The sequence below is a fragment of the Thermodesulfomicrobium thermophilum DSM 16697 genome (assembly GCF_059568695.1).
On sequence record NZ_JCANTW010000014.1, the window covers coordinates 57,672 to 110,871 of the forward strand.

Below are 53,200 nucleotides of genomic sequence, written 5' to 3' on the forward strand. Positions count from 1 at the left end.
GACCTGCGCTACCAGGATGTCCGGAGCCTCTCCGAGTGCTTCGAGCTCGGCGTTTGCCGACACGGCGGCCGAGAAGCCGGCCAGGGGAAAGGGGGCGCCTCCGGTATGGTTGGCCCCGAAGATGGCCATGCCGTTTTCCGCGGCCCGGGCAAGGAGCAGGGCCTGCCAGACGTGGCGGCGCTTGCGCGGCCAGGCTGCGGCCACGAGGGCGCCGTGGCAGCCTGCGTCGCGGTAGATGCGAAAAAGTTCCGGGAAGCGGAGGTCGAAGCAGATGGCCAGTCCCAGGCGGATGCCCTCCGCCTGGATGGCCACAGGAGTCGAGCCTGGAGTGAACACCGCGGGCTCGTCCACCTTGGGGGTGCGGAAGAGATGCATCTTGGCAAAGGAGCCCCGCAGTGCGCCGCCCTTGTCCCATACGGCAAGGGCATTGGTGAGGCCGTGGGCGGTGGGCAGGGCCACGCCGCAGACGACGATGAGGCGGTGGGTGTACGCCAGGCGGCCAAGGGTCTCTGTGGTGCGCGGCCAGAGGTCGTGGGCGTGGCTGGCGGCCGCGGTAAGGTCGTAGCCGAAGTCGGCAAGTTCGGGGAACAGGACGAGCGCTGCCCCCATCTTTGCAGCTTGGGCTCCGGCGCGCGCCATGGCCGTCAGGTTGTCGGTGTGTCCGCCACAGGCCGGTTGGGTTTGGACGATGGCGATACGCATGGTGGTTATGCGGGCCGCAGGATGGTCCCGAGGGTGATTTCCGGGTGTGCGCAGCGCAGCAGGACCGAGGTGCCCCCGTGCACGGTGGTCAGGCGGGCGCCGGCTTCGCTTTCCAGGCCGTAGTCGGTGATGCGCGGGCGCCGGAGCCTTGGCAGGACGAGCTCCAGCGGGGTGCCGGCTTCAAGGCGGAGGAGCACCGCCACACGAAAACAGCCTGGACCAAGGACTTCTTCCACCCGCAAGGCGGCTGCGGCCAGCGGCGCTTGGGGAAGCGGGAGGCGGCTGCGGCGCGGGGCGAAAAAACCCGTGGCCATGGGGCGGCCGGCGATGCGCGCCAACTCCGGCCAGTAGCGTTTGGGATGGAAGGAACCGGCGGCGAGATCGCGCAGGGCGGTGGCATAGATGTCGGTCACCGTGGTCACGTACCCCAGACTCTTGGTGCGGCCTTCGATCTTGAGGGCGTGGATGCCGTGGCGGGCAAACCAGGGCAAGGCGTGGAGGAGGCAGAGGTCCTCGCTGGCGAGAATCTGGGAGAATCCGTCGTGTTCGTGCAGCTCCCACAGCCGTTCTCCGGGGCGGAAGCGTTCTTCGAGGACTACGGCGGCGGGGCCGTGCGCCAGGTAGTCGTAGCGGCAGGGGTGGGCGCAGGCGCCCAGGTTGCCGGAACGCTCGAGCAGGTAGGCGGACAGCAGGCATTGGCCGGAGATGGCCATGCACATAGCCCCGTGCACGAAGACTTCGAGCTCCATGTCCGGGCAGGCGCGGCGTACGGCTCGCAGGCGCGCTGCCGAGAGCTCCCGGGCCAGGTTGACGCGCCGGGCTCCGTGATCCCGCCAGAAATGCACGCTCCAGGAATTGCTGGTATTGGCCTGGGTGGAGACATGCACCGGGATGTGGGGAAGCAGGCGCCGCGCTTGGGTGAGAACCCCGGGGTCAGCGACGATGAGGGCGTCGATGCCGGTATCGGCCAGGTCTTCGAGACGCTGGGTTATGGCAGTGAGGTGGTGTTCCTGGGCCAGGATGTTGAGGGCGTAGTACACCCGCGCCCCATGGCGGTGGGCCTGGGTCACCACAGCACGCAGCTCCGGGAGGGAAAAACCGTGGGCGCTTTGACGTAAGCTCAAGTCCGGGCCTCCCAGGTAGAGGGCGTGGGCGCCGAAGCGTAGCGCGGCTTCGGCCTTGGGAGGATTGCCTGCCGGGACCAAAAGTTCCATCACGCCTCCACGGGGAGCCCCATGCGGGCACGTACGGCCTTCATGCGCTCCACTAAGGCGTAGGGCCCGTGGAGCCCATTTTTCCCTCTGCCAAGAGCGATGGACGGTTTGTTGTCTCCATGAAAGTCGGAGCCGGCGCTCTCGAGGAGGTCCAATCGGCGGCAGAGCTCGGCAAAGAGTCGGGTTTGTGCTGGTGTGTGCAGGGAGTAGTAGACTTCGACACCGTCGAGGCCTGCGGCCTTGAGCTCGCCGAGGAGCGCCTCCAGGGGTTCGGGGTCGAGGTTCAGGGTGGAGGGGTGCGCCAGGATGACCGTGGCCCCTTCGGCCTTGAGGGCGGAGATGGCCTGGTGGGGAAGGAGCTTGGCCTTGGGCGCATATCCCGGTGTCCCAGGGCGCAGCCAGAGGTGAAAAGCCTCGTGGATGCTTGCGGCATGGCCCTTCTCCACCAAGAGCCGCGCCACATGCGGGCGGCCCACCACGCCACCGGCGGCGAAGGCTTGGAGCTCTGCGTCGTCGATATCTACGCCGTGGCGCCGGAGATTTTCCAAGATGAGGGCGTTGCGCTGGGCGCGCTTTTGGGCCAAATCATGGAGCAAAGCCGGCAGCGCCTGCATGCGCCTTGGCAGCCACAACCCCAGGATGTGCATGCTTCCGTGAGGAAAATGGACGCTTAACTCGCAGCCGCGGATGAACTCCACTCGTTTGGCCGCCTGGGCGGCTTCGTCGAGACCGGCCACAGTATCATGGTCAGTCAGGGCGAGGGCGCGGAGACCGACATCCTCGGCGTGGTGCACCAGCGCCGAGGGGGACAAGGTCCCATCAGAGGCCGTGGAGTGGGAGTGGAGATCGATATCCGCCATGGCGCACTCCGTGCCGCAGCTCAGACGGCGCCGCAGACGCACAGGGCGCGTGGCTTACTTGAAACGGTAGGTGATCCGTCCGCGGGTGAGATCATAGGGGGAGAGTTCCACTTTCACCCGGTCCCCAGGCAGGATGCGGATGTAGAATTTGCGCATTTTTCCCGAAATATGCCCGAGCACCTGGTGCCCATTGTCGAGGCGGACCCGAAACATGGCGTTGGGCATGGCTTCTTCCACCACGCCTTCCAATTCGATGCTTTCTTCCTTGGCCATAACCTTCCTTGCTGTGTGGATGTGGAAAAGACGAGGCTCTATAGCCTGGCCCTGGCGGCTTGACAAGCCATCCTTCGGGCCGTTTTCGGCGAAAGATGCCTATGGAGGGCGGCGGGGGCAGGCCCAGAGACCTCGTGCTGTCTTGGGGCGGTGAGGGTGCGGGGGAAAATGCCCCGCACCGATTGTCGATTATGCTTCCAACGCTGCAAGGAGCCGTTCGCCGAAAGCGGCGCAGCCCACCTGTTGGGCGCCCGGCATCTGTGTCGCGAGATCCACCGTGACGGTGCGCTGGGCAATGACCCGCTCCACCGCGCGGTGGATGCGGTCTGCCGCCTCTTTCCACCCGAGGTGTTCCAAGAGCAGGGCTCCGGAGAGCACGAGGCTTCCCGGGTTGGCCAGGTCTTTGCCCGCAATGGAAGGCGCGGTGCCGTGGGTGGGCTCGAAGAAGGCGAGGGTGTCGCTCATGTTGACCCCTGGGGCGAGGCCAAGACCTCCCACCTGTGCGGCCAGGGCGTCGGAGAGATAGTCGCCGTTGAGGTTGGTGGTGGCGATGACGTCGTACGCCTCGGGCCGGATGAGGACCTCTTGGAACATGGCGTCGGCGATGCGGTCCTTGATGGTCACCGCTGCAGGGGGACAGGCTTCCTGGCCCTCAGGAGCCACCTGGCCGGCGAATTCCTGGGCCGCCACTTCGTAGCCCCAGGCCCGAAAGGCCCCTTCGGTGTATTTCATGATATTGCCTTTGTGCACCAGGGTGACGCTGGTGCGCCCCTGATCCAGGGCAAAACGGATGGCGCGGCGCACCAAACGCTTGCTGCCGTGCTCGGTCATGGGCTTGATGCCGATGCCGCTTGCCGGGTCCACATTGCGGCCGAGCTCGTCGCGCAAAAAGGCGATGAGTCGGTTGGCTTCCGGGCTGCCTGCGGGCCATTCGATACCGGCGTAGACGTCCTCGGTGTTTTCCCGAAAGACCACCATGTTGACGCGTTCGGGGTGTTTCACCGGGCTTTCGATGCCGGGGAAATAGCGGATGGGGCGGATGCAGGCGTAGAGATCCAAGGTCTGGCGCAAGGTGACGTTGAGGCTGCGAAACCCGCCGCCCACCGGCGTCTCCAGCGGGCCTTTCATGGCGAGGCTCGCCTGCTTGAGGGTTTCGAGGGTCGCTTCCGGCAGGTAGGAGCCCGTAGCGGCGTAGGCCTTTTTGCCCGCCAAGAGCTCCTGCCAGTCCAGGGCCCGGCCGTCGGTGTAGCTCAGTTCCACGGCGCGGTCGATGACCGGCCGCGCCGCTTTCCAGACTTCCGGGCCGATGCCGTCTCCTTCGATGAAATAGACAGTAGGGTTCATGGACGCTCCTTGAAGTGAAATTGGGGCACGGTGCGTGCGCCGCCGTGGTCCTTCAGGGCGCGCCGGTTCGTCAAGGGGAGGGCGGTGTATGCGGTGAATTTCGGTGTGGCGGAGTGACGATGCCGCCGCTCATGATGAGCTTGAAGGCGTCTTCCACGCTCATGGAAAGGGCGATGACATCGGTCTCGGGGATGAGCAGAAGAAATCCCGAGGTAGGATTGGGGGTGGTGGGCAGGAAGACGTTGAGCACCCGCTCCTGGGTCTTGTCCTGTACTTCGCCGCTGGCCACACCGGTGACGAAGGCCACGGCGTAGATGCCCCGCCTTGGGTACTCGATGAGGACCACCCGTTGGAAGTCTTTGGCCGGGCCATGCATCAAGGTGTCCACGAGCTGCTTGACGGCAAAGTACACCTTATTGGCTAGGGGGACGCGGGTGATGAATTCGTCCCACAGGCGCACTATTTGCCGACCTACGTAGTGGCGCACGAGGAAGCCCGTGAGGATGAGCGCGGGAATGAGAACGAGCAGGCCAAGGCCCGGCACGGGAAACGGCAGCCAATGCTCCGGCCGCCACGCGCGGGGAAGGAGCAGGAAGATCTTGTCGATCCATTGAAGCACCAGGCGGATGAACCAGATGGTGATGACTGCCGGCAGGAGGGTGAAAAAGCCTGCCAGGATATTGGTTTTGAGAAATTGTCGCAGCTGCGCCATGATGACCTCCGCGTCGCACCCTAGCTGCCCGCCGTGCCAAGGACAAGGCTGCGAAGGGCTGCAGGAACGTCCGGAGGTTTTCGATATTCTCCTCCAGAAAAAGTACAGGCGCTCTTCGGTGCAATCTCGCGTCCAAAGCCTTGACGGCCGAGGGCGGGGCTGCATAAACGAAGCTCCCCTTGGCGCCCGTAGCTCAGTTGGACAGAGCAGGAGCCTTCTAAGCTCTTGGTCGGGGGTTCGAATCCTCCCGGGCGCGCCATGTTCTTAATGTGGAAAAACGGTACGGCGGGCGCCTTTGCCCGCCTTTTTTTATGGAAATTGCCGGCCCGCGCAGGCGTTGGGACGTTCGGGCCGTGGCATGGCGCCGCTGCGTGCCCGTCGGTATTGGCGGCCAGGGGTGCTTAGGGGGTGTTCTTGCTGCCTGGAGCCGGGCGCATACGGCGTTGGCGGACTTTGCGCAGCCAGGAAAGCAGCCGTTCTTCGTGACCGATACCCTTGGGGCGGTAGAAGTTGCGGCCTAAGAGCTCCGGGGGAAGGTACTCCTGTTCGGTCCAGCCGTCCGGATAGTCGTGGGGGTATTTGTAGCCGTGGCCGTATCCCCACTCGCGTTGCAGGGCGGTGGCGGCATTGCGCAGGTGCAGGGGCACCGGTCGCGCACCGTTGGCGCGCACTTCCTTTTGGGCGGTGCGGTAGGCGGCGTAGGTGGCGTTGTTTTTGGGTGCCAGGGCCAGATAAACCACGGTTTCCGCCATGGGGATGAAGCCTTCAGGCATTCCCACCCGTTCCACGGCTTGGTCGCAGGCCACGGCCAGGGGCAGGGCCGTGGGGTCGCCCAGTCCCACGTCCTCCGAGGCCGAGAGGATGAGACGGCGGGTGACGAAGCGTGGGTCTTCGCCGGACTCCAAGAGACACGCCAGGTAATAGAGGGCGGCGTCCGGGTCTGAGCCGCGGATGGATTTGATGAGTGCTGAGGCCAGCTCGTAGTGGGAGTCGCCGTCGCGGTCTCCGCGCAGGATGACTTCGGGCAGACGGGTTTTGAGCCGTTCCACCTCGCGGTCTGCTGCGGGCAGAGTGAGGGTGAATTCCAGCAGGTTGAGGAGGGTGCGGGCATCTCCGTGGCTGGCGGATACCAAGAGCTCGATACTGGGCTGGCTCAAGGACTCTCCGAGGCGGGCGAGGGCGCGCTGGGCCACGGCGGTGAGTTCGGCCGAGGACAAGGGCCGCAGCCGCAGCACGTGCAGGCGGGAGAGGAGCTGCTTGGTGACGCTGAAGGACGGATTTTCCGTGGTGGTGGCAATGAGGGTGAGCTCGCCGCTTTCGATGAGGGGCAGAAAGAAGTCCTGCTGCGCCTTGGAATAGCGGTGGAGCTCGTCAAGGATGAGGATCTCCTTGCCCGTGAGGTGCTTGCGCAGGGACGTGAGCCCCACCTCCGGGGCGGAGAGGCGCACGAAGGGGCGGCCTGTGCCCTGGGCAAGGAGCAGGGCCACGGTGGATTTGCCGCACCCCGGGGGGCCGAAAAGGAGCAGGCTGGGGAGCTTGGGGGCGGTGAGCAGCGCCTGGAGCCGGTCCCGGAAGTGGCCTTGGCCGATGAAGTCTTCCAGGGTTTGGGGCCGCATGGCCTCGGCAAGCGGGCGTCGGGTCATCGAGAGCCCTCCGCCAGGGCGGTGTGCACGGCCTCCACAATGCGGCGGCCGCGTTCGCCTGTTCCTTGCAAAGTAACCATGCGTCCCTCATGGGGGGGCTGCTGCCAGGTCACGTGCACCGCGGGCTCCACAGGGCGCGGCAGACGTTTTGCCCATTCCACCACCGCGAGGACCGTAGGGTCATCCAAGATATCTTCCAGCTCCTCACCGAGCATGCCGCCCGACTCCCGGTAGAGGTCGATGTGCACGGTCTCCGGCTGGGTGGGATAGCGGTTCATGAGGTTGAAGCTGGGGCTCGCCACTTCGGCTTCGAGGCCGCCGGGAAGCGCTTCCACCAGGGCCCGGGTGAGGGTGGTCTTTCCGGCGCCCAGCGGGCCGTCGAGAAGCAGCGCCGCCGGGCCGTGGGCGCGGATGGCCTCGGCCAGGGCGCGCCCCAGGCGCCAAGTGGCGTCGAGATCGGGGAGATGGATGGTCATGTTATGCGCGCAGCAAGGTTTGGATGACGTCCTTCTTGCCCACAATGCCTACGAGACGGCCGTTGTCCACCACCGGCAGGGTGTGGAACTTTTTGTCCACCATGAGGCTGGCCACCTTTTCCAGTGGGGTGTCCGGGGTGATGGTGGTCACGTGCGTGGTCATGGCGTCCGCCACCGTAGCTGCGGCGATGCGCCGCACTTCCTGCTCGTACTGCGCAGGGGACCCCAGGGGGAGGAAACCGTCGAGGACGGTAAAGAGCGACGGTACCGGCAGTTTCTTTTGCAAGCGCACGAGATCGCTTTGGGTGAGGATACCGACGATGGTGCCGGCTTCGTCCACCACAGGCGCGCCGTTGATGTCGTGTTCGAGAAGCAGGCGGGCGGCGGCGGTGATGTCGGTCGTTGGGGAAAGGGTGACCACGCGGGTGGTCATGATGTCGCGGGCAGTGGACATGGGTTACTCCTTACATACATGGGGAAGGGTTTCGGCGATGTCGAGGGCGGTATTGCCTCGGAGAGGAAAGGTCTGCCGCAGGGCGTCGCCCGCTTTCCCGTGCCAGTACACCGCGGCGCAGGCGGCGTGGCGGGCAGGAGTGCCGCCGGCGAGCAGGGCGCCCAGCACACCGGCGAGCACGTCTCCCGAACCTGCTACGGCGAGGTTGGGCGTACACCAGGGGGAGACCGCCATGGGGGCTTCGGGACTCGCCACGAGGGTGGCTGCGCCTTTGAGCACCAGGTGGCATGGGTGCGCGGCCACCCACGCGCGGGCATGCTCCTGACGTTTGGCATTGATGTCCTCGGCGCTGGTGGCGAGAAGGCGTGCCATTTCGCCAGGGTGCGGGGTCAGGACGGCGTCTTGGGGGATGCGCTCCAAAAGGCTTCGGTCTTGGGCCAAGTGGAAGAGGGCGTCGGCGTCGAGCACTAGGCGCGGGTGCGGTCTTTCGAGGTACGCCGCCACCAGGGCCGCGGCCTCGGCACTGCGGCCAAGCCCCGGTCCCAGAAGGACACTGTCGAAACGGTGGGCGTTTTCGTGCAGTCGAGCTGCCGCCTCGCGTCCCCATGCGGGGCCGAGGCTCATGGTCATGGTCTCGGGAAACGGAGCGCCTTGGGCGAGGAGTCCTTCCGGAGCCGCCCAGGTGACCAGTCCTGCGCCGGCGCGGTAGGCGGCACGGGCGGCGAGCAGCGGGGCGCCGGTAAGGCCGGGGCTTCCTCCCACCACCAGCACGTGCCCGGCGATGCCTTTGTGCATGGCGGCGGTGGGGGTGGGGACGTATTCCCAGACTTCAGGTCCCAGGGCGACGTGCGCCGTGGGATGCGCTTCCTTGATGTGCCGGGGGATACCGATCTTGCCCACCACCATGGAGCCGACGAAGGGCCGCGCCGGCGGCAGGACGAGGCCCAGTTTGGGCTCCTCAAAGGTGACGGTGAGAGTGGCGTGGACCGCCACGGGCTGGGGCTCACCGGTATGGCCGCACAGGCCCGATGGAATGTCCAGGGCCAGGACCAGTGCCCGCTTTCCCAGGCGGTTGATGGTCGTGATCCAGCGGGCGTATTCGGGGCGCAGGGGGCCTACGAATCCGGTGCCAAGCAGGGCGTCCACCACGATGTGGGCGCAGTGGAGAAAATCTGCTTCGTATTCCGGGAGATATTCCAGGGCGGCGTCCATGCGGCGCAGCAGCTGGAGATGGTAGCCTGCGTCGCCGGAGTAGCTCTCCATGGGCTTGGCGTGAAGCACCAAGACCTGGGCGCCGAGATTGATGAGATGGCGCGCCAGGGCGAACCCGTCACCTGCATTGTTGCCGGCCCCGGCAAAGACCACCACCCTTTTCCCGCGTACGGATCCGGCGTGGGCCTCCAGGGCGGCCAGGGCCGCACGACTGGCGTTCTCCATGAGGACGGTCCCGGAGAGTCCGAATTCCTCGATGGTGCGTTGGTCCCAACGGCGCATTTCCTCGGGCGTGGGCAAGGGGTGGGGCATGCAACCTCCTTGAACTTCGAAGGGGATGCTAGTGAAAGACGTGACCTCTGGCAAGGCGCGCTCCCAAAAGCCCAAAAAGAAGCGGGGCGGAAGGTGCCGCCCCGGGAAGTTCAGGAAGGAGACAAGGGTTTGAAGACGGTCTGGGCCTCAAAACACCAGAGAGATGGTTTGCTTTGTGGTGATCAACGTGCCTCCTTGGTTTGATGTCCTCGTTGCACGTTTCCCTCTCAACACGCCTCTCGTCGCCTGTTGGCTTCGGGTTTTGAGTGGTGGTCGACACACCGAGGAAGGCGTCCCTTCCAACACTGTGCGCACGGCTTTTGAGTGGCCATGGCGCAGATATTTGTCAAGGGAAAATGTCTTTTGGGTGTCTTTATGGAGACATTAATATTTAATTATTTGAAATAAAATATATTTTTTGGATGAACGAAAAAAGACCGTCGTCCGTTTGGAGCTGATGGGGATGCGGGAGTGCGCAGATGTTGGTGTATCTCGATGCGCTTCACCCGCCTTCTGATTCGCGAATATTTCGACCGCTGCCTGCTCGATCACAAAAACTCGCCGCGCTTCCTTGGTCTTTATGAATGCGCCATCCCGAGTCTTCATGGGATGTCATTGGTATTGCCCGGCAACAGAAAAATATCGCCCCTTTCGGGTCAATCTCTTGATCGATCCGAAAATGGCTTTGATCCGGCACGAGAGTCATTCTTGAGAGAAGAGTCTAAGCCCGAAGACGGCATCTGCCAGGGCTGGGGAAAATTTGATCTTATGAAATCGTTGTCAGGGGATTGACAGTTGTTTTTTCGTTTGATTAGCAAAAAATTGTTAGACGAAACTAATCTTGATTTTTTTCAAAGAATGAGGTTTTTATGAAAAAAAACAATAAAATTAATAAGAAAAAGTGTAAGTCCGTCGGCGCCTCTAGAATTATGGTGTTAGGTGGCGTTGAAGGAATGGCAGGGACGCTGCGCCAATGTCTGGAGGAGCGCGGTTTTTCGTGTTTCTACCATCCGGGGCATATGACATCAGGCTGCCGGCGTTTGGAAGAGGCGGTGCGGCGTTCGCGCTGCGTCTTGTGCTGCCTGCGTTGCAATTCCCATGGGGCTTGTCTGGCAGCCAAGAAGTTTTGCCGGAAACACGGCGTTCCTATCCGTTTTGTGCCTAATGTCAGCATTTCCAGTATCAAGAAAATTCTCACAGAGGTAGATTTATGCTGAGTTGGGAAGCACGTTTGGATCAGTGGATGCGCAAGGCATCGCAGCGGGGGGCAGGGGTGCTTGGAAGTCCCCGCTGGGTAGAAGGTCGGAAGAGGCGTGAGGGAAGCGTTCACCAGTCTCTGCGTCAGAAAAAGATTGAGACAAAGGAGGTCTGCACAGAAGCATGAAGAGACATATTGGGGTTATTGGCCGATCAACTGTCTTTGTGGTGTTCTTTTTTGTGCTTCCTTGGGCGGGGATTCTGTTGGCAGCGGAGATGGGCTTTGTGTCCAATGTTTCTGGGATGGGGGCAGGCTTGGTAGCCGTATATTTGGCCCTTTTGGTGCCTGTGTCACGAGCCTATGCCCATTGGGTCTTTCTGGCTGATGTCCGGCGAATCAACCAGGCTTTGGCTCGCATGCGGCTCGGGGATTATGACGTCGTCTTCTCCGTAGGCGAGGAGCGCCCCGACGAAGACGAGATGATTCGGCTTTTGCGGAATATGAATTGGGTGGCGCGCCGCATCCGTGCCGATATCTGCACCCTTTCTCGGCACGCCCAAGAGATGCGTTCCATGAGTTTTCGCGATGCGCTCACGGGATTGGGGAATCGTCGCGGCCTGGAGGCTGTCTTTCACGAGGCCATGTGTCGGGGAGAGTCCATTGCTCTTGCCCTCATGGATTTTGATCGTTTCAAGGCGGTCAACGACACCTATGGGCATCTGGAAGGAGACGCCGTGTTGAAGATATTTGGGCGCATTCTTTATGAAGGGGTGCGCTCAGAGGTGGACTATCCATTTCGTTTGGGAGGCGATGAGTTCGGTGTGATTTTTCGTAACACGAGTCTTGTGGATGCTTGCGATGCATGCCGCCGTATTGCAGATCGTTTTGCTTCAGAAAACGTGTATAAGTGCACTGTTTCTGTAGGGGTAATATCTACACGTCTTGGGTTAGCGAGTTGTTTGCCCGATATTCTGTCGAAGTGTGATCGTGCATTGTATCAAGCAAAAACACAAGGAGGAAATGTTGTTCATGGATTTGATATCGGAGGGGAGTAAACCAGACCTCGTAGCTTGCTCCTCCATCACTATACATCAAATTGCCGAGGCATTGGGGCGGGCTGTGGACGCTAGGGACCCGGGCACCTATACCCATTCCGAAGAAGTCGCTGCCATAGGACACATCTTGGCGTTGCGCATGGGCCTTTCTCCCCGTTGGGCCGAGATGGTGCACATCGCTGGGCATCTTCATGATATCGGCAAGATTCGCATTCCAGACTATATCCTCCGGAAGCCTGGTCCCCTGACTCCGACTGAAATGGCTGTCATGCGTACCCATGCGGAGGCTGGGGCCAGCATTTTGGAGCCTGTGGAGATTTTCCGTTTGCCAGGAGGAGTAGCGGACATGGTCCGTTTCCATCACGAGCGCTATGACGGCTCAGGCTATCCTCGGGGGCTCCGTGGCCGCACCATTCCTTTAGGGGCACGCATACTGGCAGTAGCGGACAGCCTCTCGGCAATGCTTCAAGAACGGCCCTACAAAGAACCCATGGATTTTGATGCGGCTTTGCGGGAAATCCGAAGCCTTTCCGGAACCTGGTATGATCCGCGCGTGGTGGCAGCCTTGCTCGATTCCGTGGAGTCCGTACATCAGGCGTGGAGCGCTGTCCGAGGGGAGCCTGTGCCCATGTGCCTTGAGGATGTCTTAGAAAAAGAGTGTTTCAAAGCCAATGGCTCGGCTTGAGTCGGGAGGTGCGTGTTTCTTGCACGAGGAACGGACACGGTCAGACACGAGATAGCGGCCTGGAGGGAGTTCCAGGCCGCCTGAGGAAGGAGAGGGAAGGAGGAAGGGTTAGTTGGCGGGGCCGCCGTCCATCATGCCGCAATTGCCCATCATGCCGCAGCCGCGCCCCATCTTGCGTCCCATGCCGCAGCCGCCCATGCCATAGGGCAGGGTGATGCCGAGTTCGCTCTTGACCTTGGCGCGGAAGGCGTCCTGCTTGGTGCGCATCTGGGCGCGCAGATCCGTGAGCTCCTTGATGAGGGACTGGATGGTTTCGGGCTTGGTGTTGGGGTTGGCGGCCAGGGCGCGCAGCTCTTGGTGCTTGGCCCACATGGCGTCCTGCAAGGGGGCCATCTCCGCCTGGTGGGCTTCCTGCAGGGCGTCAAAAGCAGCCTGTTTTTCCGGCGGGATGGGGGAGGCGTGCTGCATCATGCCCATCATGCCGCCGCCGTGCCCCATGCCGTGTCCCATGCCGTGTCCCATGTCGTAGCCCGATCCATGTCCCGGAGCAGTGGTGTTGGCGGCAAGCACCGGGGCAGCGAAGAGGGCGCACAGGGCGATGGTGGCGATGGCTTTGGTTGTCCGTTTCATGTTGCAATCTCCTTGTGTTGAATGGTTGGGAGGAAGAGGATGCCTTCTTGGTATCCAAGGAGCGTGCCAACGTTCAAACGGCGGAAAATCGGGGCGGATGCGGTGGTTTTGCAGGGTATGGTGGATATAAACTTTCCAGTTGCCTGGTCACGGTGGTTGGAAAGTATCCATCTTAGGGTGGCGTGGTGAGTTTGGGATTGGAGCGGTGACGGTCCCGGTCACGGCGGGTCTTTTTTTCGAGGTTCTGGGCAAGGGCGGCGTTCAGGTCCACGCCGGTTTGGTTGGCCAGGCACAGGAGCACGAAGAGTACGTCCGCCATCTCGTCGGCCAGATCATCCTTTTCGTGGGGCTTGAAGCTTTGGTCGCCGAAGCGGCGCACCATGATGCGCGCCAGCTCCCCCACTTCTTCCATAAGGATGCCGAGGTTGGTGAGTTCGGAGAAATAGCGTACGCCGATGGTGCGCACCCAGGTGTCAACGATCTCTTGCCATGCGTGCAGGCTGCGGTCATGTGTGCTTTCCATGGCCAAATGGTAGCCTTTTTGCTAGGATCCGGCAACGCTGCGCACGAAGCTGCGCACGAAGGAGATCTTCCGTGGAGATATTTTCGGACCGGACGCATCAGCTGGCCGAGCGGGTGGCTGGGGTGGCCTGGGTGATGGCCATGGTTTTGGCCGTGGTGGTCTCGGCCCTGGCCGTCATGCATAGCGGCCGCATGCAGGAAACCGCCGCCCAGGTGCTCATGACCCAAGGAGATACCTTGATTCGGGTCCTGGAGGCCGGGGCGCGTATGGGCCACGCCGGCGGTGGGCTCTTTGGCCTGGGGCGGGTCATGGATGAATTGGTGGGCCGTAGGGACGTGGAGGCCGTGGCCGTGCTCGACCACGACCTGCGCCCCATGGCGGTGAGCGCCCGCACCCGCCGGGTGATCGAAGGGCTCGATTTTGCCTCCTTGGTTCCGGAGAGGTATCCCAAGTTTCGTATCCTTGCGGATACGGAGCCGACGCTCTTTGTGGTATACCGGCGTTTTCGTCCAACTCCTCGGCCCATGGGCCCGCGTCGGGAGAGCCCTGGCTGCGTGGACCCCGAGTGTGGAGAGTGGGTGGCTTTGGTGGCCTTGGACGCCCGGGAGTACGTGGAGGCCGGGATCCATGACCGCCACACTCAAGCCGTGGCGGTGCTGACCGGAGGGGCGTTGGTGGTGTTGGGCGGGGTTTCCGTGTTTTGGCGTCGCCGGGTGCGTGGCCTGCAGGAAGCCATGGCCCGGCAGGCGCAGCTGGCCATGGTGGGGAGTCTCGCCGCCGGCGTGGCGCATGAGATCCGCAACCCCTTGAGCTCCATCAAGGGTTTTGCCACCTACTTTGCCGGCCTCTTTGCCGAAGACTCCCGTGAGGCCGCCATGGCGCGTTTGGCGGTGGAAGAAGTGGGGCGCATGGACCGGAGTATCTCCGAGCTCTTGGACCTGGCACGGCCGTTTCGCCTTGTCCGCGCCAAGCAGGACGTGGCAGCGCTCTGCCACGATGCCGCGCGCCTGGTGGCTCCGGAATGTGCCTCCCAGGGGATTGCGGTGGAGGTGCGCGCCTCTTCCGGAGTCGTTGTTTTTTGGGATGCCGACCGTATCCGACAGGCCTTGCTCAATCTGCTACTCAACGCCATCCATGCCATGCCCGATGGCGGAAGGCTCACGCTTTCGGCCCGGGTGGGGCGCGAGGGCGTGGAGATCCTCGTGAGGGATACTGGGCACGGCATTGCTCCAGAGCATATGCAGCGTATCTTCGACCCCTATTTCACCACCCGCGGATCAGGCACCGGCTTGGGGCTGGCCATTACCCGCCGTATCGTGGACGCCCATGGCGGTCGCATCGAGGTGCAGTCGCGGCTTGGGGAGGGCACCACCGTGCGTTTGATGATCCCGGCGGAACCGGCAGACATGGAGGACGCGCAGGATGGATAAGGCACGTATTCTCGTCGTCGAAGACGACCACGCCCATGGCGTGATGCTGGAAGTGATGCTCTCGGGATGGGGGTACGAGGTGGTGCGCGTGGAAGACGGCGAAGCCGCCGTGGAGCAAGTGCGCGCAGAGCCCTTCGACGCGGTGCTCACCGACATCCGCATGGCCCGGATGGATGGGATCACTGCGTTGCACCACATCCGCGCCATCAATCCCGCCTTGCCGGTGCTCATCATGACCGCCTACTCCTCGGTGGAGAGCGCCATCCAGGCGGTACGCGAGGGGGCGTATGATTATCTGCAAAAGCCGTTGGACTTTGAACATCTACGCCTTGCTCTCGCCCGTGCCGTGGATCATGGCCGCTTGAAGTTGGAAAACGTGCGCCTGCGCGAGGTGGTGGAGCGGGCCTCGGGCGAGCCGGAGCTGGTGGGCTCGTCGCCGGCCATGCGCGAGCTTTTCCGCACCATCGATGCCGTTGCGCCCACCGAGGCCACGGTGCTCATCACCGGGGAGTCGGGCACGGGCAAGGAATTGGTGGCTCGGGCCATCCACCGGGCGAGCCTGCGGGCTTCAGGGCCGCTGGTGACGGTCAATTGCGCGGCCCTTCCGGAGCAGCTTTTGGAATCCGAGCTCTTTGGTCACGAAAAAGGGGCTTTTACCGGCGCAGATCGCCCCCGGGACGGCCGCTTCCTCAAAGCCCACGGCGGGACGCTCTTTCTCGATGAGATGGGAGAACTTCCCCTGACGGTGCAGGCCAAACTCTTGCGCGCGGTGCAGGAAGGTGAGGTGCAGCGCTTGGGTTCCGACCGGGTGACGCAAGTGGACGTGCGCATTCTTGCGGCCACCAATCGGGATTTGGCTGCGGAAGCGGCTGCCGGTCGGTTTCGGGAGGACTTGTACTACCGCTTGAGTGTCATCACCGTAGCGGTGCCGCCGCTTCGGGCGCGGCGTGAGGACATCGTCTTGTTGGCGCACCATTTTTTGCAACGGTATGCCGAGCGCAACCATCGCACGGTCCGCGCCTTTTCTCCCCGCGCCATGGACGCGCTCTTGCGCCACGACTGGCCGGGCAATGTGCGGGAGCTGCAAAACGCCGTGGAGCGGGCGGTAATTCTGTGCCCGGCAGAAACCATCGATCTGGAGGACTTGCCTGCTTCCGTGCGCTCCACAGTGGAGAGTGCGCCGCAGGAGGGGGCGGGCGGCCCCAGAAGTTTGGAAGACGCCGAGCGGGAACGCATCGTGGAGGTGCTTCGCGAGACCGGCGGCAACAAAAGCCAAGCGGCGCGCATCCTGGGCATCACCCGGGTGACGCTGCGGGCCAAGATGCGGCGTTACGGCATTGAGGACGAGGACAGGCAGGCGAAGTCGCTCGCCGGGCTTTCCCAGTGATGGGTGAGCAGCCCCGGCTGGTTGTATGGCTGGTGGCAGAGGCAACTGCCGTCCGGTGCGACCACGCAGGTGGCCGCTGCCTGGCGGGGATGGGCAGGCCCGACACTGGCGATGGGGATCCTGGCCTCGGCGCTGCGGCAGATGAGTGCCTTTTCGTGAAACGAGGCATCCGGGTCGCACCAGGTGCGCGGCGGGATGCCGTCGCCGTCGAGCACCGTCCCATGGCTGTGGAAGACGATTTGGGCGCCGTGACGCACCAAGGGGCGCAGGCAGTCTCCCTGGGTCCAGAGGACATCCCCCAACACCAGACCAAAACAGCGCCCGGCAAGCTCGAAGACCGGGTAGCAGTGGGAGACTCCGGGTTGGTAGAGGGCGTGGATGGCCCCGGAGGCGTCGATCACGGCCACGGACTCTTGGCCGGATGCGGCGTCGAACACCGGCAGCAGGAGCGCGAGGCGGCAGTCGTGGGCCAGGCGCGCTGCGTCGTGGATGAGCGGGGTCGGGTCTTCCGATGTGGTGATGGAGCGGGAGGAGAAGCAGAGCACGCCCACACCGAGGTTGCTTGCTTGCCGCACAAGGGCATGTACCGTATCGAGAACGTCGCTGCTGCCGTGATCCAAGGGAAGTGATGCCAGACCGATATGCATGAGTATCCTTGGGCTGGAGATCCGGGACAACGGGAGGCTTCTTATTGAGAACTATCGCACAATTCAAGAGAAAATCATGTTACAAGACTGCAGAGCCCTTCGGGACCTTCTGAGCGCCGTAGCCCCGGAAGACATCGAGCCCCTTTCCATGGCGCGCATCGACGCCGAAGTGGGGGAGCCCAAGCCCTTTGCGGGCCCGCAGTGGGCGGTGGCCCGGCGTGTGGTCCATGCCTGTGCGGACCTGGAGATTTTGGACTCGATCGTGTTCCACCCGCAGGCCGTATCTGAGGGCATTGCGGCCCTGCGAGCCGGGGCGCGCATCGTCACGGACACCCATATGGCCCGCATGGGTATTCCCATGCGTCGTTTGCAGCCCCTGGGGGCTACGGTGGAGTGCCTCTTGGGGGACGCACGCGTCGCTCAACGGGCGCGGCGCGAGGGGCTGACGCAAACCGCCGCGGCCATGGACGTCCTGATGGAAGAAGGGGGCGCGGACATCATCGTCATCGGTAACGCCCCCACGGCCTTGGTGCGCCTTGCCGAACACCTGCTTGCCGGGGCGCGGCCGCCCCGGCTGGTGGTGGCCATGCCGGTAGGCTTTGTCAACGCCTCGGAATCCAAAGAGTTTTTCTTGGCGTGCTGCCCCAAGGTGCCGAGCATCGTGCTGCGGGGGCGCAAAGGCGGCTCCCCATTGGCGGCCAGCGCCGTCAATGCCCTTGCTGCATTGGCGCTGGCCTGAGGCTCAATCTTTGTGGGGTTTGCGGATATGGCGGAGCACCCGGGCCTCGGCCAGCTCCGCCTCTTCGGTCTTGAGGGCGGCCAGTTCCGTCTCGTCCACGTATTGGATGGCACCGCAGGGACACATCTCGGCGCATGCCGGGTGCATGCCGATCTGCCGTCGGCTGGCGCACAGGTCGCACTTGGTGATCATCACCCCTTTGTCCGTCTCCAGCATGGCGCCGTACGGGCACGCGAGGATGCAACTGCGGCTTTCACACCCGCGGCACAGCAAATATTGGTGGATGACGGCCCCGTCCTGATCCTGGACGATGGCTCCCCGCTTGCATGCCCGCATGCATTTGGGTTCTTCGCAGTGGTGGCAATAGAGTGGCACCATGACTCCGTCGATGGTGCGGGTCATTTGAATGCGCGGGACGTCATGCACGAATTTGCATACGTACTCACACGTTTCGCAGCCGATGCATTTACTGTAGTCCACGTAGAGGACTTTGCGTTCAGGGTTCATCTGCGCCTCGTGCGTTCGTCTTTGGCCATGAGGTCGTCGTAGGCGTACGCATCAAGCCGGTCCTGGGCCTTGAGATCCAGCCAATTGGCCAGGGATCTGGCCGCCTTGAGGCCGCTGTACACCGCTTTGCCGATCTTGCTGGGACCGGTGAGGGCGTCTCCGGCCACGAACACGTTTTCGATGTCCGTCATGTGCAGCCACCGCACCTCGCCTTTGCGGACGTTTTCCAGGCCCAGTTCCCGGGCAAAGGGCGGGGTGGCGATCTCGCCGATGGCGGTGACCACCATGTCCACGGCCAGGGTGATGGCGCCGTGCTCCGGGTGGCTGAGTTCGATGCCTTCCACGTGGGCATCACCGAGGATGCGCACCGGAGTGACCCGTTCGTGCCAATGCACCCCCATGGACTGGAGGCGTTCGATCTCGAAGGAGCCGCACGGCGCTTCTTTGGCGGTGCGACGGTAGAGATGGTGCACCATGGCCGCCCCCAGACGCAGGGCGCTATGCGCTACGTCCACGGCCGAATGCCCGGCGCCGATGACCGCCACCACCTTGCCGGCGACTTCCACGGGCTTGGCCTGAGGGGCGCAGTAGTGGACGGCGCGGATGGGAAAGAGGAATTCCAGGCCGGAATAGACTCCCGGCAGGTCTTCCCCAGGGATGCCGAGCTTGCGTGACTTCCACGCGCCGGTGCAGATGATGCTGGCGTCGTGGCGTTTGACGATGTCCCCAAGGCCGAGCACTTCCCGGCAGAAGTGGTCGCCTTCTTCCTCGAAGAGAGGGGCGGAACAGCAGATCTTGGTATGGCTTTGGAAGACCACTCCAAATTGGCGCTCCATGTGGCGGATGCCCGCCTCGATGCGCTCTTTGGGGATGCGGTGTCCGGGGATGCCGAAGCGCATGAGCCCCCCGGGTTTGGGGAGCTTGTCGTAGACGGTCACCTGATAGCCCAGACAGGAAAGATACCCTGCCGCGGTGAGTCCTGAGGGCCCGGCGCCCACGATACCCACGCTGCGGCCGTTGGGGGGCGCGGGTTCTTTGCAGAGGAAATTGAAGTTCATATCGGCCTCGTGCGTACGTGTGCGTGAGTTAGGCGCGCTGCATCTGCTTGTGCGCATAAAGGCGCATCTTGCGGGCTTCGTCGAAATCGGCGTTGAGGGCCAGGGCCTTGTCCGCGCATTCCATGGCCCGTTTCCATTGGCGCATGTCCAGATACACCCGGCCGAGGTTGAAGTGGAGGTATTCGTCCTTGGGCGCGCGCGTCAGGGCGTGGAGATAGCACTGCTCCGCTTCTTCCAGGTGGCCGGCCTTGCGCAGCGTCATGGCCAATTTGTTGAAGATATGGGCGGACTCGGGGTTTTGGGCGTGGGCCTCCTTGAGCATGGCAATGGCCAGGTCCAGCACGCCGTGCTCAAGGAACAGGTCGGCAATGGCCTCTTTGAGGTCGGTGTCCTCGGGCGCGGTTTCGATGACTTTGCGCGCAGCGCGTTCGGCCTCGGCGCTGTTGCCCGCAGCCACGGCGGCCTCCAGCTTGGCCCAGAGCTCCTGACGTTTGGCCTCCAGGGACTGCATGCTCACTTGAAGCTCCTCCTGGAAGTTTTCCTGGAGGAAGCTGTAGAGTTCCGTGAGACTCTGGGCCAGCTCCTTTTCCATGCCGGGCTTGTAGAGGATCTGCAGGGGATAGATCTTTTTGAGACCCTGGTCGTTGGCGAGAAAATAGGCGGCCTTGTCCAGAGACTCCTGGAAGGCCTTGAATTCGTGCTTGAGCAATTGGGCCCGGAGCACGAACTGCGTGGCCTCCAGGAGGTTGCGTACCGCCGAGAGGAGCTTGCCCTGTTTGAGCAGGCCATAGACATCGTTGAGTTGTTTTTTGGCTTTGAGCACTTCGGCGGACATGGGTGTTCTCCTTGGCGTTTAGACCGGGGCGCCGGTTTCCAGCATCCGGGCAAAGCGCGGGAAGAAGGCCTGGCAGTCATGGGGGCCAGGGCCGGCTTCCGGGTGGTGCTGCACGCAGAAGATGGGTTTTTCCCGGTGGCGGAAGCCTTCCAAGGTCTTGTCGTTGAGGTTGATGTGCGTCTGCTCCAGGTGGTCCAGGCCCGAGATGTCTACACAAAAACCGTGATTCTGGGAGGAGATGTCGATCTTGCCGGTGGAGAGGTCCTGCACCGGGTGATTCACGCCGTGGTGGCCGAACTTGAGCTTGAAGCTGCGGCCGCCCAGGGCCAGGCCCAAGAGCTGGTGTCCCAGGCAGATGCCGGCCACGGGGAATTCGTCACAGAGCTGGCGGATGATGGCGATCTCCTCCGTGAGGGCCGCGGGGTCGCCGGGACCGTTGGAGAGGAACACGCCGTGGGGGGAGAGCCGCCGCACGGCCTCGGCGGGGAAGCGTGGCGGTACGCCAATGATGGCGATGCCTTGCGCCTCCATGAGGCGCAGGATGTTCCACTTGACGCCGTAGTCGTACACCACCACCCGGAAGCGTCCACCCTCGGGCCAGCAGGGCAAGCCGTCTTGGTTTTGCGGGGCCGGGACGGGGCCCTGCGGTGTCCAGTGGTACGGCGCCTTGGGGGCGACATGGTGCGCAAGTCCTGCCCCTTCCATGGGGGGGAGGCTGCGGGCCTTGGCCATCAGGGCCTCGGGGTCGTCCACTTCCGTGGAGATGACGCCGCGCATGGCGCCGTGGATGCGCAGGTGCCGGGTGAGCGCCCGGGTGTCGATGCCTTCCAGCCCCATGACCCCGTGCCGGGAGAGGTATCGGGGCAGACTTTCCGTGGCCCGCCAATTGGAGGGTGTCGTGCAGCATTCACGCACGATGAGCGCCGCGCAGTGGATGCGGCCGGACTCCACGTCTTCGGGGTTGATGCCGTAGTTGCCGATGTGCGGGTACGTCATGCACACCATCTGGCCAAAATAGGACGGATCCGTGAGGATTTCCTGATATCCGGTCATGCCGGTGTTGAAGATGACTTCCCCGCCGGTTTCGCCCGGTCCGGTGAACGAGGTTCCGGGGAACAGGGTGCCGTCTTCCAGGGCAAGGAGAGCTTTCATGATGCCTGCTCGTTGAGGATGCGGGTTACGGTGTCGATGTCTTCCGGCCGGTCCACACCGAAGCTCATGTGGTGCGTTATGGCCACGTGAATGGGAATGCCGGCCTCCAGAAGGCGCAGTTGCTCCAAACATTCCATGCGTTCCAAAGGACTTTGGCCCAGTTTGGCAAACTTTTCAAGAAGCGGCAGCCGGAACCCGTAGAGGCCGATGTGCCCCAGGTACTCGGCTTCCTGGTCGCGGCCGTACGGGATAGGCGCGCGGGAGAAGTACAGCGCCCGGCCGTCGGTGGCGCGCACCACTTTCACCGTGTCCGGCCGTGTGGCCTCATGGGCGCTGATGGGCCGCGCCAAGGTGGTGATTCCCACTTCGGGGCGGGCAAAGGGCGCCACCAGGGCGTCGAGCATCTCCGGGTGGAGCAGGGGTTCGTCACCCTGGATGTTGAGCACGACCGTGTCCGCTGTGGCCTTCAGGATGCGGGCGGCTTCCAACACCCGGTCGGAGCCGCTGGGGTGATCGGGTCGGGTGCGCACCACGGCCACCCCCAGGTCGCGGGCTGCGGCCTCGATGCGTTCGTCGTCCGTGGCGAGCACCACGCGCCCGACCGCAGGGCTTGCCGCGGCCCTGGTGGCCACGTGCCAGAACATGGGTTTGCCGAGGATGGGCGCCAGGGGTTTTCCGGGAAAGCGGGTGCTCGCGTAGCGGGCGGGGATGATGGCAAGGACGTTCATGGTTGGGGCAAAGGCTCCAGAAAGGGGGTGAGCAGACGGACGATATGGCGCGCGCCATCGGCCTGGGCGGCCACGGCTGCGGCAAAGGCCGCGCGCACGGCGTGTCGCGGCGGCGCTGGGAGCAGCAGCGATTGGGCGGCTTCGCGCGGGGTGGTGGTGCGAGTCACCCATTGGTCAACCAGCTGTTGGCCCACCCAGGCGAAGTGTTCCCAGTGCGGGCCGATGGAGGGGAGCACGCCTTGGGCCAAGGGTTCGAGAAAATTGTGACCGCCGCCCACGAAAGTCCCGCCCACGAAGGCGCGGTGGGCCATGGCGTAGGCGGCGCGCAGTTCGCCGAAGCGGTCTCCCAGCAGCACCTCCCCGGGGGCGATGGGGCGGTTTTCCGAGCGCAGTCGAAAGGGGATGCCGGCGCGCTCCAGGTGTTTTTGCCAGGCAGCCACCCGGTGCAGGTGGCGGGGGAAGAGGAGGATGCCCGCCTGGGGGGCCAGGGCGCGCAGATGGGTGATGAGGGCGAGCACCATGTCCTCTTCTTCGGCGCGCACGGAGCCCAGCACCAGGACCGGACTGGTGGCCGCCGCCATCTGGGCGAGGTCCGCTGGGGGTGTCTCCTCGGGGTCCAGGGCCAGGGCGAATTTGAGACTGGGGACCACCTCCACCTGCGCCTGCGCAAACAGGGCGGCAAAGCGGGCCGCGTCCTGCGGGCTCACGGCGGCGACCACCGCGGGCCCCATGGAGGAAAGCCAGGGGCGAAGGCGCAGGTAGCGGGCAAAGGAGCGCCGCGTCATGCGGGCGCTGGCCACGACCACCGGGATGCGGCGCGCGGCACAGGCCGCAAGGATGCCGGGCCAAAGCTCGGTCTCCAGGAGCACCACGGCCCTCGGCGCGGCCTGGTCCAGCAGGCGGCCCACCAGTGCGGGGTGGTCCCAGGGCTGGTGGCGCACGGTAAGACGGATCCCCCGGGCGGATGCCTGGGGGGCGCAGGAGGCGAGAAAGTCCCGGCCTTGGGTGGTGGTGGCGGTGGCGAGGATATCGAGGGGCGCCGGGAGCGCTGCCAAAAGCGGGGCCACCAGCCGGCACTCTCCGGCGGAGGCGGCTTGGATCCAGAGCTGGCAGCGGGGGGCCGTGGTGCGCATGAGCCGTTCGGCTGCGCCTGCGCGCAGGCGTGGGTGCAGCAGGACGGGCGCGGCAAGGGTGGCAAGCAGGGCGTAGAGGCGGTTCATGACTGCTTGCGCATCCCCAGCCGGATGAGTTCGGCAAGCAGGTCTTCGAAGGAAAGCCCCACAGCCGCGGCCTCTTGGGGCAAGAGGCTCGTGGCGGTCATACCCGGCAGGGTGTTGGTTTCGAGAATCCAGAGCGTTCCTTCGCCATCCATGAGAAAATCCGAGCGGCTGTAGTCGGCAAGTCCTAAAGCCTCATGGGCGGTTTGAGCCATCTCTTGGAGTTTTCGGGTGGTGGCGGCATCCACGGGTGCAGGGCAGATTTCGTCGCTGGCGCCGGGCAGGTATTTGCTCGCGTAGTCGAAGAAGCTGCCGGCCTTGGGGCGGATGAGGATCGGCGGAAGCGTCTTGCCTTCCAGGACCCCGCAGGTGAGCTCCACGCCGTGGATGCATGCCTCGGCGATGAGGTCTTGGCCGCGCACTTCGGGCCGGGCGAGCTGGGTTATGAGCTCGGCCTCATTGGTCACAAAGGCGACGCCCACGCTGGAGCCGCCCCGATTGGGTTTGAGCACCAAGGGATAGGGCAGCCGGGGGCGCCACGATGCGGCCCGGTTGGCGGGCACGAGCTCCCAGGCCGGAGTGGCGAGCCCGGCACGGACAAAGACGGCCTTGGCCGCGGCCTTGTCCAGGGCGAGCAGAGAGCCGCGCGGCCCGGCGCCTTGGTAGGGGAGCGGGATGGTCTCGAGAAGGGCCTGCACCACGCCGTCTTCGCCGGGGGAGCCGTGGAGGTTGAGCAACGCGAAGTCCTGGCCTTGGGCGGCGTCGAAGAGCCCGTGCAGTCCGCCTTCGGGGTCGAAGCGCCGCACCTGGTGCCCCAGGCGGCGCAGCGCGGCTTCGATCTGTTCGGCCCCGCGCAAGGAGACGTCACGCTCCGGAGACCAGCCTCCGGCAATCAAAAGGATGTTCATGCAGTGGCACTCCCAAATAGGTGCTCAAGATGGATTCCAGTTGCCGGGCTTGGGCCCAGGTGCGGTGGATGTGCTCCCGGCTTTGGGGGGTGTGGCCGTAGCGCTCCAGGAGATCGGTGAAACGCTCGTCCACAGAGACGATCTCTTCGTGCCGCACCCGTTTGTCGCTGTACGAGACCACGAGGGGAAGGAAGTGGAGCTCCGGGTCCAGAGGCCCGGGCCAATACACGTGGTGGAGCACCCCTTGCGCCAGACGCGGATTTCCCGTGCACTCCATGACCCAGGCCGCCCCCAGCTGGCTGTGGTTGCCGCCGTGGCGGATGCAGTAGGTCTTGCCGAGGTCATGGAGCAGGGCCGCGGCCCGCACCAGGCGGACGGCGTCGGCGGCGCCGAGATCCGCGGCGATGGTTTTGCCCGCGGCTGCCGCCAGAGTGGCGATTTCCGTGGCAATGGCCGCCACCTGGGCGCTGTGGCGCTCGATGTGCGGCAGCATGTCGTAGGTTCGCCACCATGCCTGGCACGTTTCGTCCGAAGGGATGCGCCCGCACGGCGCGGCAGGGATGTGGTGGAGCATGGCAGGTCCGTGGGTCATGGAAACAGACGTTTTTGGCGGGGCGCGGTTGACACGGCCCAAGGCCGGCCTTTAGCAGGGTCGCCGGTAAAAGCAAACGCCTTGCGCGCTCTCTATCCCTGGCAGGAGGTCCCATGGATCAGCGTATTGATGGCTTTCATGATCCCGCGTTGTGCCGCTCTTTGGTGGGGGCCATTCGCGAGCGGTTGGCGGGCCGGCGCCTTCGTTTCATGGAGGTGTGCGGCACCCATACGGTGGCCATTTTCCGCTCCGGCATCCGCTCGGTGCTGGCGGACGTAGTGGATCATCTCTCCGGGCCAGGGTGCCCGGTGTGTGTCACCCATGACCGCGAGGTGGCGGCGTTTTTGGATTTGGCCTCCCGCCCCAACGTGACCGTGGCCACCTTTGGCGATCTCATGCGCGTTCCCGGCCCCGGGGGCCGCAGCCTCAAGGCCGCCCAGGCCGAGGGTGCCAGGGTGAAGATCGTCTATTCTCCGGCCGATGCCCTGGAGTGGGCCGCCTCGCATCCCGAAGAGCAGGTGGTGTTCTTGGGCGTGGGCTTCGAGACCACGGCGCCTGCGGTGGCGGCCACCCTCCAGATGGCCAAGGCGCGGGAGATCATGAACTTTTCCGTGCTGAGCATGCACAAGCTGGTGCCGCCGGCCCTGGCCGCCTTGGCCGCGGACCCGGACATCTCTCTGGATGCCTTCCTCCTCCCTGGCCATGTCTCCGCCATCATCGGCACCGAGCCGTACCAATTCCTGGCCACGGAGCACGGCATCCCGTCAGTGGTCGCCGGTTTCGAGCCCGTGGACGTCCTGGATGCCATCAAGACCCTGGCGGAGATGACCGCAAGCGGCACGGCGCGGGTGGAAAACTGCTATCGCCGGGTGGTGGCGGACGCAGGCAACCCCCGGGCCATGGCCATTTTGCACGAGGTATTCGCCGTCACCGACGCCCCCTGGCGCGGCATCGGTGTCATCCCGCGCAGCGGTCTCGCCCTGCGGCCCGAGTACGCCCCGTGGGACGCCCGCGTGGTGTTCGCCGTGGAAGAGCAGGACGTGCCGCCCATCCCCGGCTGCCGCTGCGGCGAGGTGCTCAAGGGTAAACTCGCCCCGGACGGGTGCCCGCTCTTCGGTCGGGCCTGCACCCCGGCAGCTCCGGTGGGACCGTGCATGGTGTCCACCGAAGGCTCGTGCGCCGCATACTTCAAATACCGGGTGCGCTAGCCCGGGTAAGGACCTCCCTATGGACCGCATTCTCTTGGACGCCGGAAGCGGGGGCAAGGCCTCGCACCGCCTGATCCACGACCTCTTTTTCCGGCTGCTGGATAACGACTATCTCACCCGCATGGACGACGCCGCACTCTTGCCCGTTTCCGGGCCTGTGGCGGTGAGCACCGACGGATTCACCGTGAGCCCGCTCTTTTTCCCTGGCGGCGATATCGGCGCCTTGGCGGTGCACGGTACGGTCAACGACGTGGCCATGCTCGGCGCCCGGCCCCGCTTCCTCACCGCGGCCTTCATCATCGAAGAGGGCTTCCTGGTGGCGGACCTCGAGCGCATCGTCACCTCCATGGCCAAAGCCGCCAAGGAGGCCGGGGTGCTCGTGGTGGCCGGAGATACCAAGGTGGTGCCCAAAGGTGCGGCGGACGGCATGTTCATCACCACCACCGGCATCGGTGAGGTGTTGGCGCAGCCCGCACCCAGCGGCCACCGGGCCCGGCCCGGAGACGCGGTGCTCGTGAGCGGCTTTCTGGGGGACCATGGTCTGGCCATCATGGCGAGCCGCGAAGGCCTTTCCTTCGACGTGCCGGTGGTTTCCGACTGTGCGAGCTTAAATGGCCTGGTGGAGGCCGTGCTTGCGGCGGTGCCCGAGGTGCACGTGCTGCGCGACCCCACCCGCGGCGGCCTCATCACCACCTTGAATGAAATCGCCGCCCAATCGGGCGTGGAGATCCAGGTGGAGGAAGCGGCCGTGCCGGTGCGGCCGGAAGTGGCTTCCGGATGCTCTTTCTTGGGGCTCGATCCGCTCTATCTCGCCAACGAGGGCAAACTCGTGTGCCTGGTGCCTGAGGCGCATGGCGACGCCGCCCTGGCGGCCTTGCGCGCCCATCCCTTGGGCCGGCACGCCGCACGCATCGGTACGGTTGCGGCCGGCCCCAGCCGGGTGGTGATCACCACGCCCTTGGGCGGCCAGCGCCTGGCGGATATGCTGGAGGGCGAGCAGCTGCCGCGCATCTGCTGATGTCCGTCTTTGTCGCCCTGGATTTCGAGACCGCGGACGGCAGCCGCGAGAGCGCCTGCGCCGTGGGCCTGGTGCGGGTGGAGGCCGGGCGGGTGACGGCGCGGCTGGCGCGTCTCATCCGGCCCCCGCACCTGACCTTTTCGCCGTTTTGCGTCCGCATTCATGGCATCACCCCGGCCATGGTGGCCGATGCCCCGGATTTTGGGCAGTTGTGGCCGCAGATCGCCCCCCTTGTGGCCGGAGCGCGGTTTCTGGCCGCCCACAACGCGCCCTTCGATCGCGCCGTGCTTGCCGCCTGCTGTGGGCGTTACGGCATCCCCATTCCGGCAGTGCCCTTCGTCTGCACGGTGCGCCTTTCCCGCAAGGCATGGAATCTTCCTTCCGCAGCCTTGCCTGCGGTGTGCCGGCACTTGGGCATTTCCTTGAAGCACCACGACGCCGCTTCCGACGCATGGGCGTGCGCGCGCATCGTTTTGGCCATCCAGAAGGATGCGCCCGAGCTGCTTTCCCCCTATTTCGATCATCCTTGATTTCGGAGAATACGATGCTTTCTTCCAGCGAGATCCGGGCCAAGGTCTTTTTGACCATACTGGGTAAATTCCAATGGAGTGAACCGCAGCGCCACGAGGCCATTCGCGAGTATCTTCTCGTCACGCTTCCCAATATCACCCCCGACGCCGCCACCCGCTTGGCGGAGCTGGTGCCGGCGCTCATGCCCAAGCTCTACGAGAAATGGATTTCCGCATTTGTGGACCGGCTGCTGGAGACCATCCCGGATGCCCAACTGCAGGTGCTCGTGAGCGGTGGGGAAGAAAACGACGCGGCCTTGTGCCTGGTGTTTCTCATGTTCCTGGAGTCCGCCCGCATGGAGGCGCAGATGGAGGCCGACTTGCGGGAGTACGCCGCCGCCCATGCGACCGATCCGGACATGGGCGATCTCGTGGCCCAGTATCTGCGCGCCAAAGTGGCGGAACTGGCCCGGGAGGCCCGGGGGACGGTGCAGTAGATCGGCGTTGCGGGTGCCCCTTTTCGGGGTGGTCTGACTCCGGCGTCGTCACAGGGCTCTGCGGCCCAGGGTGCGGTCCACCACCTGGCGGACGTCCGCCAGACATCAGCGGCCTTTGGGATTGGTGGTGGCGCAGCTGCAGCCGCCCTGGGCCTTTTCACGCACAATACCTTCCATGATGGTGCTTCGGCCATGGGCCCGGACGTCGGCGATGATGTCGGCCTCGGTATAACCGAAGCAAAAGCAGATGGTCGGCGATGGGGCGGACATGGGACCTCCTTGGAGATGCGGCTGGTTTTTCTCCCCCATGCCGTGACCTGCTGTCTCCAGGGTCTCAACCAGGAAAATTCCTCCTGATTTTGTTCCTCAAGGATTCCTTCTTGTGCTGCGCCCGCTGGTGGGCATCATGGCGTTTTGCCAGCAATCACAAGGAGGACGACGATGGAGACACGCGACGTATTGGGCGAGGGACTGGCGCGCATGCTCAAGGGTGGGGTGATCATGGACGTGGTGAGCCCGGAGCAGGCGGTGGTGGCGGAGCAGGCCGGGGCCTGCGCGGTCATGGCCTTGGAGCGGGTACCGGCGGATATCCGCGCCCAGGGCGGGGTGGCGCGCATGTCCGACCCTGGGCTCATTCGCGAGATCATGGCTGCGGTGAGCATTCCGGTCATGGCCAAATGCCGCATCGGCCATTTCGTGGAGGCCCGCATCCTGGAGGCCGTGGGCGTGGACTACATCGACGAGAGTGAAGTCCTGACCCCGGCGGACGAATCCCATCATATCGACAAGCGTAGCTTTCGCGTGCCCTTTGTGTGCGGCTGCCGTGACCTGGGTGAGGCCCTGCGCCGCGTTGCCGAGGGCGCGGCCATGATCCGCACCAAGGGTGAGGCGGGTACCGGGGATGTGTCCGAGGCGGTGCGCCATGCCCGCTTGGTGCAGGGGGCCATCCGGCGTCTGTGCTCCATGGCCGAGGACGAAGTGGCCGCCTACGCCAAGGAGCTGCGCGCTCCCCTGGATCTGGTGTGGCAGACGCGCCGGCTCGGCCGCTTGCCGGTGGTGCATTTTGCCGCGGGCGGCATCGCCACGCCGGCCGATGCGGCGCTCATGATGCACTTGGGCATGGACGGGGTGTTCGTGGGCTCCGGCATCTTCAAGAGTGCAGACCCGCAGGCCCGCGCCCGGGCCATTGTCCAGGCGGTCACGCATTTTGCCGATTTTGAGAAACTCGCCGAGATCAGCGCCGGCCTGGGCGAGGCCATGAGCGGCGTGGCGGTGCAGCAATTGGCGGACGCGGCCCGTCTGGCGCAGAGGGGCTGGTGATGCGCATCGGAGTGCTGGCCCTGCAAGGGGGCTTTGCCGAGCACGCCGCGGCCCTTGCGCGTTTGGGCATTGCGCACCGGCAGGTGCGTGTCCCCAAGGACCTGGAAGGGCTCTGCGGCCTCATCATCCCCGGCGGAGAGAGTACCAGCTTGGGTATCCTTGCCGCCGCCGGCGGGCTCGTGGAGCCGCTGCGCTCCTTCGCCGCCACGCGGCCGGTGTGGGGGGTGTGCGCCGGATTGGTGTTCTTGGCCCGGGATCCGGGGCGCCATCAGACCACGTTGGGGGTGATGGACATCCAGGTGGCGCGCAACGCCTATGGCCGCCAGCGGGAGAGCTTTCAGGCCGAGGTGCAGGTGGCGGACCTGGGAGCCTTCCCTGGGGTGTTCATCCGCGCCCCGCGCCTGGTGGCCTGGGGGAAGGCCGTGCTCCCCTTGGCCTGGCGTGGGGATGAGGTGGTCGGCGTGCGCCAGGGAATGATCTGGGCCACGGCCTTTCATCCGGAACTCACCGCCGACACGCGCCTGCACGCCCTGTGGGCGCAGCAGTGCCGTTGACAGGGGCGCGTTCCTCGCGCACCTCTGCCTGTCAAGAAATGCGTGCGGAGGTCGCTATGTCCCTTTTGATCCGTGGGGCCCTGCTCCCCGAAGGGGTGCGGGACGTGCTCATCGAAGATGGCCGCTTTGCCGCCATCGCCCCGGAGATTTCCCTGCCGGCGGACGAGGTGCTGGACGCCCGGTCCTTGGCCCTGTTCCCGTCCTTCTCCAATGGCCATACCCATGCGGCCATGACGCTCCTGCGCGGCTACGCCGACGACATGGAGCTCCATTCCTGGCTCTCCACCAAGATTTGGCCCTTTGAGGCCCACTTGAGCGCCGAAGACGTCTATTGGGGGGCCAAGCTCGCCTGCCTGGAGATGATCAAGACCGGCACCACCTTTTTCGTGGACATGTACTGGCACCCGCGGGCCACGGTCCGCGCCGCCGTGGAGATGGGACTGCGCGCCGGGGTGTGCGGGGCCTTTTTCGATTTTGGCGACCCGGCACGCGCCGAGGCCATGCGTCGGCAGGTGACGGACCTGTACACGCAAAGCCTGGAGGATCCGGATTCGGTCTTCTTCGTGGTGGGTGCTCATGCCATCTATTCGGTGTCGGCGCCGTCGCTGGTGTGGTTGTCGGACTTTGCCCGGGAGCGCGGTCTCATCCTCCACCTGCATCTTTCCGAGACGCGCAAAGAGGTGGAAGACTGCGTGCGGGAGCACGGGGTGCGGCCGGTGGTGTACCTGGACCGCCTTGGGGTGCTCGGCCCGCATGTGGTGGCGGCCCATGGGGTCTGGCTGGACGACGCCGAGCGGGAGCTCCTTGCCCGCCACGGGGTGGGGGTGGTGCATAGTCCGGTATCCAACATGAAACTGGCCTCCGGGGCTTTGGACTACGGTGCGCTGCGTCGCGCCGGAGTGCGGGTGGGCCTGGGCACCGATGGCTGTGCGTCCAACAACAACTTGGACATGCGCGAAGAGATGAAGGTCTCATCCTTGCTCGCCAAGCTGTTGAGCGCGGACCCGTGCGCCCTGCCGGCGGCGGAGGCCCTGTATACCGCCACCCGCGGCAGTGCGGAGATCTACGGCCAGGAATGTGGCCGCCTTGCCGTGGGCGCACCGGCGGACTGTATTTTGGTGCGCCTCGACGACACGTGCATGACTCCGGTGCATAATGTGGTTTCCAATTGGGTGTATAGCGGGGGCCGCGTCCTCTACACCATCTGCGCGGGGCGGATCCTCATGCGCAACGGCGTGGTGGATGGTGAAGACGAGATCTTGCGTGAAGCCCGAAGATGCGCCGCCCACCTGTGCGAGAAGGCCCAATGCACCCCGTGATCATCGTCTATACCGGGGAGGGCAAAGGCAAGACCTCGGCCTGCGTGGGCCAGGCGGTGCGGGCCCGAGGACACGGCATGACCGTCGCCTTCGCCCAGTTCATGAAGCGTCCCCATCAGGCCGGGGAGCAGCGCTTTCTGGCCGAGTTCTTGGGCGAGCGTTTTTATGCCGGTGGGCTCGGATTCTTGCGCCGCAGCGAGGATTTTCCCGCCCACCGCGCCGCAGCGCAAACGACCCTTGCCTGGGCGCACGCCCAGGTGGACTCCGGCTGCCGGATGCTCGTTTTGGACGAGGCCGTCTATGCCTTGGGCTATGGGCTGCTGGAGCGCTCGGAGCTGGAGGCCGTGCTCGACAGCGCTCGTGCCGCTGCCTGCCATGTGGTGCTCTCGGGCCGCGGGGCGCCGTCGTGGCTGGTGGCCCGGGCCCATATCGTCACCGAGATGCTCCCGCTGCGCCACGCCTACGCCGAGGGTGTCGCGGCGCAGGCCGGGGTGGAGTTCTGATCGTTACGGCAACGAGCGCGAAGGAGCGGCGATGATGGTCTGGCCGCAGTGGCGGCAGGCGCCGTCGCGAAGGGCCATTTCTGTTACGTGAAACCCCAGGCGGCGGATGACGGTGTGGCCGCAGCCCGGGCAGAGGGTGTCTTCCAGCCCTGCTTCCCGCACGTTTCCCACGAACACGAAGTGGAGTCCCGCGGCCCGGCCGATGTCGCGCGCCCGCAGCAAGGTGGCGCGGGGTGTGGGCGGCACGTGGGGCATTTGGTGGCATGGGTGGAAACGGGAGACGTGCCAGGGGGTGTGGGGCCCGAGTTCTTGGGCAAGGAAGCGGGCGATGCTGGTGAGCTCCGCGTCGCTGTCGTTATGGCCGGGAATGATCAGGGTGGTGACCTCCACATGCCACCCCATGCGCCGCATGGCCACGAGGTTTTTCTGCACCGTGACCAGACGGCCGCCGCAGATATTGCGGTAGAAGCCCTCGCTTCCTGCCTTGAGGTCGATGTTGGCGGCGTCGATGCGTTCGCCAAGGAGCTTCAAGGCCTGGGGGCTTTGAAAGCCGTTACTCACCAACACCGTGGCGAGGTGACGCTGCCGGCACTGGTCCGCTGTGGCCGCCACAAGCTCGAGGAACACCGTGGGTTCGGAGTAGGTGAAGGCCACCGAGGCACAATCCAGGCGTCGGGCGGCCTGGGCCAGCTCGGCCGGGTCCACTTCGTCGCCCTGGATGGGGCCGCGCACGCAGGAAAGACTCCAGTTTTGGCAGAAATGGCAATGGAAATTGCAGCCTTGGGTGCCCAGGGAGAGGGTCGTGGTGCCTGGCAGAAAATGGAAGAGCGGCTTTTTCTCGATGGGATCCACGTGGAGGGCGGCCACCCGGTAGCCCACCAGGGAAACCAATTGCCCACCTTCGTTGGCGCGCACCTGGCAGCGGCCGCGCGCACCTGGACTCAGGCGGCAGAAATGTCCGCAGGCCTGGCAGAGGATATTGCCTGCGGCAAGGGGCTTTCCGAGCAGGGCCGGGCGCATGGGCTACTCCGTGGCCGGCAGGAGCACGCGGGGCGGCTTGGGCGCAGGCGGCTGCACCTCCAGATCCAAGTGCAGTTCGGGGGCCAGGAGGATGGGGCCTTCGTGACGGGGCGCCTGCGGGGTGACGCGGATGGACTCTTCCGTGGCGTTGTCGGTAAAGAGAATGCTTTCCTGGTCGAAAAAGCCCTGGGTCTCGGCCTGGGGAGTGCTTTCCATGACGATGCCTTGGGCGTGGGCCCAGGGGACGGCGGTCAGGGCGAAGGCCAGGGCCGCAAGGCAGACAGTTGCTTTACTTGAAGGGGTGGGGCGCGTATTCATGAAAGCCTCCTGGGGCGTTGACGTGTCCAGCGTATCCGATGCCGCCCCATGGAAGCAAGAGGGAGGAAGTTATGGAACATCGAGACCAGGCCTACAAGGCCGCTGGCGTGGACATCCAGGCGGGCAATGCCTTGGTGGAGCGCATCAAGAAGCATGTGGCCTCCACCCGCACCAAAGGGGTGATTGGCGATTTGGGCGGTTTTGGCGGACTCTTCAAGCCGGTGCTCGCCAACTATCGCGATCCGGTGTTCGTGGCCGCCACGGACGGTGTGGGGACCAAGCTGCGCATCGCCTGGGACCTGGGCCGTCACGACACCATCGGCATCGACCTCGTGGCCATGAACGTCAACGACATCGTGGTGCAAGGGGCCAAGCCGCTCATCTTTTTGGATTACTTTGCCACCGGCAAGCTGGACGTGGACGTGGCCGAGCAGGTCATCGCCGGCATCGCCGAGGGCTGCCGTCAGGCGGGCTGCGCCCTCATCGGCGGTGAGACCGCGGAGATGCCGGATTTTTATCGTCCGGGCGAATACGATCTCGCCGGGTTTTGCGTGGGGATCGTGGACAATGACCGCATCGTGGACAGCTCTTCCGTGGGCGTGGGCGATGTCGTCATTGGCTTGGCCTCCAGTGGCGTGCACTCCAATGGGTATTCGCTGGTGCGCAAAATCGTGGCGGAAAGCGGTGCTCGCTTGCAAGACCCGCTCGCCGACTCGGACCAGAGCTTGGGCGAGGCGCTGCTCACTCCCACACGGATCTATGTGGATACGGTGCTTCACCTGCTGCGGGACTTCGAAATCCACGCCATGGCCCACATCACGGGCGGCGGGTTCTACGACAATATTGTTCGGGTCCTGCCCCGGGGAACCATGGCGCATATCACCTTTGGCGCCTGGCCCGTGCCGCCGGTCTTCCGCTGGCTGCGTGAGCGCGGAGGGCTGTCCTGGGAAGAGATGCTCCAGATCTTCAACTGCGGGGTGGGGTACGTGCTCATGGTCAAAAAGACCCTGGCCCAGGAGATACTGGATCGTCTTCATGCCCTGCACTGTCCTGGATGGATCATCGGCGAGGTGCGGGAACGGCCAGAGGGCGCGGCGGCGGTGCATATCGCCATGTAGTCCTGTCCGAGGGATTGGAGAGAAGGCGCCGTACGGCGCCTTCTCTCTTAGGGCCCCGCGGGCCGGGCGGATGCCACAGGTGGCTTCAGAAGGTGGGTGTGCTCCGGTCGGTGGGTGCGCGGGTCGGTGGCTTTTCCGTGCCCTGGCGTGAACAGGGGCTGCTGCGGTAATTTCCGAGCTCAGGGGGCGTTATGCCGGAAAGGTGGCGGGCGGCTTCATGCGCGGTGGAAGGTGCGCGCCGCCATCTCTAGTAATAATACCAGATGCTCGCGTAATCCTGGAGATTTTCCCCCAGCGCCTGCAACTTGGCAAGGTATTCGAGGATGGGGATGTCCTCGCCGACGTACGACTCTCGCTCCACGATGTTCTTTTCCCAGGGATGGAACTCGTACACCCGGGCGCCGTCTTCTTTGATGGCGACGAGATCGCGGTTTTGGAGAGCGCGCACATAATTTTTTCCCAATCCCGGCACGTTGAATACCGGAGCGTCGGTGCGGTGCAGCCCCGGAAGAAGGCGGGCTTCTTCTTGTTGCTCCTGAAGGATGCGGGCCATGGGCACACGGAAGGCGTCGGTTTCTTTTTTCCCCTTCATGACAAAGGTGTAGTAAGGGTCCACTCCGCACTTTCTCAGAAGTGTGCGCAGCGCAGCGGCCTCGAATTTTCTGGAAACATAGAAGGTGTAGACGAGCTGGTTGTAGACACTGACGCCGTTGGTCTTGAGGCGGTTGACTGCCGCGACGAACTCTGGGGTCACTTCAGCAACGTGTTCCACATGGGTCATCACGCAGACTTCCCGTCGTCCGGGTTGCCGGAGCGAGCCAAGGAAGCGGGCCAGGTCGTCGGTGATGCGCATGGGCAGCGTCACCGGAATACGGGTGCCGATACGGATGCACTCCACATGGTCGATGGCGGCAACGGCCTGGAGGATGCGCATCAGGACGCTATCGCCCAGAGCGAGTGGATCGCCGCCGGTGACGAGGACCTCTTTGATGGCAGGGTGGGTGCGGATCCACTGGAGGGCGCGATCCAAGGCATCTTTTCTTGCCATGGCGTTGGGGGCCATGGCGGGTTTGATCTCCCAATTGCGCTGGCAATACACGCAGATCTGCGGACACGTGTTGAATGGCTTCAAGATCACGACCCGGGGATATCTTCTGGTGATGCAGTCCACGGGGGAGGTGTCGGCCTCGCGCATGAAGTCCAGGGATTGGGCGTCACCTTGAGCGTATTTACGCATTTCTTGGACGTATTCCATTCCAGGAATCACTTGGGCGCGGACAGCCAAGTCTCTTTGCGCCTGTGGATCGTCATCCAGAAGGGATGCATAATATGGCGTTATGGCGAAAGGAATCGTATTGTGGTGCGCCAGCCGTAATGCTGATTCCTCATCGGGAAGGAGTGTTGCGCATTTTTTGATGTCATCTGGTGTCTTGAGTATGTTTTGCATATGCCAATGCCAGTCGTTCCACTGCGCATCGTCGGCACCAAGCGTGCGCAAAATATGTGCCTTTCTCGACATCCTCCGTTCTATGGCTTGCTCGGAGAGCCCTGTTTCGTAGCGCGATATATACGCGTCCATGGTTGTGGAGATCTCATCGAGTTCTTGAGAACGAATGATGGCCGCTTCTCTGCCTTTGATATCACCATAAAGAGATGGTTTTTTGATGGTAAACTGGGGCGATCCGCTAAGCCCATGAAGCAAGTGGGCAAGTTCTGCAAAGAAGCCTTCCTGGAGATCATCGCGAGTGACCCCATGGGCGATGTCGTGGAGGATTTTCGGGAAGGATATCCCGGAAATTTCTTCGGATCGTTTTGCAAGAAGCGAACGAAAGGCACGGGCGCAATCGCGGACGATGATGGACTGGGTGGTGGAGATGTCCTCGTAGTTTTGGGAGGAGAAGGTGTATTGTATTTCTGTGACTTTTTTATAGAGTATTTCTCTTGTCTCTTCTACATCTGAGGAATTTTGAATACACTGAAAAATCCATGGAAATTTGTCACGCACGTATGTGGCCGTGTATCTCTGCATCGTTCCTCCTGAAAAAGGGTCTTCTTCAGCGTTGAGCAGTTCGTGTACCGGCTTACAGGCGCGTGTGTCAAATGGCGGGGGGCTGTGGAGTGCGGGAGCGACGAGGGGGCTGGCGCTGCGTGTATCGGGTGTGGGGATGGGGGGCGCCTGTGTTGGGGGCAGCGGAGCGCGCAAGGGCCGGATTGCTCCGGCCCAAGGATACGTCGGTGTTTCGGGGGGGGAGTTAGAGCTTGCGGTAGCAGAACCACCAGTCGAAGCTGTCGGCCTGGCCGGTGCGTTCGGTGGCGGTTTTCACGTCTTTGGCCGGGGGGATGATGACCTTGTCGCCGATGAGCTCGTTGTTGGGCCAGCCTGCGGGGATGGCCACGCCGTGGGCATCGGAGGTTTGCAGGGCTTTGACGCAGCGCAGGATCTCATCCATGTTGCGGCCCACTTCCTGCGGGTAGTAGAGCATGATGCGCAGGAAGCCCTTGTCGTCCACGATGAAGACCGCGCGCACGGTGTTGGTGCCTTTTCCTGGATGCACCATGCCGAGTTTGGCGGCGACGCGGCCCATATCGTCGGCGATGATGGGGAACTGGATTTCTTCTTTGAGCTGTTCGCCAATCCACTGCACCCATTTGATGTGGGAAAACACCTGGTCGATGGACAGGCCGATGAGTTCACAATTCATGGCCTTGAATTCCGGATAGCGCTTCTGAAAGGCCACGAATTCCGTGGTGCATACCGGGGTGAAGTCCGCTGGGTGGGAGAAGAGGACGAACCATTTGCCTGCCATGGCCTCCGGCAACTTCATGGTGCCGTGGGTGGTGACCACTTCCATTTCCGGAAAGGCTTCGCCGAGCAGAGGGATACCAGACATCGCGTTTCTCCTTGTTTAGATGGTTGCGGATGGAGAGGAAGATTCCTGGGTGAGCAACCGGCCGGAGCGGGTCCAGGCCAGGATGCCGCCGGCCAGGGATTTGACATTGGCATAGCCGTGCTGCCGCAAAAACGAACCGGCCATGTTGGAACGGTAGCCGGAGCCGCAGTAGACCACGATCTCCTCGTCGGTGGGCAGGGTGCAGCAGGCGGCGAGGATTTCGGTGAAGGGTTGGTGTTCGGCCCCGGGGATGCGTCCGGCGGCCCATTCCTGGGGGGTGCGTACGTCCACGAGCCGGGGCGGTTGGGCGCCTTTGAGGCGTTCGGCCAGTTCATGGGCGTTGATTTGCGTGAGGCGATGCACCGGACGGCCGGCGTTGATCCAGGCCTGGATGCCGCCGGCCAGGTATCCGAGAATGTTGTCGTAGCCGATGCGGATAAGCTCGGTGCGCATGGTGGCAAAGCCTGCGGCGTCGGCGACCACGAGGAGGATCTGCGCCTTGGGGTCCACCACCATGCCCACCCAATTGGCCAGGGACTTTTCCAGACCGATGTTGAGGGCCCCGGGGATGTGCCCTCCGCCGAAGGCGACGCCGTCCCGGGCGTCGATGATGACGGCTCCGGCCTCCATGTGGCGGGTGAACTCGTCCACGCTCAAGGCAAGCTCCCGCGGGCAGCGCTCGAGAAGCGGCGCGCCTTTGGCGTTGGTGGCGATGATGTGGGTGAAGCTCTTGGGGCGCACGGGAAAGTCCTGGCGCATGGCCGCGGCAAAGGCCTCGCGAGAGTCGAACTGCAGGCGCGGGTTGTGGCGGCGTTCATAGCCCAGGGTGGTGCTGGTCTTGGGGCTCATGCCCTTGCCGCACAGGGAGCCGGAGCCATGGGCCGGGTAGACCTCCAGGTGATCGGGCAGGGCGCCGAGCTTCACGAACAGGGAGTGGTAGAGGTTGGCGATCTGCTCTTCGAGTACGGCCTCGCCCACGAGATCCGGTCGCCCGATATCGCCCACAAAGAGCAAATCTCCGGTGAGGATGAGCCAAGGTTCGGCAGAGCGGGCCAGGTCCGAGACCAGGATGGAGAGGGAGTGGGGCGTGTGCCCTGGGGTGTGGATGACCTCGAGCCGGGCCGATCCGGCTGTGAGCACCGTGCCTTCCGGCAGGGGGGTGAACGGGAAAGAGACCGGGGAGTCCGGGTGCATGGCGATGGGCGCACCGGTGCGGGCCGCCAGCTCATGGGCCCCGGAGACGTGGTCCGCGTGCACGTGGGTGTCGATGATGTGGGTGATGCGCATGCCCTCATCCCGGGAGATCTGCAGGTATTCGTCGACGTCCCGCTTGGGGTCCACGACGATCATCTCCCCGGCGGCAGGGCAGCCCAGCACGTAGGAAAAGCAGCCGAGGCCAGGGACACGGATTTGTTGAAAATACATGGGATACTCCTTGGTAGGGTTCGTGACGTCAAATTCTTATTGAGAACTTTTAGTAATTGTCAAGGTTTTTCAAAAAACAGCGGAAGGCTTGGGGAGGCCAAGATATGGCGTCCTGGAATCGTCTCAAGCCTAGGGACGACTTTGACAGGTGTGTACCCCTTTTCGCCGGGTATTGTCAAAAACTGGAGGAAAGCGGGAGGAAACGGAGTGTTTGTCAGCCGGCAAGATCCACCAGGGTGCCGGTGGAGCGCAGCAGCAAGCGCAGGAAGACCTCTTCGATGGACAGGGTGGGGGTGACGCGCCGGGCCTCGGCGGCCTGGGCCAGGAGGTCCGATTGGGCCTGGAGTTGGCTTGCGTGGCCGGTGAGGTTTTCCTCGCGGCGCGTGTAGATGTCCGCCAGAGTCTCGGTGCCGGTGATGGCGGAAGACAAGGCGGTGATGGCATTTGCTCGGGCCGTGGGGTCGCTCAAGTCGGCGTTGATGGTGGCCCAGTCGAGGACACTGGTGTCGTCCAGGCGCTGGAAGGCGATGAAAAAGCCGTCCTGGGGCAGCCCCTGGATATAGACCCGGCCTTGGGCGTCGATGCGGTCTGTGGGCCAGGTGCTGCCGTTGAGCAAGGGGATCCCGTTGTACTCGGTGGTATCCACGATGCTTTGCAGCTTGGCGTAGAGGGGGTCATACTGCGTCTGGGCCACTGAAGCGGAGATAGTGCCGGCGTCCACGGCATCGGCGAGGTCTTTCATCTCCTGGAGGATATCCTTCATGCTCCCTACGCTGCTGGCCGCCATGCCCACCATGCTGGCTGCTTCGCGCACGTTGCGGGCGTTTTGGCCGATGCTGCGGGAGTCTGCCCGCAGCCGTCCGGTGATGGCCTCGTCCGAAGGGTTGGTGAGGGGAATGAGCGGGGGCTTTCCCAGGACCATGCGCCGCAGATTGGCCCCCACGGTGGAGCCCTGGAAGTAGACATTGAGCAGCCAGTCCTGCTGCCAGAGGGCGTTGGCGGTGTCGGCGATGAACAGACGCTCGAAGTCGGTCAGGGCCATGGATGCTCCAGGAGGATAGAAGTACACGTATTCTATCGGCTGGGCGTGGAAGATCTTTACCCGTGGTCGTAACGCACCCATTCGAGGCAGAGCCCCTGGGCGGGCGCGGTGCTCGGCGCGGCCTTGCGGTCACGCGCTGCCAGGATGCCCGGCACCGCTGCTTCGGTGATGCGGCCACGGCCCACGGCCACGAGCAGCCCCACTATGTTGCGTACCATTTGTTTGAGAAAGCCATTGGCCTCAAAGCGTAGGGTCCATTCCCAGGGGGTCGGGCCTGGGGAGCGGGTGATGGTCGTCAGGGTGCGGCAGGTATCCCGCACCGGGGTGCCGGCGTTTTGGAAGCTGGCAAAGTCGTGGGTGCCTACGAGATGGCGGGCGGCCGCGTCCATGGCCGCGAGGTCCAGGGGACCGGTGGCCCAGGTGAAGGGGCGGCGCTGGGGAAGCACAAAGGCCGGCTCGGTCCACAAGGTATAGCTGTACTCCTTGGCGGTGGCGCTGAAGCGGGCATGAAAGTCCGCATCCACTTCGCTGGCTTCGCGCACGCAGATGTCGCCGGGCAGCACCGCGTTGAGGGCCCGCTGCCAGGGGATGTGGCGTTTTTCGTGGGCAACGTCGAAATGGGCCACCTGCCCCACGGCGTGGACCCCGGCGTCGGTGCGGCCGGCCCCGTGCACCCGCGTGGGGACGCCCACCAGGCGCTCGAGGGCGGCTTCCACGGTCCCTTGCACCGTGGGGCCGTGGGCCTGGAGTTGCCAGCCATGGTAGTGGGTGCCGGTGTAGGCCAGGATGAGGCGGATGCGCGGCACTACTGGGTCCCGAAGGGCGTTTGCAGGCGGGTGAGGGCCTCGGAGAGTTTGGCCGCCTTGTCCGGCCGCACGGTGGAGAGGATTTCTCCGGCCTTGCGTCCGGTCATGCCTGCCAGGATTTTGACGGCGATGGCTTCGTCCAGGGATTCCAGGGTCTGGCCTGCCTGCTGTGGCTTCATGTTGCTGTAGACGTCCACCAGGTGGCGGATCTTTTCGTCCTTGAGCACGTCGGCCTTGTCGAGCAGGGCCTGTACCTGGGCTTGCAAGGTTTTGAGCTCCTGGAGTTTGCGGTCCAGCTGTTCTTCCAGGGCGCGCAGGCTGGCTTCCCGCTGGTTTAGGGCCTGCTCGCGTTCGCGCAGTTCCTGGAGCCGCACGGGGAGCGGCGTGTCGTCGGATGCGTTGGAGGGCGATGCGGCGGGGGCGGCTGGGGCCGGCGGCGCCGAAGCATTGTCCTGCGCAGCTTGAGCGGGTGCCGGCAGGGACGGGGCCCAGGCAAGGGTCGCAATGGCGCCGAGCTTCACCAGGGCCAAGAGCGCCAGCAGGGCGAAAAGCCTAGTCATCCCGACGGCAGTACGCCAGGGTCGCGGTTTCGTCGAGGGTGCATTGGTTGCGGCGGTTTTCTTCATAGGTGTGTCGCTGCAGGTGGCGGTGGCGGAGTTTATCCACGAGGCGGCGCTCCATGGAGCGCTGCTGCAGTTGTTTTTGGCAGGATGCGACGGCTGCGGCAAGCTCGTCAAGGCGGCGCAGACTGGCGGCGCGTTGTTCGGTAAGGCGTTGGACATACGGCTGCCAGAGCCAGAAATCCGCCGCGCACCGGGCCTCTTGGCGGAGGCTCGAGCGCGCGGTCTCCAGGTCCTCTTCGAGACGCTTCAGGCGCAGGCGTTCGGCGGCCAGGGCGCTTTCCGCTTGGGCCAGGGCGAGTTTCGCCTCGTCTTCGAGGCGCTCGCGGTAGTTCAGGACTTGCTGCAGACGGAAGCGAAAGGGCGGCATGGACAGCTCCAGAAGATGGTTGCCGAAGACTTTAGCAAGATTCGTGCACGCTGCGGCGGTATGCCTGGGTTTCTTGAAGGCTACCGGGATCAGCGGTTGGGCGGCGAAAAAAGCGCGGGAAGCGGCGCCGTGGAGCGTTGCCGTTCGTAAAGGAGGAGATGCCCATAACGGGCGCGAAGGAAATAGCCTTGCAGCATCCCGATGCGGGCCAGGGGATGCACGCGGGTGATGCGGTCATCGCCCAGGCTATCCACGAGCACGAAGCGGGCAAAGAGGGCGGGGGTGCGCACCGCGCTTTCGAATTCGTATTCGTAGGGCAACAGAAAGCGTTGGGGGCGGCCTTCCAGATAGACCACGGGAAAGAGGCGGGTGTCGTCGAGGAGCACTGTGCCGGCCTCGGCACGCAGCGTGGCGACGAGGTTTTGGGTGGATGACCAGGTGCTGGGCGCGGGAAGGCCGTGGAGCGCGCGATACAGGGGTTGGGTGTCGTCCACGAGGCTGGTTCCCCAAGTCCAGAAAAAGGCCACGGCCAGCGACAGGGGCAACAGCGTGCGCGGGGTCCCTAGGGTGCAGGCGGCGCAGTCCGGAGTGCCGTGGCTCACCACGGCGCAGGCCCAAAACAGGGGGAGAACGGTGGCGTTCGCCGGGGTCCCCAGTGTCCCTTGGAGGATCACCCACGCCGCTGGAGTGGCCAGCAAAGCCAGGGTGGCAGGCCAGCAGCCGGGGCGGCGGCGCAGCACATCCACGGTGGCGAGGAACCATGGCGCCAGGGCCAGGGCGTGGGTGCGCACAAAGAGCGCCGCGTGTCGCAGTCCGGCATCAAGTCCCGGGGGGTACGCGGCGCTTTCGGCGAGGGCGGTTTTCCAGCCTGCGAGAAAGGCCCACGGATCACCGAGAAAGATCCAGTTGAGATACACCCATCCGCCCACCATGAAGGCCGAGGGCATGAGCGCCGTGGTCAGGATGGCCGCTTTTTCCCGCATGTCTCGCGGCTCGCGAAGCAGCGGCAACACCATGAACGGGACCAGCACCACGGCTTCGTAGGCGGCAAGAAAAATGGCGGAAGACGTCAGCCCAAAGAGAAAGAGGTGCAGGGTGGCGCGGGTGGCGCAGTAGCGCCGAAGCCATACGAAGGAGGCGAGCAGCGCCCCGGTGAGCAGCGCCATGCGGGGGCTTTGCGTAAGGAGCCAAAGTCCGGGAGGAGTGGCGGCCACAAGCAGGGCAAGGCCGCGGGTGTACCCGTCCAGGGGGCTGTGGCGCATCCAGACAAGGAGCGCGCACAGAAGGACGCCGCCGATGGCCGCAGCACCCACGAGGGGACTGCGCAAGACGAGGACGAAGGCATATGGCAGCGGTGGAAAGACGAAACCGAGATTTTCCAGGAGCGGCGGGCGGCCGTGAAAGACGAGCAGGGCCTTTTCCCCCAGGTAGAGCAGTTCCCGCTCTCCGAGGCCAAGATCCATGAGCGCGGTGTTCCACACGCTGAAGACGATGGTGCTCGCTGCCCAGATTGCCAGGAGGAGCCACCTAGTGGGGCGCATTGACGCTGGTGAGCCCATGGTCGGTTTTTTCCCAATAAAACGGTTTGGACACCAGTTGCCAGAGCGCCTTGTACGCGGCGATGGAGTGGAAGAAGAGCCAGTAGAGGGGGTTGATGAGCGCCACCGGCAGGAGGCTGTAGAGTTTGCGCCGGTACACGGCGATCATGTTGAGATAGATGCCGAGGAAGTTGCCAATGATGAGGTTGAAAAGGCCGATATACACCAGAAGCGGCGGGAAGAATGGATCCAAGGCCTTGGTCCCGGTGCACAGCCACAGGAGAAAGACGCTCCAGACAATGGGATTGCAGAGAAAGAGGAGTGGTGTTCCCGCAACGAAGAGTTGGAATCCCAGCCAATTTTTGAGGCCGATGCGGCGCAGCATCCGGATGGGGTGGCGGTTGTAGACCAGTGCGGTCTGCATATAGCCTTTGATCCAGCGGGAGCGCTGGCGGATCCAGTTGCCATAGCGGCTATTGGCCTCTTCGAAGGTGGTGGAGTTGATGATGCCCACCTGAAACCCATTGGCGCAGGCACGGATGCCGAGGTCGGCGTCTTCGGTGACGTTGAAGGGGTCCCAGGCCCCGAGTTCCTTGAGGATGCGGGTGCGGAAGTGGTTGCTCGTGCCGCCCAGGGGGATGGGGAGCCGCAGGCGGTCGAGCCCGGGAAGGAGGTAGTCGAACCAGTAGGAATATTCCAAGGTGAAGAGCTTGGTGATGAGGTTTTCCCGGGCGTTGAAATAATTGAGGGCAGCCTGGAAGCACACGAAGTTTTCCGGGTGCTTGCGGAAGGCGATCACCGCCTTTTTGAGCTGATCCGGCTCCGGGCGGTCTTCGGCGTCATAGATGGTGAGGAATTCGCCGCGGCTGAAAAATACCCCGTAGTTGCAGGCCTTGGGCTTGGTCTTGGGCTGGGCGTTGGGCAGGATGATGAAGCGCCAATTGCCCGGCGGCGCTGCGGCCTTGGCCGCGGCCAGGGTCTCGGCGTCGTCTTCTTCCAGAAGGAGCAGGACGTCGAGCTTGTGCTGGGGGTAGTCCATGGCCTTGAGGGCGGAGACCAATTGGCCCACCACTTGAGGTTCGCGGTAGACGGGCACCAGGATGGTGTACACCGGAAGCTCATCGTCCCGCAGGCGGCGGACTTCCTCGTCCGTGACCGGCTGGGTCAGTTCCTGGCCGGAGCCGACGAGGCTCACTACCAGTTTGAAGAGGACGGAGATCAGAAAAAGGATTTGCACCGCGGCAAAGAAGATCTGCACCGCAAGCACGGGCTGGGCGGAGAAGAGGCCCAAGGCGGCGAAACCGAGGACCCCGATGGCCGCGATCTGGGCGCGGGTGAATACCGGGTTGGCGGATTCCTTGGGATCGCGAAAGAAGAGGCCGAGGATGGATTCATCCAGGAGTTCCTGGCCAAAGAGACGCTGGGTCAGGCGCAGAAAGTCGAGGTCCGTCACCAGGTGGAAGGAGAATTCCGAGACATCGGGAAAGGCTGCGGCGCAAAACGCTTTTTGATCCGTAGCGCACGGATAGTCGGTGAGCAGGATGAGGCGATCTTTCTCCCGGCGCCAGGGCAGGATATGGCGGGAGATGACCTCGCGCAGGGGAAGGGCGCGGGCAAGCTTGGGATCGGCATGCCGCAGCAGGGCGTCCACCCCTTCTGCGTGCAAGGGGATGCAGTAGTGTTTCCCCAAGGCGCGAAAGAGGTCCAGGCGTCGGATCTTCCCCAGGCTCATGAGGATCCAGCCCAGGCGGCCGCCGCGCTCCTTTTGGATGGCGAGGGCCTCCTCGATGTCTTCTGGCCTGACCAGTCCCAGGTGGAGGAGGACTTCTCCCAGCTGCGGGGCGTCTGTATCCCTAAAAGAGCACCCACACACCCACATAGGCCCCGCCGTCCAGTCCGGTGTTTTCCCCCCAGAGGTGCTGTTGCCAGGCTGCGGTCAGCCGCAGGCGCTCCGTCACGGGGATGACCGCGCCCAAGATCCCTTTGAGGAGCCGGTAGTCGGCCACGATGGTCTGGCCGCCTTCCTCGCGGTCTTCGCCGTTGCCGAGGCCGTAGTGGAGCTCCAGGGTGGCGAAGGGGGAGAGCCAGGGAAAGAGGTCGTAACTTCCCGTGGCCTGGGCCCGGAGCTGCTCCGAAGGGTAGCCTGCGTACCAGCGCAGGCCTGTTTGGGCCTCCAGGTAGCCGTTTCGTCCTGCGAAGACGAATCCGCGGCCGACCCATAAGGAGGGCTCTAGCCCGAGGCGGTCATAGCCCAGGCTGGGGGAGTCCTCCAGGCTGTAGCCTGTGGGGATGAAGGCCGTGAGCTGGGCGGAGAGGATGGTGGTATCACTTCTCCACAGGCTGCGGCGCCAGCCGAGCTCCAGATCCGCAAGGCCGGTGGTGGCGGCGTCCGTGGCCGAGTCCGTGAGGCGCTGGGCCAGGATGTTGACGGACACGGTGTCACGCTCGGTGAGTCCGTACTCCAGGTAGGGGTTGACCTCATACTTGGTGAACCAGCCGCCGCGCTGATGGATGTTTCCGTTTTCGTCGAAAAAGCGGTCCGTGGTGGTCACCAGCGTCTTGAGGGACACGAAGACGGCGCCTTCGGGTTGGACCCAGGCCCCGGCATAGGCCGAGACGCTCCACAGGACGAGGAGTATGGCGGTGTGGAGGATGGTCATGCGTGAGGCCTCCGTCCGGCTCGCAGGTACAGGATGATGAGCCCGGCGAGGAAAAGGGCGCCGAGGACTCCAAAGAGGATGAGGCGGTAGCGTGCGAGGTACCACAGCACGCCTTTGGCGGCGGGTTGCACGAGGGCAAACTTGTCACCGATTTCCAAAAACTGCCAAAGATCGTCGCGGGCGATCATGAGGTTGGCCCCGCCGGCGTTTTGCAGCAAGGAGGCGAGACGCTGCGGAAGGAGCGCCGGGCCACTGACGGCAAGCACGGGTCGGCCCTGAGGGTCGCGGAAGGTCTGCGCCAGAGAGGGGGGATCTTCTGGGGTAAAGCGGGCGAGGACCGCCCCGGTGAGGGGGTTGCGGATTTCCGTGGGTTCGAGAGGCAAGGCTACAGGGGTGATCCCCGGCAGCGACAGGTCGTCGGTGAGGACAAAGCCGCCGTGGGATGCGTCCTGCGGCGTGGCCATGTGGAGATGGAGCGCAGTGGGATTTTGCCGGCCCAAGGCCTGGCAGAGGGCCACGAGATTGGGGGTATACTGAGCGTGGTCCTTGGAGGAGACCACCAGGCCGTCCCCGAGGGCCTGGGCGGCGAAGGAGGCCAGGGAAAGCGGGGGCGCGAACAGTTCCCCTTGGACTTCCACAAAGGAGTCCCCGAGCAGGCTTGCCTCGAGCACGGGCTGGGAGGGGCCGGCGCATGCCCCGGTTTGCGGGGTGTAGCGGAAGACCACCTCGAGGAGGTTGGCACCGTGCAGCAGGCGGCCGGGAATCTCCACCCGCAGGAGACGCCGGGAGGCAGATCCGCGCAGTTCCTGGCTTTCGAGCACATGACCGTTGAGGCGAAGGATGACGGCGGCCTGGTCCTTTTCCGGGACGGCGCTGTGGGAGAAGGAGAGCCCCGCAACCAAGACCCGGGGCCAGGCGCCCAGTTGGGCCACGTCCAGACGGATGGGGATCACCAAGTCCCCCTGGCCGCGCACCGTGGCTCCGGTCTGTCCCAGGGTGGCCAAGGGGATGGTGGCCGCCGGGAGGGCGCTGGGCGGCTGGGCAGCGTTCGCCGCGCGGACGCCCTGGGTGAGGAGTGCGGGCGTCCACTGTAAGGCGATGAGCTGCGCCCCTTGAGGAGAGAGGTAGAGGGTGGACCCGGTCCAGAGGATGTCCTGGGGGATGTCGGCCACCACGATGCTGGGGCCAAATCCGGGAGCGGCGGCCAGCTCCACCACATCATCCCGCCAGGCCAATTGGCCCATGGCGGCGGCCAGGCGGCAGACGGCCTCCAGATACGGTCGGCCATTGGTGCGCTGGATGAGCCGTGCGCCCAAAAGGGCGGCCTCGAGGACTGCGCCCCGCACCGTGCGGGCTGGGGTCGTGCGCACCACATCCAGGGCCGAGGACGGGTCGATGCGCATCCAGAGCGCCCCGCTTTGGGCATCCAGGCAGCGGTCTTCCGTGATGGAGAGGGTGCCGCGGATTTGAAACTCCACCACTTCGCCTTGGGGCAGCGCCGCCAGTGGATCGAGCGGGACTTCGAGGTTCATGGCTTCGCCGCGTACCGGCGCTGCCATGAGCGGCATCCCTTTGGCCCATACCTCCACCCGGGAGGGAGCACGCAGCCCTGGAGGAAAATGGAGTTGCAGCAGTATGCGGCTTCCCCGGGCTTCTGCCCCTTCGAGCCAGGGCAGGCGCAGGGTGAAAAAGGGGTCCACGCCCTGGGCCACGCGCGGCGCATCCCACCCCAGGGAGGCCAAGGTGATGCGCTGTCGCCACGGCCGCCACTCGTGGGTTTGGGGTGCCGGCAGAAAGACGGCAGCGGCTCCGGCAAAGGCGGCGGCCAGTGACTGTGCCTCCTCCTGATGGAGAAACGCCCCGGCGTAGACGATGCCGTCCCGTTCCCACACCCCTGGTCCGAAGACCGGCGGTCCGGCGAGGCGGACGCTCCATACCGATTCGTTGGGCGCCGCAACGCAGGGGGCGGCAAGTACGAGTCCCAGAAGCAAAGCCCAAAGCGCACGATACATACTCCCTCCTGTGGATACTGCAGTCCTATACTGCCCAAAAATACGCTTTTGGACAAGAGAGAATGCGGAACGCGCGGATGAGCTCCGCCTGGGATCATCCCATGGAGGCCGTGGCCGGCTGGGCCATGTGCGCCGGGATAGGGGCAGCCACCACCTCACCGCGTACCGTCACGTTTCCCTGGACGGAGATTTCCACCTGCACCACGGCCTTGCGGCCGCGACGTTCCGTGAGACGGGCGGTCAGTTCGAGGGGCGGCCCCAGGGGGGTGGGGCGGAGGAACTGGACCTGCAAGGAGGCGGTCACCAGGCGCGGCGGATGCCGGGGGTCATCGGCGATGGCCGCCGCCGCGGTGGCCACTCCGTGACAGTCCACCAATGAGGCCAAAAGCCCGCCGTAGACGAATCCCGGCACAGCGGTGTGTTCGGGTTTGGGGGTAAAGGTGGCGTGGCCGACGGCGCCGTCCCAGAAAGTGGCGACCCCCAAGGCCTGGGGGTTGCTTACCCCGCATCCATAGCAGCACTGGTACTGCGGAGGGTAGCAGTTTTGAATATGGAGAGGTTCCATGGAAAGAGCGATCCTTGTGGAGACGAAGATGGTGGGCCCACCAGGGCTTGAACCTGGAACCATCCGGTTATGAGCCGGGGGCTCTGCCAGTTGAGCTATGGGCCCGCTGTGGCCGCGCTGGTTAGGGCGCGGCTTGGGGTGGCGTCAAGGCTGTTTGCGCCGTTTTTTGACGTAGTCGATGGCGGAGCGGGCGGCGATGGCCCCTTCGCCCACAGCCACACTGATTTGGAGAAAGCGCCCGACACAGTCGCCGGCAGCGAAGACCCCGGGGACATTGGTCCGCTGCTCGCAGTCGGCTTCCAAAAAGACCCCGTTGCGGGTCAGACCCAGGGTGTAGGCAAAGTCCGAGGAGGACGCCTCCCCCATGGCCACGAACAGACCGTCCACGTCCAGGGTGGTGCCGTCATCGAAGCGCACCTGTTCCAAAAACTTGTCGCCTTCCAGGGCCTGGATGCTCGTGGTGCGGATGGGGATGTTCGCCTCTTCCAGGCGGCGGCGGAAATCCGCGTTCATGGCGGGTTCTTTTCCCTGGGTGCACAGGGTGACCTTGGGGGTATACTGGAGGAGTTCCAGTGCCTGGTTGGCGGCGAAATTGCCTTCTCCCACCACGAGCACGGGCTTGCCGCGTACGAAATAGCCGTCGCAGCTCACACAATAGGATACGCCCTTGCCTTCGAAGCGGGCGAGGTCGGGGATATTGGGCCGCACGCGGGACACGCCCGTGGCGAGGATGATGGCCTGGGCATGGACCGTGCCTGCTTCGGTCACCACCTCAAAGCTGCCGTCGTCGAGGAGGTGGATGGAGAGCACCCGTTCGCAGCGGATCTCCGCCCCGAACTTGGCCGCCTGGATGCGGCCGCGCTCGATGAGCTCCTTACCCGAAATGGTCTCGGTAAAGCCGAAGTAGTTGTCGATGGCGTAGTCTCCGGCCACCTTGGGCGCGCAGCCCAGAATGAGCGTATCCATGCCGGCGCGTGCGGTGTAGATGGCGGCGGAAAGCCCGGCCGGGCCCTGGCCGATGATGAGAACGTCTACGTGTTGGTCCACACGAGCCTCCTTAAAATTTGTAGCCGATGGTGCGCAAGAACGCCCGACGCTTCTCCACGTCGTCCGGACCTTCCACGCCCTTGGGGGAAAATCCGTCCACCACGCCGAGAATACCCCTGCCCTGATCGGTCGTTGCCACGATCACCTGCACGGGGTTGGCGGTGGCGCAGAAAAAACGCACCATTTCAGGAACCTGTCTGAGTGTGCGCAGGATATTGATGGGATACATGTCCCGCAGAAAGAGGACGAAGCTGTGCCCCGCGCCAATGGCCAGAGCATTGTCCCGGGCCAGGGCGATGAGCTCGTCGTCCGTGCCGGTGAGCCGCACCAGACAGACATCCGATGCCTCGCAAAAGGCGAGGCCAAAGCGGGCCCGCGGCACAGTGCTCACGATGGCCTCGTGGACGTCTTCCACGGTCTTGATGAAATGGGACATGCCGAGGATGACGTTGTCTTGGGCCGGATTATGGATGGGGACGAGGGAGAGCTCCATGGGTGCTCCTTAAGGTTGGGTGGTTGCGGTGCGTACCGGACGGTCCAGGGGGCGCAAGGCCTCCAGGATGACGGCCTCGGGGCTGTCCACGTTTTTGGCCCGCAGGACCTTGACCAATTTTTCGTACCACGTATCCAAATCCACGTAATGGGCGATGGATTTGTATTCCGGCAAGGTCATCACCGAGGAATACACGGGGTTGTTGAATGCATCGTGCCCGTTGAGCACCACCACGGAAAAGCGGCGTTCGTCGGCGGTAAAGTCGAGCCGACATTCTTTGATATCCGTGTTGGCGATGGTGCTGAGGTTGGTGATGGACTTTGCCCGGCTGAAGACTCCGGCGAGGATGCGTAACGCCTCCTGCTTCATGTCGGTGAGGATCTCGCGTTCGCTCAGTTCGATGAGCAGGATGGATTTGTTGAGCTCGTAATAGAGGTCGTCGAAGAGGTTGCTTCTTTTGAGTTCTTCGTAAAGGGCCTCGAAGTCTACGTCTTCCGCGCGGCGGAAATGGCTCATGCTCGGCCGCTCGTGCTGGATGGCCTCGAAGTTGTCGCACACAAAGGGGACGATGGACGTGGTTTCGTAGAGATAGAACTCGAGGCCCACGGCCCCTTCTTCATCCAGAATGGCGGATACGGAAAGGTCGGCCAGGAGGATCTGGCCGTTGTCCAAATCCAGGCCGTGATCGGGGTAAAAGGATTCACATCGCGGGTCGTCGCGGTCGAGCACGTAGTTGTAGATGGGGTACACCATGCCGTCTTGCTCATGGATGGCGAGTTCCTGCCAGGAAGCAAAGCGGGTGGCCACCATATGCTCAAAAACCTTGCGGATGAATTTTTTGAGACAGACGGTGAACAGTTTGAGCTCCTTGGCTCGACCTTCGGGAAGCACGGCGGTGTCTTCGGAGTCTGGATGCATATTGTTTCCTCAAAATAGGGCGTGGTTCCGCAACCGTGCTGGTTCTAGGGGGAGGACGACGGGGTGTCAACGCCAGTTGGCGGAAAAAGCGGCGTGGTTGCGCAGGGCATGCGGCGCGGAGGCCCTGCCTTGACGGGGGGTTGGCTTTTCTCCAAAAGACCGCCGCATCAAGGAGGCGTGTATGCAGTTGGAGTTGGAGTTTCCCTTGGCTTGGGAGTTCCGGGTGGTGGCAGAAGACACCCCCGCCACCCAGAGTGCCATTGGCACGGTGCTCGACCGCTATGGCTATGCCCAGCGTCCGGTGCGCGGCCGCAGCTCTCGGCACGGCAAGTATGTCACCTACAGCGTACGCGTCGTCATCCCAAGCCGCGACCACCTGGAGGTCCTGGCGCAAAGCCTCTCTTCGTGCCCGGGAGTGCGCTTCCTTTTGTAGTTGGCGCACTTTCTGCTTGAGCCAAGGGGAGCGGCACATCTTGCCGCAGGAGGCCTTCATGACCATCGCCCCCCTGGCTGCCCTTGGTCTTGTCAATACTGCAATTTCTGTCATCCGCTCCGTAGCCGCGTCGGCCGGGCCCAAGAATCTGTCTCAGGCTTCGGCAGCGCCTTCTGCGTCGTTGTGGCATGAGTTGGCTGCGCGCATCGATGTGCGCCGTGCCTCTGCGCCGCAATTGGCGCAGGCTGCGCAGGCGTTGTGCGACGCGGGCCTGATCACGGTGGAGCAGTGCGCGGCCTTGCAGCTCCAACCCGCGGCGGCTCCCGGGCCCATGCGCACTGCGGCCGACGCCTCCGGCCGTGTGGACTGGATTGCCGAGTTTACTGCCCGCCTGGAGCACGCGCAGTCCCAAGGAAACTCGCTTCTGGCCGGTCGCATGGAGGCCGCTCTCGGGGTGCTCCAGCGTCTGGCCGCTGGCCGCCAAGGCCCGCTTCGGGTGGTGGCATAGCCGGCGGACGCTGCGGTGGAGTTGACGTCTGGGTGCCCCCAGACGTTTTTTTTTGCTGTTGCCAAAGCCTTGAGCGTAGGGGTATCTACGGAAACAGAAATATCTTCCAAGGAGGAAACTATGGCGTTGGAGACGACGTTGGGTGGTTTGGTGCGGACCCACGAGGCAGCGTTGCTGGAGGCGTGGGTGGAAGAGCAAAGTCGGCTCGTGGCGCACACAGGACGGGTGGAGGCCGCAGAGTTACGAACGCAATGTCGGGATTTTCTGGCAGAGTTCGTCGCCTGTCTCGAAGCCGGTGGGGGGCAAAACATCGGTGCGGAAGCATGGCGGTCGGTGCGGGAGATGCTGGAGCAAATGGGCCGATCTCGGCTCCGCCAAGGGTTTTCCTCCCGCCAAACAGCTCTTTTTGTGTATTCTCTCAAACAGCACCTGTATGCCTTGGTGGCGCGGGAGGCGCCCGCGCAGGTGGCTGGGGATTTGATTGGAACGGCCAGCCATCTGCTCGACGAACTGGGGCTCTTCATCATGGATGCCTACATCGCGAGCCGGGAGGAAGTCATCCGTCGCCAGCAGGAGGAGATGCTCGAGCTTTCCACCCCTGTGGTGAAGATTTGGGAAGGTATCTTGGCCTTGCCTCTGGTGGGGACGCTCGACAGCGCCCGCACCCAGGTGGTTATGGAAAGTCTGCTCGAGCGGATCGTGGCCACGGGGTCTTCCCTGGCCATCATCGATATTACCGGCGTGCCCACGGTAGACACCTTGGTGGCCCAACATCTTATGAAGACTGTGGCCGCAGCCCAGCTCATGGGGGCAGAGTGCATCATCAGTGGCATCCGGCCGCAGATTGCCCAAACCATGGTCCACCTGGGGGTGTCTTTTTCCTCCATCGTCACCAAGGCCACCTTGGCCGATGCCATCCGCCATGCTTTCGTGCGGCTTGGGCTGCGTATCGTCGCTGCGTAAGGAGGGAAGATGGAGAGTATTCCCATTCTTAAGATGGGGCCGTTTCTTCTGGTCTCCATTCAGGTGGATATGCATGACCGCCTGGCCATGGCGCTGCAAGAGGAGTTGACCGAGCGGATTGTGGCGGAGGAGGCCAAAGGCGTGCTCATCGATATTTCCGCTCTGGAGATCGTGGACTCTTTCATCGGTCGGATGCTGGTCTCCATCGCTTCCATGTCGCGGATGCTGGATGCCGAGACCGTGGTTGTGGGGATGCGTCCGGCCGTGGCCATTACCCTGGTGGAGCTTGGGCTCTCGCTGCCAGGGGTACGCACTGCCTTGAATGCGGAAAAAGGCATGGCTTTGTTGCAGCGGCGCTGCATCGGAGACCACCATGACCACACCTAGCGAGCAGCGGTGGCATGTGGCGTCGGACTACGATGTGGCTATGGTCCGCCAAAAGGTGCGGACCACTGCCATTGAGCTGGGATTTCGCCTAGTGGACCAGACCAAGATCGTCACTGCAGCCTCGGAGCTTGCCCGCAATATGGTGGTGCATGGCGGCGGGAGTGGAGAGGTGCGGCTGGGCCCCCTCACCGGCGGGGGGCGTGTGGGCATGTGGCTGGAGTTCGAGGACCATGGGCCTGGCATTCCTGACGTCGATGCGGCTTTGCGGGATGGCTTTACCACGGGCACTGGTTTGGGACTTGGCCTTGGTGGGTCGCGCCGGCTTATGGATTCCATGACGATCCGCAGCGCCCCAGGGCAGGGGACGTTGGTGCGGGTGGAGAAGTGGCGCTAGGGGGGGCGATGCGTGACGTGGTTTCTCTCGAGGTCCAGGACCTGAGCGCTGTGGGAGAGGCCCGGCGGCTTACCCGCGCCTTGGCCCGGGCAGAGGGCTTTTCCGAGGTGGGGGAAGGCCATGCAGCCATCGTGGCCACGGAGATGGCCACCAACCTCATCAAGCATGCGGGGGGTGGCGAGCTTTTCCTGCGGACGGTTCAGTGCTGTGGGGTCGGAGGACTCGAGCTTTTGGCTGTGGATAGCGGGGCG

General features: G+C 64.0%; 62 protein-coding genes and 2 tRNA genes (2 of these 64 only partly in view). 24 read left to right on the top strand and 40 right to left on the bottom strand.

Going from position 1 to position 53,200, the window contains the following annotated elements; all coding sequences use genetic code 11:
* From BR00_RS07550 to BR00_RS07575, 6 genes are all read right to left on the bottom strand, one after another.
* Positions 1–702 carry the 5' portion of a carbon-nitrogen hydrolase family protein gene (locus tag BR00_RS07550; RefSeq protein ID WP_496476983.1) on the bottom strand. The gene continues 93 nt to the left of window position 1, outside the view, so the window shows 702 of its 795 coding nt (coding positions 1–702); its start codon is at positions 700–702; the stop codon falls past the left edge of the window.
* 5 nt (positions 703–707) lie between these two features.
* Positions 708–1,916, bottom strand: coding sequence for a peptidase U32 family protein (locus BR00_RS07555; RefSeq protein WP_496476984.1), 1,209 nt, complete (start codon positions 1,914–1,916; stop codon positions 708–710).
* Complete coding sequence (locus BR00_RS07560) at positions 1,916–2,776, bottom strand: PHP domain-containing protein (protein ID WP_496476985.1); 861 nt, start codon at positions 2,774–2,776, stop codon at positions 1,916–1,918. Before BR00_RS07560 ends, BR00_RS07555 begins: the two co-directional genes overlap by 1 nt.
* Positions 2,777–2,830: 54 nt before the next feature.
* A complete protein-coding gene (gene infA, locus BR00_RS07565) occupies positions 2,831–3,049 on the bottom strand; it encodes a translation initiation factor IF-1 (protein WP_496476986.1) in 219 nt (72 codons plus the stop codon).
* Between the two features lie 189 nt (positions 3,050–3,238).
* The gene (gene icd, locus BR00_RS07570; RefSeq protein WP_496476987.1) at positions 3,239–4,393 is read right to left on the bottom strand and encodes an NADP-dependent isocitrate dehydrogenase; all 1,155 of its coding nucleotides are present in this window, start codon (positions 4,391–4,393) and stop codon (positions 3,239–3,241) included.
* Positions 4,394–4,463: 70 nt separating this feature from the next.
* On the bottom strand, positions 4,464–5,105 hold the full coding sequence (locus BR00_RS07575; protein WP_496476988.1) for a DUF502 domain-containing protein: 642 nt from the start codon (positions 5,103–5,105) through the stop codon (positions 4,464–4,466).
* A gap of 182 nt (positions 5,106–5,287) precedes the next feature.
* Between BR00_RS07575 and BR00_RS07580 the strand changes: the two genes are divergently transcribed.
* Positions 5,288–5,364: transfer RNA gene (locus BR00_RS07580), tRNA-Arg, on the top strand.
* A gap of 142 nt (positions 5,365–5,506) precedes the next feature.
* Here the strand turns inward: BR00_RS07580 and BR00_RS07585 are convergent.
* The 4 genes from BR00_RS07585 to BR00_RS07600 are packed head-to-tail and all read right to left on the bottom strand — an operon-like array spanning position 5,507 to position 9,202.
* Positions 5,507–6,748: a replication-associated recombination protein A gene (locus tag BR00_RS07585; RefSeq protein ID WP_496476989.1), complete on the bottom strand. Its 1,242-nt coding sequence runs from the start codon at positions 6,746–6,748 to the stop codon at positions 5,507–5,509.
* A complete protein-coding gene (gene tsaE, locus BR00_RS07590; protein ID WP_496476990.1) occupies positions 6,745–7,224 on the bottom strand; it encodes a tRNA (adenosine(37)-N6)-threonylcarbamoyltransferase complex ATPase subunit type 1 TsaE in 480 nt (159 codons plus the stop codon). Before tsaE ends, BR00_RS07585 begins: the two co-directional genes overlap by 4 nt.
* A gap of 1 nt (position 7,225) precedes the next feature.
* Complete coding sequence (locus tag BR00_RS07595; RefSeq protein WP_496476991.1) at positions 7,226–7,678, bottom strand: CBS domain-containing protein; 453 nt, start codon at positions 7,676–7,678, stop codon at positions 7,226–7,228.
* Positions 7,679–7,681: 3 nt separating this feature from the next.
* The gene (locus BR00_RS07600; RefSeq protein ID WP_496476992.1) at positions 7,682–9,202 is read right to left on the bottom strand and encodes an NAD(P)H-hydrate dehydratase; all 1,521 of its coding nucleotides are present in this window, start codon (positions 9,200–9,202) and stop codon (positions 7,682–7,684) included.
* A gap of 495 nt (positions 9,203–9,697) precedes the next feature.
* Between BR00_RS07600 and BR00_RS07605 the strand changes: the two genes are divergently transcribed.
* From BR00_RS07605 to BR00_RS07620, 4 genes are all read left to right on the top strand, one after another.
* A complete protein-coding gene (locus BR00_RS07605) occupies positions 9,698–9,994 on the top strand; it encodes a hypothetical protein (protein ID WP_496476993.1) in 297 nt (98 codons plus the stop codon).
* Positions 9,995–10,071: 77 nt separating this feature from the next.
* Positions 10,072–10,419, top strand: coding sequence for a DUF2325 domain-containing protein (locus BR00_RS07610; RefSeq protein WP_496476994.1), 348 nt, complete (start codon positions 10,072–10,074; stop codon positions 10,417–10,419).
* Positions 10,420–10,582: 163 nt separating this feature from the next.
* The gene (locus BR00_RS07615) at positions 10,583–11,455 is read left to right on the top strand and encodes a GGDEF domain-containing protein (RefSeq protein ID WP_496476995.1); all 873 of its coding nucleotides are present in this window, start codon (positions 10,583–10,585) and stop codon (positions 11,453–11,455) included.
* Positions 11,430–12,140 (top strand): HD-GYP domain-containing protein, encoded by a 711-nt coding sequence (locus tag BR00_RS07620; RefSeq protein ID WP_496476996.1) that lies wholly within the window; start codon positions 11,430–11,432, stop codon positions 12,138–12,140. The genes BR00_RS07615 and BR00_RS07620 overlap by 26 nt, the downstream gene beginning before the upstream one ends.
* Before the next feature lie 108 nt (positions 12,141–12,248).
* Here the strand turns inward: BR00_RS07620 and BR00_RS07625 are convergent, their stop codons facing one another.
* Together BR00_RS07625 and BR00_RS07630 are read right to left on the bottom strand one after the other, a co-directional pair.
* Positions 12,249–12,770: a periplasmic heavy metal sensor gene (locus tag BR00_RS07625; RefSeq protein WP_496476997.1), complete on the bottom strand. Its 522-nt coding sequence runs from the start codon at positions 12,768–12,770 to the stop codon at positions 12,249–12,251.
* 172 nt (positions 12,771–12,942) lie between these two features.
* Complete coding sequence (locus BR00_RS07630) at positions 12,943–13,293, bottom strand: nucleotide pyrophosphohydrolase (RefSeq protein ID WP_496476998.1); 351 nt, start codon at positions 13,291–13,293, stop codon at positions 12,943–12,945.
* A 71-nt stretch (positions 13,294–13,364) separates the two neighbouring features.
* Here BR00_RS07630 and BR00_RS07635 point away from each other — a divergent pair, with 71 nt between their 5' ends.
* Together BR00_RS07635 and BR00_RS07640 are read left to right on the top strand one after the other, a co-directional pair.
* Positions 13,365–14,723 (top strand): ATP-binding protein, encoded by a 1,359-nt coding sequence (locus BR00_RS07635; RefSeq protein WP_496476999.1) that lies wholly within the window; start codon positions 13,365–13,367, stop codon positions 14,721–14,723.
* Positions 14,716–16,110, top strand: a complete 1,395-nt coding sequence (locus tag BR00_RS07640) for a sigma-54-dependent transcriptional regulator (protein WP_496477000.1) — start codon at positions 14,716–14,718, stop codon at positions 16,108–16,110. The genes BR00_RS07635 and BR00_RS07640 overlap by 8 nt, the downstream gene beginning before the upstream one ends.
* Here BR00_RS07640 and BR00_RS07645 read toward each other — a convergent pair.
* Entirely contained in the window at positions 16,053–16,757 is a 705-nt protein-coding gene (locus BR00_RS07645; protein WP_496477001.1) for a hypothetical protein, read from the bottom strand. The genes BR00_RS07640 and BR00_RS07645 overlap by 58 nt on opposite strands.
* 76 nt (positions 16,758–16,833) lie before the next feature.
* Here BR00_RS07645 and BR00_RS07650 point away from each other — a divergent pair, with 76 nt between their 5' ends.
* Entirely contained in the window at positions 16,834–17,496 is a 663-nt protein-coding gene (locus BR00_RS07650) for a precorrin-8X methylmutase (RefSeq protein ID WP_496477002.1), read from the top strand.
* 3 nt (positions 17,497–17,499) lie between these two features.
* Here BR00_RS07650 and BR00_RS07655 read toward each other — a convergent pair whose 3' ends face one another.
* From BR00_RS07655 to BR00_RS07690, 8 genes are read right to left on the bottom strand one after another with little or no spacing between them, the layout of a single operon-like run.
* Positions 17,500–18,003, bottom strand: coding sequence for a 4Fe-4S dicluster domain-containing protein (locus BR00_RS07655; RefSeq protein WP_496477003.1), 504 nt, complete (start codon positions 18,001–18,003; stop codon positions 17,500–17,502).
* Positions 18,000–19,061: an FAD-dependent oxidoreductase gene (locus BR00_RS07660; protein WP_496477004.1), complete on the bottom strand. Its 1,062-nt coding sequence runs from the start codon at positions 19,059–19,061 to the stop codon at positions 18,000–18,002. Before BR00_RS07660 ends, BR00_RS07655 begins: the two co-directional genes overlap by 4 nt.
* A gap of 28 nt (positions 19,062–19,089) precedes the next feature.
* The gene (locus tag BR00_RS07665; protein WP_496477005.1) at positions 19,090–19,896 is read right to left on the bottom strand and encodes a tetratricopeptide repeat protein; all 807 of its coding nucleotides are present in this window, start codon (positions 19,894–19,896) and stop codon (positions 19,090–19,092) included.
* Between the two features lie 18 nt (positions 19,897–19,914).
* Positions 19,915–21,048: a glutamine-hydrolyzing carbamoyl-phosphate synthase small subunit gene (gene carA, locus BR00_RS07670; RefSeq protein WP_496477006.1), complete on the bottom strand. Its 1,134-nt coding sequence runs from the start codon at positions 21,046–21,048 to the stop codon at positions 19,915–19,917.
* On the bottom strand, positions 21,045–21,776 hold the full coding sequence (gene kdsB / locus BR00_RS07675) for a 3-deoxy-manno-octulosonate cytidylyltransferase (RefSeq protein ID WP_496477007.1): 732 nt from the start codon (positions 21,774–21,776) through the stop codon (positions 21,045–21,047). Before kdsB ends, carA begins: the two co-directional genes overlap by 4 nt.
* On the bottom strand, positions 21,773–22,996 hold the full coding sequence (locus tag BR00_RS07680; protein ID WP_496477008.1) for a 3-deoxy-D-manno-octulosonic acid transferase: 1,224 nt from the start codon (positions 22,994–22,996) through the stop codon (positions 21,773–21,775). The genes kdsB and BR00_RS07680 overlap by 4 nt, the downstream gene beginning before the upstream one ends.
* Positions 22,993–23,901: a D-alanine--D-alanine ligase family protein gene (locus tag BR00_RS07685; protein WP_496477009.1), complete on the bottom strand. Its 909-nt coding sequence runs from the start codon at positions 23,899–23,901 to the stop codon at positions 22,993–22,995. The genes BR00_RS07680 and BR00_RS07685 overlap by 4 nt, the downstream gene beginning before the upstream one ends.
* Complete coding sequence (locus BR00_RS07690; protein ID WP_496477010.1) at positions 23,858–24,475, bottom strand: HDIG domain-containing metalloprotein; 618 nt, start codon at positions 24,473–24,475, stop codon at positions 23,858–23,860. The genes BR00_RS07685 and BR00_RS07690 overlap by 44 nt, the downstream gene beginning before the upstream one ends.
* Positions 24,476–24,606: 131 nt before the next feature.
* Between BR00_RS07690 and hypD the strand changes: the two genes are divergently transcribed.
* Genes hypD through BR00_RS07710 form a run of 4 tightly spaced genes read left to right on the top strand, consistent with a single transcriptional unit; the run spans position 24,607 to position 27,725 of the window.
* Positions 24,607–25,701: a hydrogenase formation protein HypD gene (hypD, locus tag BR00_RS07695; RefSeq protein WP_496477011.1), complete on the top strand. Its 1,095-nt coding sequence runs from the start codon at positions 24,607–24,609 to the stop codon at positions 25,699–25,701.
* A gap of 19 nt (positions 25,702–25,720) precedes the next feature.
* Positions 25,721–26,719, top strand: a complete 999-nt coding sequence (gene hypE / locus BR00_RS07700; protein ID WP_496477012.1) for a hydrogenase expression/formation protein HypE — start codon at positions 25,721–25,723, stop codon at positions 26,717–26,719.
* The gene (locus tag BR00_RS07705) at positions 26,719–27,249 is read left to right on the top strand and encodes a 3'-5' exonuclease (RefSeq protein ID WP_496477013.1); all 531 of its coding nucleotides are present in this window, start codon (positions 26,719–26,721) and stop codon (positions 27,247–27,249) included. The genes hypE and BR00_RS07705 overlap by 1 nt, the downstream gene beginning before the upstream one ends.
* Positions 27,250–27,263: 14 nt before the next feature.
* On the top strand, positions 27,264–27,725 hold the full coding sequence (locus BR00_RS07710) for a hypothetical protein (RefSeq protein WP_496477014.1): 462 nt from the start codon (positions 27,264–27,266) through the stop codon (positions 27,723–27,725).
* Between the two features lie 105 nt (positions 27,726–27,830).
* Here BR00_RS07710 and BR00_RS07715 read toward each other — a convergent pair whose 3' ends face one another.
* The gene (locus tag BR00_RS07715) at positions 27,831–27,995 is read right to left on the bottom strand and encodes a hypothetical protein (RefSeq protein ID WP_496477168.1); all 165 of its coding nucleotides are present in this window, start codon (positions 27,993–27,995) and stop codon (positions 27,831–27,833) included.
* Positions 27,996–28,166: 171 nt separating this feature from the next.
* On the opposite strand from BR00_RS07715, the gene pdxS reads away from it, so the two are divergent.
* Genes pdxS through BR00_RS07735 form a run of 4 tightly spaced genes read left to right on the top strand, consistent with a single transcriptional unit; the run spans position 28,167 to position 31,421 of the window.
* A complete protein-coding gene (gene pdxS, locus BR00_RS07720; protein ID WP_496477015.1) occupies positions 28,167–29,045 on the top strand; it encodes a pyridoxal 5'-phosphate synthase lyase subunit PdxS in 879 nt (292 codons plus the stop codon).
* On the top strand, positions 29,045–29,599 hold the full coding sequence (pdxT, locus tag BR00_RS07725) for a pyridoxal 5'-phosphate synthase glutaminase subunit PdxT (protein ID WP_496477016.1): 555 nt from the start codon (positions 29,045–29,047) through the stop codon (positions 29,597–29,599). The genes pdxS and pdxT overlap by 1 nt, the downstream gene beginning before the upstream one ends.
* Before the next feature lie 56 nt (positions 29,600–29,655).
* Positions 29,656–30,918, top strand: a complete 1,263-nt coding sequence (locus BR00_RS07730) for an amidohydrolase (RefSeq protein ID WP_496477017.1) — start codon at positions 29,656–29,658, stop codon at positions 30,916–30,918.
* Positions 30,915–31,421: a cob(I)yrinic acid a,c-diamide adenosyltransferase gene (locus tag BR00_RS07735; protein ID WP_496477165.1), complete on the top strand. Its 507-nt coding sequence runs from the start codon at positions 30,915–30,917 to the stop codon at positions 31,419–31,421. Before BR00_RS07730 ends, BR00_RS07735 begins: the two co-directional genes overlap by 4 nt.
* A gap of 3 nt (positions 31,422–31,424) precedes the next feature.
* Here BR00_RS07735 and amrS read toward each other — a convergent pair whose 3' ends face one another.
* Entirely contained in the window at positions 31,425–32,441 is a 1,017-nt protein-coding gene (gene amrS / locus BR00_RS07740) for an AmmeMemoRadiSam system radical SAM enzyme (protein ID WP_496477018.1), read from the bottom strand.
* Positions 32,442–32,444: 3 nt separating this feature from the next.
* A complete protein-coding gene (locus tag BR00_RS07745) occupies positions 32,445–32,759 on the bottom strand; it encodes a hypothetical protein (protein WP_496477019.1) in 315 nt (104 codons plus the stop codon).
* Positions 32,760–32,830: 71 nt separating this feature from the next.
* Between BR00_RS07745 and purM the strand changes: the two genes are divergently transcribed.
* Positions 32,831–33,877, top strand: a complete 1,047-nt coding sequence (gene purM / locus BR00_RS07750; protein WP_496477020.1) for a phosphoribosylformylglycinamidine cyclo-ligase — start codon at positions 32,831–32,833, stop codon at positions 33,875–33,877.
* Positions 33,878–34,124: 247 nt separating this feature from the next.
* Here the strand turns inward: purM and BR00_RS07755 are convergent, their stop codons facing one another.
* A complete protein-coding gene (locus BR00_RS07755) occupies positions 34,125–35,456 on the bottom strand; it encodes a KamA family radical SAM protein (protein ID WP_496477021.1) in 1,332 nt (443 codons plus the stop codon).
* Between the two features lie 24 nt (positions 35,457–35,480).
* On the opposite strand from BR00_RS07755, the gene BR00_RS07760 reads away from it, so the two are divergent.
* Positions 35,481–35,837, top strand: coding sequence for a hypothetical protein (locus BR00_RS07760; RefSeq protein WP_496477022.1), 357 nt, complete (start codon positions 35,481–35,483; stop codon positions 35,835–35,837).
* Positions 35,838–36,129: 292 nt separating this feature from the next.
* On the opposite strand, the gene BR00_RS07765 is transcribed toward BR00_RS07760, so the two are convergent.
* The 15 genes from BR00_RS07765 to BR00_RS07835 form a co-directional block, all read right to left on the bottom strand.
* On the bottom strand, positions 36,130–36,768 hold the full coding sequence (locus tag BR00_RS07765; RefSeq protein ID WP_496477023.1) for a peroxiredoxin: 639 nt from the start codon (positions 36,766–36,768) through the stop codon (positions 36,130–36,132).
* A gap of 15 nt (positions 36,769–36,783) precedes the next feature.
* Positions 36,784–38,193, bottom strand: a complete 1,410-nt coding sequence (locus BR00_RS07770) for an MBL fold metallo-hydrolase (RefSeq protein WP_496477024.1) — start codon at positions 38,191–38,193, stop codon at positions 36,784–36,786.
* A gap of 214 nt (positions 38,194–38,407) precedes the next feature.
* Entirely contained in the window at positions 38,408–39,235 is an 828-nt protein-coding gene (locus BR00_RS07775; RefSeq protein ID WP_496477025.1) for a flagellin N-terminal helical domain-containing protein, read from the bottom strand.
* A 56-nt stretch (positions 39,236–39,291) separates the two neighbouring features.
* The gene (gene truA / locus BR00_RS07780) at positions 39,292–40,041 is read right to left on the bottom strand and encodes a tRNA pseudouridine(38-40) synthase TruA (RefSeq protein WP_496477026.1); all 750 of its coding nucleotides are present in this window, start codon (positions 40,039–40,041) and stop codon (positions 39,292–39,294) included.
* A complete protein-coding gene (locus BR00_RS07785; protein WP_496477027.1) occupies positions 40,041–40,601 on the bottom strand; it encodes a MotE family protein in 561 nt (186 codons plus the stop codon). Before BR00_RS07785 ends, truA begins: the two co-directional genes overlap by 1 nt.
* Positions 40,594–41,031 carry a flagellar export protein FliJ gene (fliJ, locus tag BR00_RS07790; RefSeq protein WP_496477028.1) on the bottom strand — a complete coding sequence of 146 codons (438 nt, stop codon included), beginning with the start codon at positions 41,029–41,031 and terminating at the stop codon, positions 40,594–40,596. Before fliJ ends, BR00_RS07785 begins: the two co-directional genes overlap by 8 nt.
* An 89-nt stretch (positions 41,032–41,120) precedes the next feature.
* Positions 41,121–42,572: a hypothetical protein gene (locus tag BR00_RS07795; protein ID WP_496477029.1), complete on the bottom strand. Its 1,452-nt coding sequence runs from the start codon at positions 42,570–42,572 to the stop codon at positions 41,121–41,123.
* Positions 42,559–44,448 (bottom strand): glycosyltransferase, encoded by a 1,890-nt coding sequence (locus BR00_RS07800; RefSeq protein ID WP_496477030.1) that lies wholly within the window; start codon positions 44,446–44,448, stop codon positions 42,559–42,561. Before BR00_RS07800 ends, BR00_RS07795 begins: the two co-directional genes overlap by 14 nt.
* Positions 44,423–45,229 (bottom strand): hypothetical protein, encoded by an 807-nt coding sequence (locus BR00_RS07805; protein WP_496477031.1) that lies wholly within the window; start codon positions 45,227–45,229, stop codon positions 44,423–44,425. The genes BR00_RS07800 and BR00_RS07805 overlap by 26 nt, the downstream gene beginning before the upstream one ends.
* Positions 45,226–47,241: a cellulose biosynthesis cyclic di-GMP-binding regulatory protein BcsB gene (locus BR00_RS07810; protein WP_496477032.1), complete on the bottom strand. Its 2,016-nt coding sequence runs from the start codon at positions 47,239–47,241 to the stop codon at positions 45,226–45,228. The genes BR00_RS07805 and BR00_RS07810 overlap by 4 nt, the downstream gene beginning before the upstream one ends.
* A gap of 94 nt (positions 47,242–47,335) precedes the next feature.
* Positions 47,336–47,806: a PaaI family thioesterase gene (locus BR00_RS07815; RefSeq protein ID WP_496477033.1), complete on the bottom strand. Its 471-nt coding sequence runs from the start codon at positions 47,804–47,806 to the stop codon at positions 47,336–47,338.
* Between the two features lie 29 nt (positions 47,807–47,835).
* Positions 47,836–47,911, bottom strand: a tRNA-Ile gene (locus BR00_RS07820).
* 39 nt (positions 47,912–47,950) lie between these two features.
* The gene (locus tag BR00_RS07825) at positions 47,951–48,853 is read right to left on the bottom strand and encodes an NAD(P)/FAD-dependent oxidoreductase (RefSeq protein WP_496477034.1); all 903 of its coding nucleotides are present in this window, start codon (positions 48,851–48,853) and stop codon (positions 47,951–47,953) included.
* Positions 48,854–48,863: 10 nt separating this feature from the next.
* Positions 48,864–49,346 (bottom strand): adenosine-specific kinase, encoded by a 483-nt coding sequence (locus tag BR00_RS07830; RefSeq protein WP_496477035.1) that lies wholly within the window; start codon positions 49,344–49,346, stop codon positions 48,864–48,866.
* Between the two features lie 9 nt (positions 49,347–49,355).
* Entirely contained in the window at positions 49,356–50,264 is a 909-nt protein-coding gene (locus tag BR00_RS07835) for a hypothetical protein (protein WP_496477036.1), read from the bottom strand.
* A 181-nt stretch (positions 50,265–50,445) separates the two neighbouring features.
* Between BR00_RS07835 and BR00_RS07840 the strand changes: the two genes are divergently transcribed.
* From BR00_RS07840 to BR00_RS07865, 6 genes are all read left to right on the top strand, one after another.
* Positions 50,446–50,697, top strand: coding sequence for a YbeD family protein (locus BR00_RS07840; RefSeq protein WP_496477037.1), 252 nt, complete (start codon positions 50,446–50,448; stop codon positions 50,695–50,697).
* 58 nt (positions 50,698–50,755) lie between these two features.
* Positions 50,756–51,205 (top strand): hypothetical protein, encoded by a 450-nt coding sequence (locus tag BR00_RS07845; protein ID WP_496477038.1) that lies wholly within the window; start codon positions 50,756–50,758, stop codon positions 51,203–51,205.
* A 120-nt stretch (positions 51,206–51,325) separates the two neighbouring features.
* The gene (locus BR00_RS07850; RefSeq protein WP_496477039.1) at positions 51,326–52,168 is read left to right on the top strand and encodes an STAS domain-containing protein; all 843 of its coding nucleotides are present in this window, start codon (positions 51,326–51,328) and stop codon (positions 52,166–52,168) included.
* Positions 52,169–52,177: 9 nt separating this feature from the next.
* Complete coding sequence (locus tag BR00_RS07855) at positions 52,178–52,555, top strand: STAS domain-containing protein (RefSeq protein WP_496477040.1); 378 nt, start codon at positions 52,178–52,180, stop codon at positions 52,553–52,555.
* The gene (locus BR00_RS07860) at positions 52,542–52,949 is read left to right on the top strand and encodes an anti-sigma regulatory factor (RefSeq protein ID WP_496477041.1); all 408 of its coding nucleotides are present in this window, start codon (positions 52,542–52,544) and stop codon (positions 52,947–52,949) included. The genes BR00_RS07855 and BR00_RS07860 overlap by 14 nt, the downstream gene beginning before the upstream one ends.
* An 8-nt stretch (positions 52,950–52,957) precedes the next feature.
* Positions 52,958–53,200, top strand: the beginning of a protein-coding gene (locus BR00_RS07865) for a SpoIIE family protein phosphatase (RefSeq protein WP_496477042.1). 783 nt of this gene lie beyond the right edge of the window; only the first 243 of its 1,026 coding nucleotides appear in the window; its start codon is at positions 52,958–52,960; the stop codon falls past the right edge of the window.

Excerpts from the sequence above, each read along its gene's own strand:
- BR00_RS07555 (WP_496476984.1), bottom strand. The coding sequence starts at position 1,916 with ATGGAACTTTTGGTCCCGGCAGGCAATCCTCCCAAGGCCGAAGCCGCG.
- BR00_RS07560 (WP_496476985.1), bottom strand. The coding sequence starts at position 2,776 with ATGGCGGATATCGATCTCCACTCCCACTCCACGGCCTCTGATGGGACC.
- infA (WP_496476986.1), bottom strand. The coding sequence starts at position 3,049 with ATGGCCAAGGAAGAAAGCATCGAATTGGAAGGCGTGGTGGAAGAAGCC.
- icd (WP_496476987.1), bottom strand. The coding sequence starts at position 4,393 with ATGAACCCTACTGTCTATTTCATCGAAGGAGACGGCATCGGCCCGGAA.
- BR00_RS07575 (WP_496476988.1), bottom strand. The coding sequence starts at position 5,105 with ATGGCGCAGCTGCGACAATTTCTCAAAACCAATATCCTGGCAGGCTTT.
- BR00_RS07585 (WP_496476989.1), bottom strand. The coding sequence starts at position 6,748 with ATGACCCGACGCCCGCTTGCCGAGGCCATGCGGCCCCAAACCCTGGAA.
- tsaE (WP_496476990.1), bottom strand. The coding sequence starts at position 7,224 with ATGACCATCCATCTCCCCGATCTCGACGCCACTTGGCGCCTGGGGCGC.
- BR00_RS07595 (WP_496476991.1), bottom strand. The coding sequence starts at position 7,678 with ATGTCCACTGCCCGCGACATCATGACCACCCGCGTGGTCACCCTTTCC.
- BR00_RS07600 (WP_496476992.1), bottom strand. The coding sequence starts at position 9,202 with ATGCCCCACCCCTTGCCCACGCCCGAGGAAATGCGCCGTTGGGACCAA.
- BR00_RS07605 (WP_496476993.1), top strand. The coding sequence starts at position 9,698 with ATGCGCTTCACCCGCCTTCTGATTCGCGAATATTTCGACCGCTGCCTG.
- BR00_RS07610 (WP_496476994.1), top strand. The coding sequence starts at position 10,072 with ATGAAAAAAAACAATAAAATTAATAAGAAAAAGTGTAAGTCCGTCGGC.
- BR00_RS07615 (WP_496476995.1), top strand. The coding sequence starts at position 10,583 with ATGAAGAGACATATTGGGGTTATTGGCCGATCAACTGTCTTTGTGGTG.
- BR00_RS07620 (WP_496476996.1), top strand. The coding sequence starts at position 11,430 with ATGGATTTGATATCGGAGGGGAGTAAACCAGACCTCGTAGCTTGCTCC.
- BR00_RS07625 (WP_496476997.1), bottom strand. The coding sequence starts at position 12,770 with ATGAAACGGACAACCAAAGCCATCGCCACCATCGCCCTGTGCGCCCTC.
- BR00_RS07630 (WP_496476998.1), bottom strand. The coding sequence starts at position 13,293 with ATGGAAAGCACACATGACCGCAGCCTGCACGCATGGCAAGAGATCGTT.
- BR00_RS07640 (WP_496477000.1), top strand. The coding sequence starts at position 14,716 with ATGGATAAGGCACGTATTCTCGTCGTCGAAGACGACCACGCCCATGGC.
- BR00_RS07645 (WP_496477001.1), bottom strand. The coding sequence starts at position 16,757 with ATGCATATCGGTCTGGCATCACTTCCCTTGGATCACGGCAGCAGCGAC.
- BR00_RS07650 (WP_496477002.1), top strand. The coding sequence starts at position 16,834 with ATGTTACAAGACTGCAGAGCCCTTCGGGACCTTCTGAGCGCCGTAGCC.
- BR00_RS07655 (WP_496477003.1), bottom strand. The coding sequence starts at position 18,003 with ATGAACCCTGAACGCAAAGTCCTCTACGTGGACTACAGTAAATGCATC.
- BR00_RS07660 (WP_496477004.1), bottom strand. The coding sequence starts at position 19,061 with ATGAACTTCAATTTCCTCTGCAAAGAACCCGCGCCCCCCAACGGCCGC.
- BR00_RS07665 (WP_496477005.1), bottom strand. The coding sequence starts at position 19,896 with ATGTCCGCCGAAGTGCTCAAAGCCAAAAAACAACTCAACGATGTCTAT.
- carA (WP_496477006.1), bottom strand. The coding sequence starts at position 21,048 with ATGAAAGCTCTCCTTGCCCTGGAAGACGGCACCCTGTTCCCCGGAACC.
- kdsB (WP_496477007.1), bottom strand. The coding sequence starts at position 21,776 with ATGAACGTCCTTGCCATCATCCCCGCCCGCTACGCGAGCACCCGCTTT.
- BR00_RS07680 (WP_496477008.1), bottom strand. The coding sequence starts at position 22,996 with ATGAACCGCCTCTACGCCCTGCTTGCCACCCTTGCCGCGCCCGTCCTG.
- BR00_RS07685 (WP_496477009.1), bottom strand. The coding sequence starts at position 23,901 with ATGAACATCCTTTTGATTGCCGGAGGCTGGTCTCCGGAGCGTGACGTC.
- BR00_RS07690 (WP_496477010.1), bottom strand. The coding sequence starts at position 24,475 with ATGCTCCACCACATCCCTGCCGCGCCGTGCGGGCGCATCCCTTCGGAC.
- hypD (WP_496477011.1), top strand. The coding sequence starts at position 24,607 with ATGGATCAGCGTATTGATGGCTTTCATGATCCCGCGTTGTGCCGCTCT.
- hypE (WP_496477012.1), top strand. The coding sequence starts at position 25,721 with ATGGACCGCATTCTCTTGGACGCCGGAAGCGGGGGCAAGGCCTCGCAC.
- BR00_RS07705 (WP_496477013.1), top strand. The coding sequence starts at position 26,719 with ATGTCCGTCTTTGTCGCCCTGGATTTCGAGACCGCGGACGGCAGCCGC.
- BR00_RS07710 (WP_496477014.1), top strand. The coding sequence starts at position 27,264 with ATGCTTTCTTCCAGCGAGATCCGGGCCAAGGTCTTTTTGACCATACTG.
- BR00_RS07715 (WP_496477168.1), bottom strand. The coding sequence starts at position 27,995 with ATGTCCGCCCCATCGCCGACCATCTGCTTTTGCTTCGGTTATACCGAG.
- pdxS (WP_496477015.1), top strand. The coding sequence starts at position 28,167 with ATGGAGACACGCGACGTATTGGGCGAGGGACTGGCGCGCATGCTCAAG.
- pdxT (WP_496477016.1), top strand. The coding sequence starts at position 29,045 with ATGCGCATCGGAGTGCTGGCCCTGCAAGGGGGCTTTGCCGAGCACGCC.
- BR00_RS07730 (WP_496477017.1), top strand. The coding sequence starts at position 29,656 with ATGTCCCTTTTGATCCGTGGGGCCCTGCTCCCCGAAGGGGTGCGGGAC.
- amrS (WP_496477018.1), bottom strand. The coding sequence starts at position 32,441 with ATGCGCCCGGCCCTGCTCGGAAAGCCCCTTGCCGCAGGCAATATCCTC.
- BR00_RS07745 (WP_496477019.1), bottom strand. The coding sequence starts at position 32,759 with ATGAATACGCGCCCCACCCCTTCAAGTAAAGCAACTGTCTGCCTTGCG.
- purM (WP_496477020.1), top strand. The coding sequence starts at position 32,831 with ATGGAACATCGAGACCAGGCCTACAAGGCCGCTGGCGTGGACATCCAG.
- BR00_RS07755 (WP_496477021.1), bottom strand. The coding sequence starts at position 35,456 with ATGGACGCGTATATATCGCGCTACGAAACAGGGCTCTCCGAGCAAGCC.
- BR00_RS07765 (WP_496477023.1), bottom strand. The coding sequence starts at position 36,768 with ATGTCTGGTATCCCTCTGCTCGGCGAAGCCTTTCCGGAAATGGAAGTG.
- BR00_RS07770 (WP_496477024.1), bottom strand. The coding sequence starts at position 38,193 with ATGTATTTTCAACAAATCCGTGTCCCTGGCCTCGGCTGCTTTTCCTAC.
- BR00_RS07775 (WP_496477025.1), bottom strand. The coding sequence starts at position 39,235 with ATGGCCCTGACCGACTTCGAGCGTCTGTTCATCGCCGACACCGCCAAC.
- BR00_RS07785 (WP_496477027.1), bottom strand. The coding sequence starts at position 40,601 with ATGACTAGGCTTTTCGCCCTGCTGGCGCTCTTGGCCCTGGTGAAGCTC.
- fliJ (WP_496477028.1), bottom strand. The coding sequence starts at position 41,031 with ATGCCGCCCTTTCGCTTCCGTCTGCAGCAAGTCCTGAACTACCGCGAG.
- BR00_RS07795 (WP_496477029.1), bottom strand. The coding sequence starts at position 42,572 with ATGCGCCCCACTAGGTGGCTCCTCCTGGCAATCTGGGCAGCGAGCACC.
- BR00_RS07800 (WP_496477030.1), bottom strand. The coding sequence starts at position 44,448 with ATGTGGGTGTGTGGGTGCTCTTTTAGGGATACAGACGCCCCGCAGCTG.
- BR00_RS07805 (WP_496477031.1), bottom strand. The coding sequence starts at position 45,229 with ATGACCATCCTCCACACCGCCATACTCCTCGTCCTGTGGAGCGTCTCG.
- BR00_RS07810 (WP_496477032.1), bottom strand. The coding sequence starts at position 47,241 with ATGTATCGTGCGCTTTGGGCTTTGCTTCTGGGACTCGTACTTGCCGCC.
- BR00_RS07815 (WP_496477033.1), bottom strand. The coding sequence starts at position 47,806 with ATGGAACCTCTCCATATTCAAAACTGCTACCCTCCGCAGTACCAGTGC.
- BR00_RS07830 (WP_496477035.1), bottom strand. The coding sequence starts at position 49,346 with ATGGAGCTCTCCCTCGTCCCCATCCATAATCCGGCCCAAGACAACGTC.
- BR00_RS07835 (WP_496477036.1), bottom strand. The coding sequence starts at position 50,264 with ATGCATCCAGACTCCGAAGACACCGCCGTGCTTCCCGAAGGTCGAGCC.
- BR00_RS07840 (WP_496477037.1), top strand. The coding sequence starts at position 50,446 with ATGCAGTTGGAGTTGGAGTTTCCCTTGGCTTGGGAGTTCCGGGTGGTG.
- BR00_RS07845 (WP_496477038.1), top strand. The coding sequence starts at position 50,756 with ATGACCATCGCCCCCCTGGCTGCCCTTGGTCTTGTCAATACTGCAATT.
- BR00_RS07850 (WP_496477039.1), top strand. The coding sequence starts at position 51,326 with ATGGCGTTGGAGACGACGTTGGGTGGTTTGGTGCGGACCCACGAGGCA.
- BR00_RS07855 (WP_496477040.1), top strand. The coding sequence starts at position 52,178 with ATGGAGAGTATTCCCATTCTTAAGATGGGGCCGTTTCTTCTGGTCTCC.
- BR00_RS07860 (WP_496477041.1), top strand. The coding sequence starts at position 52,542 with ATGACCACACCTAGCGAGCAGCGGTGGCATGTGGCGTCGGACTACGAT.